Consider the following 53,563-nt stretch of genomic DNA (forward strand, 5'->3'; position numbering starts at 1 on the left):
GCCGCCGGCGCCAATGCGATCACCCTCAAGAAGGGCATCGACAAGGCCGCCGAGTTCTTGGTTGAAAAGATCAAGGAGCACGCCAAGCCGATCAGCGACTCCAACGCCATCGCCCAGGTGGGCACCATCTCTGCCGGCAACGACGAAGAAGTCGGCAAGATGATCGCCGACGCCATGGATAAGGTTGGCAAAGAGGGTGTGATTTCCCTCGAGGAAGGAAAGTCGATGACCACCGAGCTGGAGGTCACCGAGGGCATGCGCTTCGACAAGGGCTACATCTCCCCCTACTTCGCCACCGACACCGAGCGGATGGAAGCGGTGCTCGAAGAGCCTTACATCCTGCTCACCGATAAGAAGATCGGCTTGGTGCAGGATCTGGTGCCCGTGCTCGAGCAGATTGCCCGCACAGGCAAGCCTCTGCTGATCATCGCTGAGGACATCGAGAAGGAAGCACTCGCCACTCTGGTGGTGAACCGTCTGCGCGGTGTGCTCAACGTGGCCGCTGTCAAGGCTCCTGGCTTCGGCGATCGCCGTAAGGCCATGCTTGAAGACATCGCCGTTCTCACCAACGGTCAGCTGATCACTGAGGACGCCGGCCTCAAGCTGGAGAACGCCAAGCTGGAGATGCTGGGCACTGCCCGCCGCATCACCATCAATAAGGACACCACCACGATCGTGGCCGAAGGCAACGAGGTGGCTGTGAAGGCCCGCTGCGAGCAGATCCGCAAGCAGATGGACGAAACCGACTCCTCCTATGACAAGGAGAAGCTGCAGGAGCGTCTGGCCAAGCTGAGCGGCGGTGTGGCCGTGGTCAAGGTGGGCGCTGCCACCGAGACCGAGATGAAGGACAAGAAACTGCGCCTGGAAGATGCCATCAACGCCACCAAGGCGGCTGTTGAAGAGGGCATTGTTCCTGGTGGTGGTACCACCCTGGCTCACCTGGCTCCTGCTCTCGAGCAGTGGGCTGCTGCCAACCTCTCCGGCGAGGAGCTGATCGGTGCCACCATCGTGGCCTCGTCCCTTACCGCTCCCCTCAAGCGCATCGCTGAGAACGCCGGTGTGAACGGCTCTGTGGTGGCCGAGCACGTGAAGAACAAGCCCTTCACCGAGGGCTATAACGCTGCTACTGGCGAGTATGTCGACATGCTGGCTGCCGGTATCGTCGACCCCGCCAAGGTGACTCGTTCCGGATTGCAAAATGCCGCCTCGATCGCAGGCATGGTGTTGACCACCGAGTGCATCGTGGCTGACATGCCCGAGAAGAAGGAAGCAGCTCCTGCCGGCGGCGGCATGGGCGGCGACTTCGACTATTGATCGCAGTCGGTTCGACGCAATGCCAAGGGGAGGGCTATTGCCCTCCTTTTTTTTGTCTTGGCTGATCTGTCAGGATGGAAGCTGCTGATTTGAGCTGCAATGTTTCGTCGTTGGTTACGTGAGTATGCTGACTTCTTCTTTAAGAAGGGCAATGCATTGGAATTGGCCATCGGTGTGCTCGTGGCCACTCAGTTTCAGCAGATTGTGGATGTGATTACCAAGGATCTGTTGATGCCTCTGCTCAATCCGTTGGCTCTTGGCGGTAGTTGGCAGGATCTCTCGGTTCCCTACTTTGGTGGGGAGATCATGGTGGGGCGTGTGATTGATATGATCTTGAACTCATTGATTGTTGGTTGGGTGTTGTTTGTGTTGATCAAGTTGATCAGTCGCACTCGGTCGTTGACGGCAAGTGTTATTCCTGGCGATACCGACGGGTGACGTCCATGGCGCTGTTTTCGGGACTTCGGGCTGACGGTCTTGGGGATTCCCTGCCCGCCCTGCGCCTGCCTGATCAAGAAACCCCCGAAATGTTCATTCTGAACTTTTTCGGGCTCCGTGCGCTGGAACAGTAGCGATCACTACGGTATGGAGGGGCATGCGCACCCGTTGGCGGAATGCCTTGATTGCGGCTGCCGCGGTGCCGGCGATGCAGCTGCTCTGTGGAGCCCTGCTGCCAGCTGAGGCTGTTGAAGATGCTGGCGCCTTGGCAGCGGCAGACAACACCTTGGTGCTGGTGTCTGCTGCCTTGGTGCTGTTGATGACCCCAGGGCTCGCTTTTTTCTACGGCGGCTTTGTTCAGGGCCGCAATGTGCTCAACACGATGGCGATGAGCTTCGTGATGATGGGCATTGCCACGTTGGTTTGGGCGAGCTTCGGTTTCAGCCTCGCCTTCGCTAACGGCGGCACCCTGCAGCCCTGGATTGGAAATCCCTTCAGTTATGCCCTGCTGGAGAACATTCCGGCCGCTTGGCAGCCGCTTGCGATTCCCGGGCTGAGTTTTGCTCTGTTTCAGGGCATGTTTGCGATCATCACACCGGCATTGATTTCAGGTGCTCTGGTGGAGCGCATCAGCTTCCGCTTTTGGTGCTTGTTTACCCCGGTCTGGCTGCTGTTGGTTTATGCGCCGCTGGCTCACATGGTCTGGGGCGGTGGTCTGCTGGGTAAGGACCTTGACTTTGCCGGTGGCACGGTAGTGCACATCAGCTCTGGTGTCACAGCTCTGATGCTTGCAGCCTTGTTGGGTGCCCGTCGCGGCTGGCCGCAGTCGATGCGTCCGCCCCACGACGTGACCCAGATTCTTTTGGGGACTGGCCTGCTCTGGTTCGGTTGGTTTGGCTTCAATGGCGGCAGCCAGCTCACGGTGGCGGGTGCCGAATTGCCCTTCACCACCACCCATGTGTCTGCGGCGGCGGGAATGGTGGCTTGGTCATTGTTGGAGACCTTCAGCGATGGCCGCAAACCCACCGTGGTGGGGATGGCCACCGGCGCAGTGGCTGGCTTGGTGGGGATTACACCAGCTGCTGGCTTTGTGACGGTGGGATCGAGCATGTTGATCGGCTCCCTCACCGCGCTGGTGTGCTTCTTCTCCGTGCAAATCAAGGTGAAGCTGCGCTTTGATGACTCCCTCGATACCTACGCGGTTCACGGTGTTGGTGGTACAGCCGGAGCGTTGCTCACTGGGGTGTTTGCCAATGCCGATCTCATCGCGAGCCACCCTGCAGGGCAGGTTTTGGCCGAGCAGGGTCGTCTGGCCTTGGTATCCGGCCAGTTGCAGGCTGTTTTGGTGGCCTATGGCCTTGCCGCAGCGGGCACGTTGTTGATCGCTGCTGCCTTGCGGGGTCTTGGAGTGCGCTTCCGCGTGCCCGTGTCAGCTGAGAATCTCGGTGTGGATGTGCAGGAGCACGGTGAGGAAGCTTATGCCGAACGAATCGGTTCGCCTCAGCTGTTCTGAGGGTTGGGCTTGAAGCTGAGCGCGACGCCGTTGTTGCAGTAGCGCTTGCCTGTTGGTTTGGGGCCGTCGCCAAACACATGGCCCTGGTGGCCCCCGCAACGGCGGCAGTGGTATTCCGTGCGTGGCACGATCAGCTTGAAATCCACCTTGGTGCCGATGGCGTTGGCCAGGGGTTGCCAGAAGCTCGGCCAGCCGGTGCCGCTGTCGTATTTGGCGTTGGAGCTGAACAGTGGCAGATCGCAGCCGGCGCAGTGGAACGTACCAGCTCGCTTTTCGGCGTTCAGTGGGCTGCTGAAGGGGCGTTCGGTGCCTTCTTTGCGAAGCACTTGATAGGCGGCCGGACTGAGCCGCTGCTTCCACTGCGCATCGCTGAGTTGCCACTTGGGATCGGAGGCGGCTGAAGCCGCCTCGGCGGCGCGAGGTGCGAGAAGCGGGGTGAACAAGGCCGTAAGAGTGGCCAGAACGCTGCGGCGAGGCATGGTCACGTTGGTAAGAGCCGGATCAGAGCTTGAACCAGCCAGCGCTTAACGCCGTCGCCAGACCGACAAACACGGCCAGCAATGTCCAGGTGATGCGGTTGAGTGTGGCCTCGGCGCTGCGGGCACTGCTGAACATGGAACTGCCACTGGAGGCAAGGCCACCCATGCCATCGCCTTTGGGACTATGCAGCAGCACACTGATGATCAGCAGCACGCCGCTGGCCAGCCAGATCCAGGTGAAAACGTTTTGGAGCATTGAAGCAGCCTAGTGGCGCGGTTCAGACCCCAAGGGTCTGGGGGATGCGGTTGAGCACAGCTGGACTACCTAGCGGCACCACCAGTGATTCCCCCGTCATGCGGGCCGGCTGCGGCAGGCCAAGGATTTCCAGCAGGGTTGGGGCGATATCCGCCAGTCCACCGCCGCTGCGCAGCTCCACGGCATTGCCGTGGCCGGGCAGCTTGCGCTTTTCGCCCTCCACCAAGATCACGGGCACGGGGTTGGTGGTGTGGGCGGTCCAAGGTCGCCCATCAGTCCCTTGCATCAATTCGGCATTGCCATGGTCTGCGGTGACCAACAAGGTGCCGCCCATGCGGTTGGTGGCTTCAAGTAAGCGACCCACGCTGAGATCCACGGTGCCGATCGCATCGATCGTGGCCTCCATGTCGCCGGTGTGCCCCACCATGTCGGGATTGGCGTAGTTGATCACCACCAGCGCATAGATGCCCTTGTTGATCGCCGCAATGCAGTGATCGGTGAGTTGTTCGGCCGACATGGCCGGCGACTGGTCGTAGGTGGCCACACGGGGTGAGGGCACTAGGTGGCGATCTTCACCGGGGTAAGGCTGCTCAATGCCCCCATTCATGAAGTAGGTGACGTGTGGATATTTCTCGGTTTCGGCGGTGCGGAATTGGCGCAATCCCGCCTCTGACACCACCTGCCCCAGTAGCCCATCGAGGGATTCAGGCGGGAAGGCCACCGACACGGGCAAGCCTGCCTCGTACTGCGTGAAGGTGACCACAGCGAGATCCTCAATCGGCTCGCGCTCGAAATCTTTGAACTGCGGCAACACCAGGGCTCGAACGATCTGGCGCACCCGATCGGGCCGGAAGTTGAAGCAGATCACACCGTCGCCTGCCTGGATGCTGCCTGAGTTCAGGCGGGTGGGCTCGAGGAATTCGTCGGTGATGCCGCTCGCGTAAGCGCTTTCGAGCACCTGGTTCGGGCTGGCTGACACCACATCCCCATCGCTGCAGAGCAACCGGTAGGCCTTTTCGGTGCGATCCCAGCGGTTATCGCGATCCATGGCCCAATAGCGGCCACAGATGGTGGCGATGGAGCCCACGCCCGCTGAAGCGATTTGGCTCTCGATGGTTTGTACAAAACCGGGTGCGCTCTGGGTGGGGGTGTCACGCCCATCGGTGATCACATGCACGCACACCTGTTTGAGCCCCCGTGCAGCAGCCCAATGGAGCAATCCGCCCAAGTGGTTGAGATGGCTGTGCACCCCACCGTCAGAACACAGGCCAATCAGATGCAGCGTGTTGCCGTTGGCCAGCAGGCGATCGGCCAGAGCATTGAGTTCAGGATTGTTGTTGAGGCTGCCGTCGCGAACGGCCTGGCTGATCCGCACTAATTCCTGACGGATGATCCGGCCCGCACCGATGGTGAGGTGGCCCACCTCGGAGTTGCCCATCTGGTCGTCGGGCAGGCCCACATCGGCGCCGCTGGCCTCGATCAGCGTGTGGGGATAGGCATGCCAAAGCGCATCCATCACTGGGGTCTGGGCGGCCCGGATGGCGTTGTGGGCTTCGTCGTGGCGGTAGCCCCATCCATCGAGGATGCAAAGCACAACGGGCGCAACACCACCCCGTTTCCCTTCAACAGCTGAAGGAGCTGTTGGCTTGCCTTGATCGGTCGACGGTACAGCTGTCACCCGATGAACCCTGCCTATCTGCAACAACTGCTCTTCCAAACCTACCCTGCGCCTCGGTTAGCTCCCCGCTAGATCCCGCCTGCGTCAGCTTTTGGCTACACCACTTTCTGCCGTTACCATCAGCCCCCCTCCGCCTGGCTTATGGCTGTCGATCGCGTGGAGATCCTCTCGGCTGATGAGCTGGGCCGCACGCTGAATCGCCTTGCATCGCAGGTGCTTGAGAGCGTGGCCGACAGCAATCAGCTGCTGTTGGTGGGTATCCCCACGCGGGGCGTGGCCCTGGCAGAGGTGCTGGCCCAGCGGCTCGAGGCCCTCTGCGGCCATGCGATTGCTTGCGGCAGCCTTGATCCCACCTTTCATCGTGATGACCTTGAGCGGATCGGCACCCGCCTCGGCACACCCACCCAGCTCCCCGCTGACCTTCAGGGGCGCGATCTGGTGCTGGTGGATGACGTGATTTTCACAGGTCGCACCGTGCGTGCTGCGTTGGAAGCCCTGCAGGCCTGGGGGCGCCCCAGGCGTGTGCGGCTTCTGGTGATGGTGGATCGAGGCCACCGTGAACTGCCGATCCAGCCTGATTTCTGCGGTCGGGTGGTGCCTACCAGCCGTCAGGAGTTGATCGCCCTGTGCTTGCAGGCGATTGATCAGGAGGAGGGCGTGTTTCTGATCAAGGAGAGCTGAGGCAAGTCAGCTCACCGGCTCGAGTTCGTCGCTGCGGAAGTGCGCGCGGAAGCGGCCGAACGCCACGATCACGGGCATGGTTGGGCTGATGGTGCGGCCTTTGTAATCGTTGAGCACCTGAAATACCTCGCCTTGCTGGCCCTTCAGATCGAAGGCCTGGCCGCGGTGTTCGGGATGGTGGAAGACCACCACGCTCTGGCTGACCTTGACCTGATCTCCTGCCTGCATCGAGGGTGAGGGGGATTGAACGCCCCATCCTGTCACGTGTGATCAGCGCCGGCAGGTGGTTTCGGGGCCGGCTTCCACCACCCGGCCGCCGAGCTCTTCGCACGCGGCGCTAAAGGCCTGCCAGTCATCGAAGCCCTGGGCCAGCTTTTGAGTGATCAGATCGTTGAGGCGTTCTGCGGGCACGTTGGAATCGAGTTGGCCGCCATGCACATCGTGGTTGCGCTCACGGGGATCCCGAAGGGATTCGATGCCCTGCTCCACCTGGCGGCGCAGGGGCAGGCTCTGCTCCTTCCACCAAGGGTGCTCGATCCGATTCAGGGCATCCAGTGCTTCCCACCAGCGCTTCTGGGGAATGAGCTGTGCAGCCCTGTCTTTGAGAAATTTCTGGCGGTTCCAATCCTCATCGAGTTGATCGCCGAGGGCCGTGCCGCTGGCGTTATGAGCGGCATTGAGATTGCTGAGGATGCCCAGTGCTTCTTCGAGCCTGCCTTCGCGATAGAGGCTGAGGGCACGCGTTTCGAGCTGCTGCTGCCAGTTGAGTAGCTGCTGCTGGTCGGCAGGGGTGCTTGTCCCCGAGTTCACCAGTTGTAGCTGAAGTTTGAGAGCTTCGGCCCACTCGCCTCCGCGCCATAGCTCCTGGGCCTTGAGCCGGCGGCAGCGGCCTTGCTCCAGCGGTGCCTTGCCCCCTAGCCAGCGCAAGGCTGCCAACTGCTCTCCATAGCGCAGGCAGTCGTCGAGTCGGCCCTGCTCAGCGGCGCGCTGCAGCTGTGCGGGTAGCTGCTTCTCCCACCAGTAGGCCGATCCCACCCCGGCCGCCACCAGGCCGAGCGTGAGCACCAGCCAGAAACGTGGAAGCCGGTGCCGGCGGATGGCCAAGGGCGGCGCTCATGCAATCCATCCGTTCTATGGATCGATGCGCCCTGCATCACGAATTCAGGGGCAGCCCGCCAGCCGTCACGTCAACGAACACGGCCCAGCCGTCGCTGCGGCAAGGGCCGGTCGCTGAGCAAGTCACGGCCTTCCACGATCAGTTCGCCTGCGCTGTTGATCGAGAACTGCAGCTCAAGGCGATCAGCGCCAGGAGTCCCGGGGGGGCTGAGGGGAAGGGCTGCGGGTTGTTCGCTCCAGGCTTGCACCGCTGGGCTGCCCGCGGCCTGACGGCGCAGCACCGGAAAGCCGTTCACAAACACCACTTCGCTCCGCTCCTCCTGCTGTGGTTCCCCTAGGTGCAGCTCCAGCTCCCCTTGCTCTGGTCGGCTGCAGCTCAGTCGCAGCTGCAGGGGCTGCTCGCTCGGCCAGGGCTGTCCGGCTAAAAACAGTGGGTGCCACCGGTGCTCGCTGCTGCGTTGATCCCAGCAGCGCAGCGAGACGCCCCGGTGCAGCAGGTCTTTCACCGCCACGCCTGGTGTCAGGCGTAACGCCCCGAGGGCCACGGCCTCCACCGGGCGCTCGCCGTGAAGCGGCACTCGCGGCAGGCGCTCCTGCAACCAGGTGCGGATCAGCGGCACACGGCTGCAGCCGCCCACCGGCAGCACGGCATCGATCTCCGCCTCGCTGATGCCGCAGCCCCGAGCTGAGGCCAGAACCTGCTCCAGTAATTCATCCAGCAGCTCCAGCAGCTGACGCTGGCCAAGGAGTTCGTCCAGCTCATGGCGTTGTAAGTGCAGGTCCACCGGGGCGTGCCCTGGCCCGGCGATCCACAGCACGAGGGCTTCCTCCGCATGGCTCAGGCGGCACTTCAGCTGCTCGCAGCTGCTGAGCAGTGAAGGGGTCTCCGGATCCACGCCCGCAAGGGAGGGGTGGCGTTGCACCAGCTCGGCGGCAATCCAGCGGTCGAGATCGCGTCCCCCCAGCGCTAGCCCCGCCTTACCCAGGACACGGGCGGTGCGAAGGCTCTGGCGACTGTTCTCGAGGTTGCGCCCTCCGAAGCGCAGCAGCTGGGCGATCGGCGCCGCTTTGCCCTCTCCCCCCTCGAGGGCCACCAGCGACAGATCCGTGGTGCCGCCTCCCAAGTCGATCACCAGCACGCGGCTGCCGGCTGGTAGCCCAGCCCCGATGGCTGCTGCCGTGGGTTCATCCACGAGGGCAATTTCGGGAACCGCCAGGCCACCCGTGGCCTCCAGGAGCCATTGGCGGTAGCCGCGGTAGCTGTCGATCGGAGCGGTGAGCACCAGGCGATCGGGCTTGAGCTCCTGCGGCAGCCGTTGCCAAATCTGCTCAAGAAGAAGGTGGCCGCTCTGTTCAGGACTCAGCAACGTGGTGTGTTGCGGATCCTCAGCACCGATCAGGCGTTTGAAATCGCGATGCAGGCCTGGGCCTCCGCGCTCGAGTAGGCCGGCCTCGATCACCTGACGACCGATCAGTGGCTGACCACTGTTCTTATCGCTCAGCCAGATCAGGCTGGGCACCACCCCGGGTTCGCTGGTGCTGATCGGAGTTAACGCCAGCAGCCTTGGAGCGGAATCACCAGGGGACTGAAAGGCCACCACGGTGGTGGTGCTGCCCAGGTCGATGGCGAGGGTGCCGGCCATGGGCGAAAGCTGAAGGGAACACAACACTCATGAGGGTGGCGCAGCCAAGCGCTTCATGGTGAGACCAGAGGGTCTCTTGGCTAATGGAGCGCGCGTTGCAGGCGGTGTTGTCGTTTTATCGGGAAGATCCCGATCAGTTGCGTCGTCTTGATCCTCTCTGGGCTTGCCGGGTGACGCGCGGCTGGATGGGATTGCGGATCGAATGCCGTGACCGGGTGCATCGCGCTGTGGTTTGCGGCGTGATCGAGCTGCTGCGGCCGCCTTTGGCGGCCCTCGCGCTGGTGCGGGAGATCCGGCTGTTGGCGCCTGGTGCGGAGCCGCTGGTGTTTCCGGTCAGCGTGCCGCTCTCCAGCAGCCTGCTGACCTACGATGAATCCATTGGTGAATAGTTCATGTACCTCGGCGTCAACGTCAGTCCCAAAGAACTCGCTCAACGCGCCGAGAGCCTGGTTCGGTTTTCCAGTAATCGTTATCTCACCACCGTTCGGATTGCCTTCCGCGCCAAGCAGCGTCGCTTCGACGACTTCGACGGCCTGCTCGAGGACTCGATGGTGAAGCCGGTACAGCGAGCCATCATCGAGCTCAGCGACGAGCAGGACCAGCCTGACCTACTGCCCGGCTGAGCTGTTCAGTCGCCTTGATTCAGCGGGAAGGACAGGGTTGGCGGTTGGCCTGGGATGGCAGCCGCCAACCCTTTCCGGTTTTAGTGGGAGGTGATGGTTGGGCGGTGGAGCTCACCCAGGCCGAAGCCGAGGCTCTGCGTGATGCTGTCGCCGAGCTGGTGGCGCAGCATCAGAGTCTGGTCGATCAGTTGATGCCGGAGGAAGAGATCGAGCTGGAGCTTGAACGTGATCCCTGGTGGCTGATCATCGAGGGCGATCGTGCGACATGGGCGTTGCGGGTGATGCTCACACCAGCTCCTGGGCAGCGAGCTTTGGAGGGATCCTGGAGTGAGATGGCGGCTGCTCCCTTCAGCCAGGCCCTGCAGCAGCTGTTCGGCCAGCCGTGAGTTCGTGGAGAGCGCAATAGTCGAGATCATCCAGCCCGGCCTTGGCAGAGCGTTCCAGTAGGGCGGCTAATCCCTTGAGCCCCTCGCTGTTGAGACCGGCTTGCTGAGCTGCAGTGATGAAGAGGTTGAGATCCTTGCGTAGATGCGCGGTGGGGAAATTGGGATTGGCGTAATCGCCACTCAATTCGCGTTGCAGTTTCTTATCGAAGGTGGCTGCATAAAGGGCACTGCCGCGCAGCAGGTTCATGAATAGCTCCACCTCCACGCCGCCCTGCTGCACCAGATGCAGCGACAGGCTGAAGGCATGGGTGAGGCTGGCGATGAGTTGATTGAGCGCCAGCTTGGCGGTCATGGCGCTGCCTACGCACCCCAGATGCTGCGGGTTTTGGCTGAGCTGACGCAACAGGGGCATGGCCTCCTGCACCAGCTCGGCGGGGCCGCCGCTCATGAGCTGCAGCGTTCCGGCCAGGGCTTCCGGCCTGCTGCCCAGCACCGGTGCTTCGAGATAGCGGCCGCCTAGCTCGGCAACCGATCGCGCCAGGGCCTGGCTTTCGGCCGGTGCGATGGTGCCAACCTGGATCACGCGCCGCCCCTGCAGCGCCTCACCCACCTGGTTGATCAGCACGTCTTGTGTGGCGGGGCCGTCACTGAGCACCGTGATCAGCCAGTCGGCTTCCAGGGCCGCTGCCGCTGAACTGTCAGCGCGTCTCGCCCCTAGGGCTTCTAAGGGGGAGCAGCGTGCAGGGTTGCGGTTCCACACCGTGACCTGCTGGTTGCAGGCCAGCAAACGGGTGGCGATGGCGCTGCCGAGCAGGCCGGTTCCAAGCAGGGCAACGGTCATGCTTCTCAGCTTGCCTGAGCTCGGGTGGTGAGACTGACCACGAGATTGGACGGCTGATCAGATCTCCTGATCAGCGCTGTTCTCCCAAGGGCGTCATCCTTCTCCGCAGGCTTTTGCACGGTTTTTCCACAGACTTAGCCACCGGAGCGCCGCTGGCCGCCCTGGTCTGGGGAGAACGCTGCTGCGTGGCAGTTTCCCGTTGACAGCCGCCGCGGCCCTCGGCATCGGGGGGGCGCTGCGGCTTCGCGCTGGGTCAAACCCGCTGTGCGGCCAGGGATCTTGCGGTGAGAGTGTCTGGGAAGCGGGCTGTGTGCCTTCTGTTGACCGCGGCCGCCCCCTGTGGGGAACTGGTGGGCGTTGAGGGAGTTCCGGATGGAGAGCGCAGGCACCGTGAGCATGCAGGCAGAGGTGCCCGAGGCCTTGCTGCAGTCGATGCAGGGCTTCATCGAGGCGCATCCCAACTGGGATCAATACCGCCTGTTCCAAGCAGCACTGGCCGGTTTCCTCGTGCAGAACGGGGTCCAGACCCGCGAGATCACCCGCTGCTACCTGGCCAATCTCTTCCCGCAGCAGCGCCGTTTCAGCGAGCCGATCGCGTGAAGGCCCTCGCGCTGCCCACTTCTGGTTGAAGCTGGCTGTAAGCCCCGGTGATCGTGATGGCGAAGAGTGGCAGTACCGCCACCAGGGCCAGGGCGGTGGCCGCGCTGCCCAACCCCGCGCTCAAGGCCTCGGCCAGCAATCCCAGGATCACCGGAATCAGCAGCAACCCCAGCAGATAGCCGCTCAGCTGCATCAGACCGGGCCAGTGGTGCTCGAGCAGCCACATTCCCTGGCGAAACAGGGCGGTAGGGCCCAGGGCTGTCTCCAGCACCAGGCAAGGTCCGAAGATCTGACTGAGCAGGATGCCTCCAGCCGCTAGCAAGCCCAGCAGGGGTGGAACGGCGCTCAGCGAAGGCAGCAGCAGCAGCAGCAACGACCACAGCAGCGCTGTGATCAGGGCTGTGGCTGTCAGGGCGGCCAGCAGATAGCCCAAATAAAGGCAAAGCCGCCAGCTGTGCCAGCAGGCATCGGGGCTGAGATCGCGCCACGCCAGCCGCTGTTGCTGGTTCTGGGCCAGGCCGGCTCGGGTGAAGCCCTCGATCATCCAGAGCAGGCTCCCGGCGTAGAGCCCAATCCCCAGCAGATGCAGTAGCGCGGCCAGGACTCCACTGTCCACTTGCTCAGCGGCCGCGAACATGGCCCAGCTCAGCAGATGAGCCCCGAGCGCAGCGAGGCTGAAGCCCAACAGCAGCAGCGGTTGGCGCCGCAGGGCGCTGAAGCTCTGCCGGCAGGCTCTCCAGCTGTTGAGCCGGATCGGTTTCACAGAGGGCCCAGCAGGTCGAACAGCCGCTGGGCACTCGCTTCCGGTACGGGCAAGATCGAGAGGCGGTTGCCGTTGCGCACCACAGCCAACTCCTCCACGCTGAACTCTTCTCGCAGAGCATTCAGGCTGAGCAGCTCGCGGAAGGTGCCCAAATAGCGCAAGCGCACGCAATCCCAGCGGGGCTTCTCGGGGCTTGACTTCGGGTCGAAGTATTGATGACTGGGATCAAACTGGCTTGGATCCACAATGCCAAGTTCTACCACTTCCATGAGTCCCGCGATGCCCGGTGGTTTGGCATTGGAGTGATAGAAGAATGCTCGATCTCCAATGGCCATCGAGCGCATGAAGTTGCGCGCTTGGTAGTTGCGGATCCCATCCCAGAGAGTGGTGCCTTCCTTCTGAAGATGCTGAATCCCGTAGACATCGGGCTCGCTTTTCATCAGCCAGTGGGCCATCGCTACCGAGCACGTAGCGGTGAGGTTAGCGGCGCTGCAGCGCCGCTCCATGCCAGGTCAGAGGCTCTGCACCAGCTGGCGGAAATGCTCGCCGCGTGCTTCGAAATCCTGGTATTGATCAAAGCTGGCGCAGGCCGGTGAAAGGAGTACGCCCCGGCAGTGATGCTGGGCCGCGAGTTCGCTGGCAAGGGGCACCGCTTCAGTCAGCGTTTCTACGCTGTGCATGGCACCGCTGTAGCCGGTGTTGTTGAGCAGCTCTTCGAAGGTGGTGCGGGCCGCACCGAACAGCACAACCGCCTTGGCCTGGCGCTCTAGTTCAGCGAGCCAGCCATCGGCATCCCCTTGCTTTGCCTCGCCGCCGGCGATGACCACCAGTGGCCCTTCCAGCGCCCGGAGAGCCACTTCGGCGGCGTCGTAATTGGTGGCCTTGCTGTCGTTGAACCATGACACGCCATCCCGTTCGCGGATGCGCTCGAGCCGGTGGGGAACGCCAGGGAAGGCCCGTAGCGCCGCTTCCATCTGGCTGCCACTCAGGCCGGCTTCGAGCCCAACCGCCACGGCCATCAGCATGTTTTGGCGGTTGTGGGCGCCAGGCATAGCCAAGGCCGTAGCTGCGAGCAAAGGGCCGTTGCTGCTGCAGATTTGATCGGCTTCGATCCAGAGCGCCGGTTCGATACCGGCGGCCTGGGCCTGCTGGCGGGAGCCGGCGGTGATCCAGTGGCCGTGATCCCAACTGGTGGCACGGCTGCGCAGATCTGGATCATCGCCATTGAGGATCCGCACCTCCGAGCGCTCCAGCAAGCTGCGCTTGATGGCTCTGTAGTTGTCGAGGCTGCCATGGCGCTCGAGATGGTCGGGGGTGAGGGTTGTCCACACACCAATCCGTGGAGCCAGCCGCGGTGCCGATTCGATCTGATAGCTGCTCAACTCCACCACCAGCCAGTTGGGAGCGGTGGCATTGGCCCGTTCCAGAGCGAGCTCTGCGGCGGAGTAGCCCACGTTGCCGCACATCGGTGCATCAAGGCCGGCGGCCTGAAGTAGGTGCGCCACCAGATGGGTCACGGTGGTTTTGCCGTTGGTGCCGGTGATGCCGATCCAGGGAATCCCGGCAGTGGCCTCCCAGGCGGTGGTGATTTCGCCGTCGGTGTGGATGCCCTGTTGGCGCAGGCTCAGCAGGGCGGGGTGATCCCAGCGGATGCCGGGGCTCACGATCACCCGAAGGGGTCGTTCGGGCAAGGCGGTGAAACTGGCCGGATCGAGCGGGGTGTTCAGCTGCACGCTGATGCCCTCGCGGCGCAAGCTTTCCGCACGTTCCTTCAGCACGGGTTGATCGCCGCTGTCGAGCACAAGCACCCGCTCACCTCCCTGGTGCAGCAGTCGTGCAGCGCCTATTCCCGAGCGGCCAAGTCCCAGCACCACCTGCAGAGTCATGGGTGGATGAAAGGCTTCAGCCTTAAGCAGATGGGCGATACTGGAATCGAACCAGTGACTCCTACCGTGTCAAGGTAGTGCTCTACCTCTGAGCTAATCGCCCTCAGAGTGCCTTCCGGCCCAAGGAACTTAGCAGCCGGTTCCTTCAACGACGCTGCATCACGAGTCGCCACCGATCGCGTTTGGTGGGCTGTATCTCCAGGATTTCGAGCTCCCCACGCCCATCGAGGCGCACGCGATCGCCGCAGCACAATTCTCGGCTGGGTGAGGTGATCACCTGCCAGTTCACGCGCACGGCACCGCTTCGGATCAGGTCACTCATCCGGCTACGCGACATCCCCATCCCCGCGGAGGCCACCGCGTCGAGACGAAGCGAGGCCTCCACGCTGTTGAGTTGCCGTGGCGCGCGGGTGGCGGGCCACTGGAGCTGCTCGAGGGGAACGACCTGCAGCACCACCTGCACGCTGCGCACCTGTGCCTCCGTGCCCTCGCAGCGCGCCGCTGCCTCCTCGCTGATGACAGCTTGGGCGCCGCGGTCGCCTCGCATCCAGATATCGCCGAGCTCGCCTGGTGCAAGGCCCGCCTCCAGAAGCCCTTGGCGCACATCGACCGGCTCAGCTGGGTCGAAGAGAAAGTTGCCGCTCACCATCAAGCCGTTGAGGGCGGCCGCTGGTGTTGGGGTGTCCCGCTCGTCTGCCAGTTCCGCCCGGCGCAGCAGCAGTCGGCGGCGCTCAGCCTGGGGCCAGCCCCCGTCGCTGAGTACCTGGACCTCGCTCAGCGCGCCCAGCCGTTGTTGGGCGTCCTCCTGCAGTTCTGCTTCCACGAACCCGCTCCAGCAGGGTTCCCAGGTGCGAAGGGCCTGCTCCGCTAGCTCGATCAGTGCCGCCAGCTCATTGGGTTGTCGGCTGCCCTTGAGCAGTTCATCGCGCGGCAGCATCGCGGGGCCTCAATTGTCGTTAAGCCGCACGACGGCTTTGGGCTTGGCCTCTTGCAGACGGGTCCAGGGCATCTCGAAGCCGTTGGGCATCTCCACCAGCAGCAGCCAGTTGCCTTCCTCGAGGCGATTGCGCAGGGCACGCACCCGATCGTCGGCTTCGGAGCTCACGCTGGCCGCGGCCGCAAAACTTCCCATCCAGCCCGATCCCAGCCCCAGCAGGCCGCCGATCAGATGGGAGCCCAGTTCGCCGGCGAAAGCAAAGGTGTCGAGATCCGTGATGAAGGTGAAGGTGAGCCCGGCGAAGAAACCAAAGGGGATCAGCCATGTGGCCATGCTCCGCTGACGCAGCTTCCGCGTGAGGGCCGGGTTGAGCTCCTCGACCTCAGTGATCGGGGTCTCGCCCTTGCCGATCGCCACCAGCCTCTGTGGCGCGGGGCTGAGCTCTCCGAGCTGATCCTTGAGCTGCAGCAGGCGTTTGCGCTCCGCGATCACCACCACCACGCTGCTGCCCACGAAGCTTCCGCCCTGAGTTCGCTTGATTCTCCCCTGAGCCGGCCACGGCGGAGGGGTTCGTGCCCCCCCTCTCTACACTTCACCTCCGGCCGCCCCACCCCGCCGGGTCATGACGAAGGTTCTGGTTTCCGATCCCATTGACCAGACAGGGATCGACATCCTGTCTCAGGTGGCGCAAGTGGATGTGCGCACGGGCCTTTCGCCCGAGCAGCTCAAAGAGATCATCGGCGAGTACGACGGTTTGATGATTCGCTCCGGCACCACCGTGACGGCCGAGATCATCGAAGCCGCGGGCAAGCTGCGGATCATCGGCCGCGCCGGCGTGGGCGTCGACAACGTCGACGTGCCTGCAGCCACCAAGCGTGGCGTGATGGTGGTGAACTCACCGGAAGGCAACACCATCGCCGCGGCTGAGCACGCCCTGGCGCTGATGCTGTCGCTCTCGCGCCATGTGCCTCACGCCCACGTGAGCACCATGGCCGGCGGCTGGGATCGCAAGAAATACGTGGGCAATGAGCTCTACAAAAAGAAGCTCGGCGTGGTGGGTCTGGGCAAGATCGGCTCCCATGTGGCCCGCGTGGCCAAGGCCATGGGCATGGAGTTATTGGCCTATGACCCGTTTGTGTCGCCCGAGCGTGCGCAGCAGTTGCAGGTGAAGCTGCTGCCTCTGGCGGAGCTGTTCGCCGAGGCCGACTATGTGAGCTTGCACCTGCCCCGCACGCCTGACACCGAAAACTTGGTCAATGCTGAGCTGCTGCGCACGATGAAACCCACAGCTCGCATCGTGAATTGCGCGCGTGGCGGGATCATCGCCGAAGCCGACATTGCCGAGGCGGTGGACAAGGGCGTGATCGCCGGTGCCGCTCTCGATGTGTATGCCAAGGAACCCCTTGAGGCCGACTCACCTCTGCGCAGCGTGGGCGAACGGCTGATCCTCACGCCGCACCTGGGTGCATCCACGGCAGAGGCTCAGGAAAATGTGGCCATCGATGTGGCCGAGCAGATCCGTGATGTGCTGCTGGGCCTGCCGGCCCGCAGCGCCGTGAACATTCCCGGCCTCAACGCCGAGGTGATGGAGCAGCTCAAGCCCCATCTGCAGCTGGCGGAAACCCTGGGTCAGCTGCTCAGCCAGCTCGCCGGCGGTCAGATCAGTGAGCTGGAGGTGCGGCTGCAGGGCGAATTCGCCAGCCATCCCGCTCAGCCTCTGGTGATCGCAGCCCTCAAGGGCCTCCTGTCCACCGCCCTGGGCGACTCGATCAACTACGTGAACGCGGGCTTGGAAGCCAAAGAGCGCGGCATCCATGTTCTTGAAGTGAAAGACGATGCCGCCCGCGATTTCGCCGGTGGTTCTCTGCAGCTCAGCTCCAAAGGCGCCAACGGCCATCACACCGTGACCGGAGCGGTGTTCGCTGATGGCGAACTGCGCATCACCACGATCGATGAGTTCCCGGTGAACGTGGCTCCCAGCCGCCACATGCTGTTCACCCGCCACCGGGACATGCCGGGCATCATCGGCAACTTGGGCTCGGTGCTCGGTGAACACAACGTGAATATCGCCTCGATGCAGGTGGGCCGGCGCATCGTGCGTGGTGATGCGGTGATGGTGCTCAGCCTCGACGATCCTCTGCCCCCTGATCTGCTGGCTTCGGTTCACGCCATCAATGGCATCCAGGAAGCCCATCCGGTGACCCTCTGAGCGGGGAGGCAAGAGCCCGATGACGCTCTCCTGGTGGCGGCTTGAGCTGCCTGCTCTGCCGGAGCTTGAGGAATCGCTCGTGTGGAAGCTCAACGCCCTCGGGATCCCTCGGGTGGCGCTGCGCCATCGGCCGGAAGCCCCCGATCAACGGCAGCTGGTGGCCTGGCTGCCTGAGGCCGACTGGCCGGAGCCTGAGCGCCGGCAGCTGGAGCACGCCTTGGCGCCGTTGGCCGATACCTTCGGCCTCACCCTGCCACCGCTGACCTGGGAGCTGCAGGACGACGAAGACTGGAGCCTCAGCTGGAAGCAGCACTGGCAGGCCGATCCTGTGGGTCAGCGCCTCTTGATCCTGCCGGCTTGGCTTGACCTGCCGCCTGAGCATGCGGATCGGTTGGTGATCCGCATGGATCCGGGCAGTGCCTTTGGCACTGGCAGCCATCCCACCACCCGCCTCTGCCTGGAAGCGCTTGAGCAGCTGGCCAACCAGCGCGGCAGCTCGGAGGCGCCTGATCTGGGCTCAATCCGGGTGGCCGATCTGGGCTGCGGCAGCGGCATCCTCGGCATTGCTGCACTGCTCCAGGGTGCCAGCAGCGTGGCTGCCGCTGACACCGATTCCCTGGCGGTGCGCGCCACCCGCGACAACGCCTTGGTGAGCGGTTTCGCAGATCGCTTCACTGTGGAGCTCGGTTCTGTGGAACGGCTGGCTGAGCAGCTTGAGGGCAGGCCCGCCGATCTATTGCTCTGCAACATCTTGGCTCCTGTGATCGAAGCCCTTTGCCCGGCCTTCCACACCGTGTTGGCACCGGATGGCCTTGGGCTGCTCAGCGGCCTGCTGGTGGAGCAGGCGCCGCGGTTGCAGCAGGCTCTGGCCGAGGAGGGCTGGCAGGCCGAGCTCAGCGCCCAGCAAAGCCAGTGGGGATTGATGACGATCCGGCGCCTCTGATCTGCTGTTGTTGCATAAGGCACGCTGATCTGTGCCTTGCGTTCTGATTGGGCTTCGCGGCCAGAAGGCCTCAGAACCCCAGAACCACGCCTCGGAGGATGTAGGAAGGGTCCGTCCTACGGGCCCGGGAACTTTCCCAGGAGCCTGTGAGCCCCAATCCCTTCCATGGCTTCCTACAAGGTCACCCTCATCAGCGAGGCAGAGGGCCTCAACAAGACCATCGAGGTTCCTGACGACCAGTACATCCTCGACGCCGCTGAAGAGCAGGGCATCGACCTCCCCTACTCCTGCCGTGCAGGTGCCTGCAGCACTTGCGCCGGCAAGATCACCGCTGGCACCGTTGACCAGTCCGACCAGAGCTTCCTCGACGACGACCAGATCGAAGCTGGCTTCGTTCTCACCTGTGTGGCTTACCCCACCAGCGACTGCACCATCAAGACCCACGCCGAAGAAGAGCTCTATTGAGCTCCTGCTCGGGGCGTGCCTGTTCACGTCCCGGCAGTTTGATCTCCCCAACCACCCTTCGGGGTGGTTTTTTTGTTTGCATCCAATCCCCCTCGCTTCGCTCTCGCCGTGCCCGCCGCCTCCGCCTCGGCATCCACGCCTCCTCAGGTGGCTGAGCTCTACGCCCACGGCACGGAGCACACCAGCCCTGGCGGGCAATACAGCTTCCGGGTGTTGGGCCCCTGCTGCCGCTTGTTTGATCGCGAGGAGCTGCCCTGGCCCTGCTGCCGCATCGCTTGGCGCAGCAAGGAGCCCAGCTGGCGACGGGTAGGGCGGCGTTTCGTGGCCGATCTTGCTGCCCGCCGCTGCCCCTCCTATGCGGTGGAGCTGCTCCAGCCTGGCTCACGCCCCACGGTCACCGTGCTGACCTTGTTCTCATTGCGGCTGAGCGGGCCGCTGCAGGAGTGGTGGTACAGCAAGCAGCCCACCTCCTTTGAGCCGGAGAACTGTGCCCCGCCGCGTCCGCAGCTCCGCGGCTGAGGCACAAAAAAAGACCCTGCCACGGGCAGGGTCTAGGTCGTTGGAGTGAAGATCAGAAGTAGATCTTGCCGCCGCCCCACTGCTGGCCCTGCACTTTGGGGGCCACCAGGATGAAGCCGGCCATCAGGCGAAGGTCTTCATCGTTGAGATCGCGCATCTTCACGAACACGTCGCTACTGCGGATGCTGGGGTGCACGTCGGCAATGCTGTATTCACCGTCGTAGCTGGTGGGATCCTTCATGTAGTCCACCAGGGAGTCCACGTTGTCGCGGGAGGGGGTGGCCAGGGCCAGGGTCTCGGGATCGAGGCCTACGTTCTGGTTGGTCTTGGTGATGCCGCCGGCGTGGCATTCGCCGCAGCTGCTGTTGAAGATCTTGCGGCCTGCTTTGATCTCCTGCTCGCTGAAGGTCACCATGGCGCCATCAGGATTCTCAGGCACAGTGAGCTGTTCAGCAGTCCACGGAGCAGCCTGGGCAGGGCCGGCAAGACCCACCAGCAGAGCCAGGGGTAGAACCAGCACCCGGGCCAGGGTCCGGAGGGCAAAGGAGAAAGAAGAGGCCATTGAAAAAGCCGGCAAGGTGGCGGTGCAAACCGCGCCAGAGCCCTTGTATCACGGCCAATGGGCCTCCTGGTTGCCTAGGCCGCTGCCACTCACGAACTGTTGCAGCCTCAGCTCTCCTCCGCAGCAATCTCAACGGTGAGGAAGTCTTTGGCGAGCTCGGTGTTGGGGAAGATCGAACGGGCCTCGTTGAGGAGGTCGTCGGGAGTGACCGGATTGCCCGGCACGTAGCGGGGGCTCAGATGGGTGAGCATCAGCTGCCTGACGCCGGCCGCCAGGGCCGTCTGGGCTGCCATGGTGCTGGTGGAGTGCTGCTTCGCAAAGGCCATCTCCGCTTCGGCGTGCGAGAAGGTGCTCTCGTGGATCAGAAGGTCAGCTCCCCGAGCGAGCTCCACCGCCGCTTCGCTGAATACCGTGTCGGTGCAATACACAAGGCTGCAGCCAGGCCGCTCTGGGCCGCACAGGCTGGCGCCATTGATGATCCGTCCATCGTCGAGCACGACCTCGCGTCCGGCCTTGAGTTCGGCGTAGATCGGGCCAGGTGGAATCCCAATCGCCCGGGCCTGTTCCACATCGAAGCGTCCGGCTCGGGGTTTTTGGTCTACGCGGTAGGCGTAGGCGGGCACCCGGTGGATCAGCTTGGTGCAACGCACCGTGATGTCGTCGTCATCCAGCAAGAGCGCGCCACTGCTGGCCGCCTCCTTCACCCGATGGCTGCGCAGGGGATAGCCGATCCTGGTGGAGGAGGTGCGCAGCACGCCTTCCAGGTAATCGCGCAGAGGGTCGGGGCCGTAGAGGTCGATACCGCTGCAGGTGCCCGCCAACCCCAGGCTGGCCAGCAGCCCCGGCAGACCGAACACGTGATCTCCATGCATGTGAGTCACGAAGATCCGCCGGAGCTGGCTTACCCGCAGCTCGCTGCGCAGGAACTGGTGCTGGGTGCCTTCCCCGCAGTCGAACAGCCAGAGCTCGGCCCGTTGCGGCAGGCGCAGGGCCACGGCCGATACGTTGCGGCCGCGGGTGGGGACGCCGGAACTGGTGCCGAGGAAGGTGACCTGCACGGCCGGCCGGAGGCTCCCCGGTGTGACTGATCTGATCGTGCCATGGCGCCGCCAGGAGGCACTGGCAGGCTGAGCGCTCACTCGTCACAATGGCCTGCCTTGCCCGTTGGCCTGCGATGGCTTTGAGAAGCCTCCCGCTGGGAGCAATCACCCTGTCAGCTGCGCTGCTGGCTCCTCAGGTGGTGCTGGCTCGTGCGATTCAGCCCCAGCAGGTTGCGGCTCAGAACGATCCGGTGCTGCGGGTGCTGTTGCGGCAGGGCGGTGAGGCTCGCCTGCGGCCAGCGATGGCGGCGGCAGGCCTACGGCTGCGGGACGCGCGCGGCCGAGTGCTCAAAGACTTCGCCGATCAGGTGGTGCTTCAGGTGGAGCCGGATGGCACCTGGTTGAACCTCAGCAGCGTTGATCATCCGGAGCAATGGCAGCTGCGGGAAGCCTGGCTTGAGGCCTTGGCTGGCCCTGAGGAGCAGGATCCAGGCCTGTGGTTGGGGCAGCGCCGCTACCGCGGCAGGTTGCAACTGCGGCTTGAGGCGGGCCAGCTGCAGGTGGTGAATCACGTGCCCCTGGAGACCTATCTGCCCAGCGTGGTGGGCAGCGAGATGCCGGCCAGCTGGCCCATGGAAGCCCTGCAGGCTCAGGCTGTTGCGGCCCGCACCTACGCCCTGAAGGCGCGCAAGCCTGTGGCCGCTTTTGATGTGCAGGCCACAACAGCCAGCCAGGTTTACAAGGGGGTGGAGTCGGAGACTCCGTCCACCCTGGCTGCAGTGCAGGGCACCCGTGGGCTGGTGCTCACCTACAACAACGCCCTGATCGATGCGGTCTTCCACAGCAGCAGTGGCGGCAGTACCGAAAGCAGCGGCGACCTCTGGCCACGCCAGCTCCCCTATCTGGTGAGCGTGCCTGATTTCGATCACAGCTCTCCGGTGCGGGATTGGCGTCAGCCCCTTGATCAGGCCCGCCTGCGCCAGGCCTTCCCGGAGCTGGGAGGCGCCTTGGGGATCGATGTGCTCTCCACAACGCCCACGGGTCGCATCCGTCAGGCGCGGGTGGTGGGACCTTCCGGCCAGCTGGCCCTCAGTGGCGCCCAGCTGCGCTCCCGCCTCGGTTTGAAGAGCACCTGGGTGCGCTTTGAACTGGTGACCACAGCCACGGCTGCTGCGCCGGTCGTGACGCCCGCCACCGGGTTGGCCCTGCCGCCGGTGCCGCCGCCGCCTCTACCGGCATTCACCTTGCCTGTTCCAGCCGATTCCAGGGCTGAGGTGGTGCAGCTGGTGGCCGTGGGCCGTGGCTTCGGCCACGGTGTGGGCATGAGCCAGTGGGGCGCGCTGGCCATGGCCCAGCGTGGCGATTCGTTCGAATCGATCCTGCGGCACTACTACAGGGGAGCCTCCTTGCAGCCCTATGCGGGGCTGGCGCGCACGGCCCGCGCTGGGCGAGGCTTGAGTGCGAAGGATCCCAAGAACCTGGCCCGCTCGCGTTGATCACTGCTCCGCCATTGCCGCTGCTGCCCGGCCACCTGCTGGTGGAGGCCGATGCAGCTTCGGTGGCGGCGGTGGTGGCTGAACGGTTGGAGCAGGCGCTGCGGCGTGGTGCCCTGCTCGGGCTAGCCACCGGGCGCACGATGGAGCCGGTGTATGCCGCCCTGCGGAGCCGCATCCTCGCCCTGGCGCCAGCGGAGCGTGAGCCGTTGCTGGCGAGATGGCGCAGCTTCAACCTGGATGAATATGTGGGCCTGGCGGCTGATCATCCGGCTTCATTCGCGGCGTTCATGCGCCAGCAGGTGGGAGATCCCCTGTCTCTGGCGGCCCAGTGTCTGCAGTTGCCGGATGGCGTGGCTGCAGATCCGGATCAGGAAGCGCGGCGCTATGCGGCTGCCTTGGAGGCTGCCGGGGGCCTTGATCTGCAGCTGCTGGGTTTGGGCGGAAACGGCCATGTGGGCTTCAACGAACCCCCCTGCGGCCCTGAGGCCCCCTGCCGCTGCCTGGAGCTGAGCGCTGCAACCCGCCGCCAGAACGCCGCCGCCTTCGGCGGCGACCCTGAAGCCGTGCCGCCCCGTGCGATCACCCTCGGCACCGCAGAGATCCTCGCTGCCCGCGAACTGCTGCTGGTGGTCACCGGTGAGGCCAAGGCCGAGATCCTGCGCCATACGCTGCTGGAACCGCCCTGTCCTGAGGTTCCCGCCAGCTGGCTGCAACGCCATCCCCGCCTGCAGGTGGTAGTAGACCGGGCGGCAGCGGCGGCACTGTCGCCCGGGTGAACGGAGTCAGCGGAGGTCCTGAGCGGCGGAGATCAGATCGCGGTAAGAGCTGCCGTTGAGGATGGAGGCATAGGGCTCAACACCGTCATCGCCGTTGGCAGGGCTGATCAGGCCTGTGTTGCCGCGCCCCGCCGATGAGTCGTTAGAGACAATGGTTCCTTCGCTGCCCGCATCGAAGGTGCTCCACAGGGCCTCACGGGAGAAGCGGCCATTGTTGCGGCGTTTCACATAGGCCGTTCCGGCGAACTCTCCCTGAGAAGAGGCGGCTGTGAAAGGCATCTGATAGACACCTTTGCCCGCATAGAAGATGCCTTCGAAGTGGGTCACGTAGGTGTTGTCTTTGTCGTTGTTGTATTGGTAGCTTCGCTGATTCGATGTTTTTCCCGTGATCGGGTCGTAGTCCACCAGCGTGGCAGCTCCGAGGGCTTCACCCATGGAGCCGAGCTTCTTGACAGCTGGGTCGATCATGGATCGGCCGCCGGCGATTGTGTAGGTCTTCTTGTTGTTGCTCCAGTCCTGTCTGCCGTTCTTCCAGATGCCGAAGGCAGTGTGAGAGGTGGAGTTGTCCTGATAGGTGAGATTGTGCTGCTCACCGGTCACGGTGTCGTAAACGAAGGCGCTGCTGTCCAGGCCGGTGTTCAGCGTTAAGGCCAGGAAGCTGTTGTTGAGTGTGTAGTTGCCGGCCACCAGCCGGCCGCTCCAGCTGTGCAGGAAGGTGTCGGTGGTGGGCCCGCCATCAGGACGTTTGGCGTTGAAGGCTGTGAAGTTCTGATCGTTCGGTGTGCTGGTGAGTGGGCCGTCGTAGATGAAGCCGCGCGTGACGTAGGCCTCCTCGCCATCCAAGTTGATCGGCTGGCTGTACGTGCCTGCAAGCTGAATCGAGCGGATTCCGCCAGGCCCTTTGCCCGCTTTGATCGCTCCCGGGCCGTAGATCGAGCTTGAGGGTGCATCCCAGCTCTCGGGCACATCCATCAGCACCCAGGTGCCACTACCGCTGCCTTGGCTGGTGGAGGCGCCATTGATGCGACCCACATACACGGAGCCCTGGCCTTCGCTCGTGATGTTCCCGGAGGTGCCGGTGATCACGTAACGATTGCGGCCAGGAGCCTGCTTGATGCCCTGCGCACCGTTCTCGGAGCTGGCGCCCGTGCCGGTATACACAAATGGGCTGTAAAACTTGGCAGGGCTGAGGATCGTGGATTGCTGCGCCATGGGAATGCAAGGCGGTGATTCCCCGATTGTGTTGACGCTGTGTCAGGCGATCATGGCCTTCATGATTTCTTCATCCGCCTCGAGGTTGCTGGTCACACTGCGCACGTCGTCGAGCTCTTCAAGGGCATCGAGCAGCTTGAGGCAGCCAACGAGTGCGCTGGTTTCCTCCACGCGGCAGGGGGTGCTGGCGATCCAGCGGTGCTCCCAGCTGTTCACCGGCAGCCCCAGATTGCGCAGGCCATCCTGCAGGGCTTCGAGCTGCTCGAACGCTCCCAGTACTTCGGCGCCGTCGGGATCGATCTCGTAGCCGATCAGGTTGGGTCCGCCCTGCTCCTCCAGGTCCAGCAGCTGCTCGAGCAGCTCTTCCTCCTGCAGACCAGGCTGCTCCAGCCGCACCACGCTGCGGTGCTCAAACAGGTAGCCCACGCAGCCGGTTTCCCCGAGGTTGCCCCCGTTTTTGCTGAAGGCCAGTCGTAGCTCGGCAGCGGTGCGGTTGCGGTTGTCGGTGAGGGCCTCGATCAGCACAGCCACGCCGCCGGGGCCATAGCCCTCGTAGCGCACCTCCTCAAATTGCTCGCCGCCTCCGCCGGCCTGGCCGGCACCCTTGGCAATCGCGCGTTCGATGTTGGCGTTGGGCACCCGCGCGGCTTTGGCCTTTTCGATCGCCGTGCGCAACTGAAAGTTGCCGTTGGGATCGGCGCCCGCCCGGGCCGCCACCATGATTTCGCGCCCCAGGCGGGTGAACACAGCACCACGCTTGGCATCCACCACGGCTTTGGTGCGCTTGATCTGGGCCCATCGGCTATGGCCGGCCATGTTGCGCTGGTACGGAGTCGGGGATTGGACGGGCGGCGAGCGGTTCAGCCGGCGGCGTCGAGCACGAGGCGCGGCTGCAAGCTGCCAGTGGCCTGCACGCGGGCCATGCCCGCCAGGTTGCCATCCGGTGCTACCACCACCACGGCAGTGTCGGCGGCCCAGCTGGGATCGCAGGCCTGGGCGCGGCCGCAGCGCCAGCCCTGGAGATCGTCGTTCTGGAGGGCATGGCGTGGAAAGCTGGCCAGGGCCTCCAGGGGATCCACCAGCGCTGGTGGTGGTTGATTCTCGAGCTGTTCAAGACCCACGCTTTGCGCGAGCTGAAAGCCCAGGGCCTGGGTGCGGCGCAGCCGCGCCAGGGCGCCACCACAGCCCAGCAGCTCCCCCAGATCCCTGGCCAGTGAGCGGATATAGGTGCCGGCTGAGCAAGCCACCTCCAGCTCCAGTTGGCCCTGTGCGGGGTTCCAGCTCTCCAGGCTCAGGCGATGGATGGTGACGGGCCGTGCCGGCAACTCCACAGCTTCGCCGGCTCGCGCCAGCTTGTAGGCCCGTTGGCCGTTCACATGCACGGCTGAGACCGCAGGGGGGCGCTGCTGAATGGTCCCGCGGAAGCCCTCGAGCGCTGTTTCCAGTTGGGCTTTGTTCAGCGCTGGCAGCGGTTGGCTTTGGAGCACCTCGCCTTCAAGGTCATCGGTGTTGGTGGTGATCCCCAACTGGATCACGCCGCGGTAGGTCTTGTCGCCGCTGAGGTACGGCAGCAGCCGGGTGGCGGGCCCCAGGGCGATTGGTAGCACCCCAGTCACGGCTGGATCGAGGGTGCCGCCGTGGCCGACGCGTTTGAGGCCATAGGCGCGGCGCACCTGCGCCACACAGCTGTGGGAACTCAGGCCGGCGGGCTTGTCGAGCACCAGGAAGCCGCAGGTCAAAGCAGTGGGCGTGTTCAACCCTGATGCTCCCATTGCGTTCTCTGCTGTTCCCGCCAGGCTGTGCTCTTGCGCTGTTGGATGAATGCCTGCCCCTTCGGCCTTAGGCCCAGCGGCCCTGCAGAAGCGGCGGGAGCTGGCGTTTCTGGTGCTGGCCGGCCTCTTTCTAGGCACGATGGGGATGCTCAACATCCTGGGCCTCACGCGCTTCTTGCAGCTGGGGCGCATCGGCTCTTGGCCTGTGGTGGTAGCGGTGGGCGCGCTGCCCTATCCCGTCACGTTTTTGTGCACGGATCTGATCAGTGAGATTTGGGGGGAACAGCGGGCCAGTCAACTGGTGTGGGTGGGACTGCTGCTGAATGGCTGGATCGTGCTGATCCTTTGGCTTGGAGGTGTGTTGCCAGGGCTCCCTGGCGCTCCAGATCAAGCCTTCTTCGCGGTGCAGGAGTTGGCCTTTGGTGCGGTGGGGGCCTCGATGGTGGCTTATCTGGCAGCTCAGTTCATCGATGTGCGGCTCTTTCACTTCTGGAAACGCTTCAGCGGCGGCCGGGCGCTGTGGCTGCGCAACAACGGCTCCACCCTGGTGAGCCAGCTGGTGGACACCACAGCGGTGGTGCTGATCAGTCACTACGCGGCCCATGCGCTGCCTGTGCGGCTCGATGTACCGGTGTGGCCCCAGTTGGCCAGCTTCATCGCCAGTGGCTACCTGTTCAAAGCTCTGGCGGCCCTGCTCGACACCATGCCCTTCTATTGGCTCACCGCCTGGCTCAGGCGTTGGCTGGTGGTGCCTGGCCCCGGCGCTGAGTTGGGGGGTGCGCCAGGGGCAGCACTACCGTGAGCAGCCATGAGCCTCACTGCCACCCTTTCCCTGGACCAATTCCTCGAAGGGGGATTTGATCTGCGCTGCCAGCTAGCCGACCACCTGGCCCTCGATCTCGAGGAGTTGGAACGTCGTCTGCCCCTGGCCACCGATGCCCTGGCTGCAGCTCATCCCGGCGCGTTCGTGCCGGAGCAGGTTGAGGCGTTCTATGAGACAGCAGTGGGCACCGGCCATCTGCTGGAGTTGGCGGCCTGGCACCTCGGCAGCGCCGAGTACATCGCCGACACCCTTCGCTTGCAGCAACAGTTCGCCCAGGGCACGGTCCTCGATTTCGGTGGCGGTATCGGCACTCATGCCCTGGCAGCCGCAGCTTTGCCACAGGTGGATGCGGTGTGGTTTGTGGATCTCAACCCCGAGAACCGTCGCTTTGTTCAAGCGCGGGCTGAGCGTTTTGGCCTGGCTCACAAGCTGCGTTGCTTTCGCGATCTCGATGCGCCTGAGTTGCCGGCTCATTTCGACACGATTGTGTGTCTGGATGTGCTGGAGCATCTCAGCGATCCCAGCGCTCAGCTCGAGCAGTTTGCGGCGCGCATGTCGCCCGGGGCGATTGCATTGCTCAACTGGTATTTCTTCAAGGGACATGCAGGCGAGTACCCCTTCCATTTTGATGAGCCGCAGCTAGTGGAGCGTTTCTTCCGCACCTTGCAGAGCCGCTTCTTGGAGGTGTTTCACCCCTTCTTGATCACCACGCGGGCTTACCGGTTGCTCTGAGCTTTCACGCGCCAGCTGTAGACACAACAAAGCCGGCGCCTAAGCGCCGGCTTGAAGGCCTGAAGGCTCAGACCACGCGTGGAAGCTGAGCTCAGCCGACAGCCACGTTGATGCGCTTGCGGGTGCGGAGGCCACGCTTGATGGTGTCGAAGCTCACGACGCCGTCCACCAGGGCAAACAGGGTGTCGTCGGAGCCTCGGCCCACGTTGGTTCCGGGCAGCACGGAGGTGCCGCGTTGACGAATCAGGATCGAGCCGGAGTTCACGCTCTCGCCGCCGTAACGCTTGACACCGAGGCGCTTGGAGTTCGAGTCACGGCCGTTGCGGGTGGAGCCGGTGCCTTTCTTGTGGGCCATGGTTCAGAGAAGTGGTGGGTTAACGAACGCTGCGGCTGATCAGGCCAGGGCTTTGCCGCCCACGCTGATGGACTTCACCATCACGCGGGTCAGCTCCTGGCGGTGACCGTTCTTGCGGCGGGTCTTCTTCTTGGGGCGCATCTTGTAGACAATCACCTTGGGACCGCGGCGATGCTCCATCACCTGCAGTTCCACGGTGGCGCCCTTCACGTAGGGCTGGCCCACGTCGGCGGCTTTGCCGTCGTTCACCAGGAGCACGTTCTCCAGGGTGAGGGTGCTCTCAACCTCGGCGTGAATGCGGTCGAGGTCGTAGTAGCGGTTGGGCTGAACCCACACTTGGGTGCCTGAGGTCTCAACGATCGCGTAGGGACCGGTGCTGGAGGCTGTGCTCATGGCGTTAAGGGCGTGGACAGGCTGACGGCGGAGGCCCGTTTGGGCACGTCGTCATTCGGCCTGCCGCACGGCAATCGAAAGACAAACAACGATCTTCCACGTTTGCCCTGCCTCTCGTCAACACTGTGAGCGTTGCCAGGCCCCGATCGCGGCGCATGTCACAGCCGGCTCTCACAATCGCGTCGCTTCTGCCGGATCCACGTGTGGAGAAGGCTTGCCGTAGTTGGCTCAAGGGCGGCCGCTACGAACTCGAGGATCTGGGCTCCCTGTCGGATCCAATCCTCGAGCTGCAGCAGCGGCGTGAGCTCTTTGATGTGGTGCTGCTCCAGCAAGGGGTCCATCCGCCGGAGGTCTACGAGGAGCTGCGTCAGCAGGGTCTGCTGCTTCCAGCCGTGGTGATCGGAGAGGTGAGTGGCCGTTTGGAATACCACGAGGCCGAGGTTCACCTCCCCCAGGATCAGCTTGAGCAGATCGCCTACAGCGTGGATGCGGCCGTGTCGCGCTTTCTGCGCCGCGGGATGCCCTCCACCGCGGGCGTGGGCGAGGCCGGCGCCACCTCCGACACCCCTGAGCGCTGGCAGTTGCCCAATCGCCTCAAGGGGCGCCTGGGGTACCTCGGGGTGTTCTACAAGCGGGATCCCTCTCTCTTCCTGCGCAATCTCCCGGCGGAAGAGCGTGGGGAGTTGCTGCGTTCGCTCAAGCGCAGCTATCGCGATGTGCTGATCGGCTACTTCCGCGATCCAGCCGCGGCGAACCAGGCGATCGAGAGCTTCGTGCATTCCGCCTTCTTCTGTGATCTCCCCATCAACAAGGTGGTGGAAATTCACGTCGATCTGATTGACGCTTTCTGGAAGCAGCTCAAGCTGGAGGGGCACAAGAACGACTTCCTCCAGGACTACCGCCTCGCTCTGCTCGATGTGATGGCCCATCTCTGTGAGATGTACCGACGCTCGGTGCCTCCGGATTTGCCTCTGGGGGAACCTGAATTGCAAGCTGAAGCCAGCCAGTCCTTAACTCAGGAGGTGATCTAGATGAGCCCGCGCAAGACCTACATCCTCAAGCTCTACGTGGCGGGGAACACGCCCAATTCGATGCGCGCATTGAAGACCCTGCGCAACATTCTCGATACTGAGTTTCAGGGGGTGTATGCCCTTAAGGTGATTGATGTGCTGAAGAATCCCCAGTTGGCGGAGGAAGACAAGATTCTGGCCACCCCCACCCTGGCCAAGATCCTTCCTCCGCCGGTACGCCGCATCATCGGCGATCTCTCGGATCGAGAACGGGTGCTCATCGGGCTGGATCTGCTTTATGAGGAGCTCAGCGATGAAGCACTGGGTAATCCCTACAGCGAAGAGGAGGACTCCGGCGGATTGCTGTAAGCCTCTGCCCCCGCTCTGTTTTTTGGTCACATCCACCTAGATTTCCCCCAGGCCCACCCGTTCCATGCAGGACCCCACCGCTCCAAACCATTCCCTCGCCTCGGTGCAGAAGCTGCCCACCGGGATCGAGGGTTTTGATGACATCTGTCAGGGTGGTCTGCCGATCGGACGCTCCACTTTGATCAGCGGTACCTCCGGTACTGGTAAGACGGTCTTCTCCCTCAACTTCCTCTACAACGGAATCCGTCAGTTCGACGAGCCCGGCATCTTCGTGACCTTCGAAGAGTCGCCGCTAGATATTCTGCGGAACGCCTCCAGCTTTGGTTGGAACCTGCAGGAGATGGTGGAGCAGGACAAGCTCTTCTTGCTCGATGCCTCCCCCGATCCGGAAGGTCAGGATGTGGCGGGTAGTTTTGATCTGTCAGGGTTGATCGAGCGCATCAACTACGCCATTCGCAAATACAAGGCCCGGCGTGTTGCAATCGATTCGATCACAGCGGTGTTTCAGCAATATGACGCTGTGTCGGTGGTGCGGCGCGAGATTTTCCGCTTGATCGCCCGGCTCAAGGAGATCGGTGTCACCACGGTGATGACCACCGAGCGCATCGACGAATACGGCCCGATCGCCCGCTACGGCGTGGAGGAGTTTGTGAGCGACAACGTGGTGATCCTGCGCAATGTGCTCGAGGGTGAGCGGCGCCGGCGCACTGTGGAGATTCTCAAGCTGCGGGGCACCACCCACATGAAGGGGGAATTTCCCTTCACGATGGGATCCCACGGCATCAGCATCTTCCCGCTGGGGGCGATGCGCCTCACCCAGCGCAGTTCCAATGTGCGCGTGAGCTCCGGTGTGCCGCGCCTCGATGAGATGTGCGGCGGTGGTTTCTTCAAGGATTCAATCATCCTGGCCACCGGTGCCACCGGTACTGGTAAGACCTTGCTTGTGAGCAAGTTTGTGGAGAACGCCTGCGCCAACAAGGAGCGGGCGATCTTGTTTGCCTACGAGGAATCACGGGCCCAGCTGCTGCGCAATGCCACCAGCTGGGGCATTGATTTTGAGCAGATGGAGCGCGACGGATTGCTCAAGATCATCTGCGCTTATCCCGAATCCACAGGTCTGGAGGATCACCTCCAGATCATTAAAACTGAGATCGGTCAGTTCAAGCCGTCGCGGATGGCGATCGATTCCCTCTCGGCCCTGGCCCGTGGGGTGAGCCATAACGCCTTCCGTCAGTTTGTGATCGGGGTAACGGGTTACGCCAAGCAGGAGGAGATCGCTGGCTTCTTCACGAACACCTCCGAGGAGTTCATGGGTAGCCACTCGATCACTGACTCTCACATCTCCACGATCACCGACACGATTCTGCTGCTGCAATACGTGGAGATCCGCGGCGAAATGGCCCGTGCTCTCAACGTGTTCAAAATGCGCGGGTCCTGGCACGACAAGGGCATCCGCGAATTCATGATCACGAGCAATGGCCCCGAGATCAAGGATTCCTTCTCCAACTTCGAGCGGATTATCAGCGGTGTCCCCCACCGCATCAACACCGATGAGCGCAGCGAGCTCTCGCGGATCGTTCAAGGTGTAACGAGCGACGAGCGGCTCTAAATCCTTATCGCTCTTAGGCTATTCGAGCAGATTGCATTCTTGTCTTCACCGCGATTGTGAGCCCCGACAATCCTTTGAAAAGCGTGTATATGGCTATGAGTAGATAGCTTGAGCGTCCAATTGCGTCAGCAATTGGACTATTGGGGTGCACGTATAAAAGCATGGCGGCAATGTTGCAAGCTAGCCATAGAGATAATGCTTTTGCTCTGAACAGGTCGGGCTTTTTGTTCTCATTTTTGGTGAGTCCTTTTGTTCCCCAGCTAAGATCATTGCAGTTGCAGACGGCATAAGTGTTGAGTGTAAGCATGTAAAATGGGGTTAACAGGGGATAGTAGAGTAGTATTTTAGATGGACGAGTTGATTTGCCAGTGGCAGTGATGCCTGCTGCGGCATAGATAAAGGCGAGCCAGGTAACCTGAAGCCAGGAAACTGCTATGATCCGGTCTGCACTGGAAAAGCTAATTACAGAAGAGGCTACAAGGCCTCCTTGGATTAGCGTTGTGATGGCTGCAACCTTGCTCATGGCTTTCTCTGAAAGCTTGTCGCTAGCAAAGGTTGTAATTTGGACGGCGATCGTGAGTATAAATACAAGGAGTAGTGGCGAGACAGGTGGGTTAGGAGGTGTGGTTGTAGACGTCAGAAAAACGAGCAGAATGCACATCTGCGCTGGCATAAACCACTGCACAAGTCCAGTTATGGCAAGCCAGGAGATGGCGGCAATGGTTTTGCATTGCGGCCCTATTTCTGCGCTTCTGCCTTTGAGATTTCTAATTAAGCCGATTGTGGCATGAAGGTTGCAGGTAAAAGAGCTGTTGATCCAGCGACGTCTCTGGTGCATTAGTTCGGATAGGCTTTGGCAGGTATCAGTTGTTGCTTCGGCCTGAATGGCGTATCCAATATTGTAGGGAGTATTTTTTCTGCTGATGATCTCGAAGCCGAGGACTCTGTCCTCAGCAAGAAACATATTCCCTTCCATCGGAGATAGAGGTCCAAGCCCCCGAAAGTACTTGTCCAGGGTTGAGTTAGGCGTTGGTTCTTTGTTTGATTCTGCTTCGGATAGTGCGCTCCAGCGGACTATGCTGAATTGTCCTGGAATGACAGTCAGGTAGCCGCTTAAGACCTCAGCTGGCCAGTCGAGGATCTTTTGGACAAAGAAATCAGCATATTGCCACGCCAGCAATATGTTTGTTGGGCCATAGGGTTTTAGTGTTTGAACGCGACTCGCAAGCGCGCCAAGGGTCGGATCTGCTTCTAGCGTCTTTTGGAGGATGTGAAGCGCGTTTCGATGTGAGGCGGTTCCTGCATCCATTTGTATGCAGTGATCTGGATTAATCTGCCTGCAGAAGTGATTGAAGAACCACCAATGTGAGTTGAGTTTTCCCTGGTTAAAATCTTTGATGAAAAGGGTGATCGATAAGCTGGGCTTGAATTCCACCGATCCTGTCGCATCGGCTTGCTGGCCCTGTAGTGATTGCTGGTAGATCTCAGACCAGCTGTTGGTGCGTTCAATTGAATCTGTTTGATTGGTATATCTGATCAGCTCTAAGAGGTCTCTGTGGTCAAATGAATGAAGGGTGTATGTGCTCCCCGAGGAAAGCCTGTTGTGCTCGCCGCTGAATAGTCTCAACTCTCGGAAGAGGAGCAGTGTGCTATCGGATATTTTTCCTTGTCCGTCTGCGATGATGAAAATATTGCCGTTTCTTGGGGTCGGGTCTCGCTTTTGCTGGTAGGCAATGGCATTAACCAGGCTTGCAAGTGATGTCAGGATTGCCACTCCTGGTTCGTTGTAAACCGTTAAGCAGTAAGCCGTCTGTAGAACCTTTCTCTCCAGCGGCTCAGGCAAGCAATGATCTCCTAATTCTATTGAATTCTAACTGTACTTTTTCGTTCGGCTGCCAGTATTAGTTCGCTTTCATCGGCCTGATCCAGTGGTAAATCGAACCAGAACGTAGTACCGACTCCTGGCTCGCTGGTCATGCGCGCTTGGGTGCCGTGTTTCTCCAGGATGCCGCGCACAATGGAGAGGCCAAGGCCTGTGCCCACCTCGGTATGCACGGCGTTTTCAACCCGATAGAAGCGCTCAAAGATCCTCGCTTGGTCTTCGCGGGAAATCCCAGAGCCGGTGTCGGCGATTTCCACACGCAGCCGCGGCAAGGGTGCGGTGAGAGCGCAGGTAGGGCTGTCGCCCTTGGCTTCGGTGCTGGGATCCAGTGGGCAAGTGTCGGGCCAGGGGTAGGCCCGCAGCATCAGCCGCCCGCCGCTGGCGGTGAATTTCAGGCCATTGCCCACCAGGTTGTCGAACACCTGCAGCAGCAGATCCCAGTTGCCGCGCACGCGAGGTAGTTGTTCATCCACCTCTAGCGATAGCTCCACCCCCTTGTCTTGGGCATTGAGGCGGTAGTTGCGCAGGGTTTGCTCCATGGCGGGCCGTAGCTCCACCGGCTCCATGCCCCAGTCACGATCACTTTCCAATCGAGAGAGATCCAGCACATCGTTCACCAGGCGGGTGAGCCGATCGGTTTCGGCATTGGCGATCGCGAGGAACTCCTTGCGGTCTTCCTCGCTCAGTTGATCGCCGAGGTCGTGGAGCGTTTCTACGTAGCTCTTGATGTTGAACAGCGGCGTGCGCAATTCGTGGGAGACGTTGCTGATGAAACGGCTCTGGGCGGCATTGAGTTCCACCTCACGGGTGAGATCCTGCACCGTGACAGCAATGCCTTTGAGGCTCTCGCCACTGGCATCACGCACCGACTGCAAAACAATGCGCAGGGTGCGGGGTGGCTCACCAAAGTTGCAGCGCACATCGCTGCTATCGCGCTCACCACTGAGCAGGGTGTCCAGCGGGCTCTGCAGTTCGAGTGCCAGCACGTCTGGCAGCTCCTCGCTGACCACTGCTCCTTCGAGCTTGCGGCCTTCCCAGCGGAACAGGCGGCGTGCTGTGGGATTCACCAAGACCACCCGGCCCTCGGCATCGAGCAGCAGGGCGCCATCGGCCATCGTGGCGATCAGTGATTGCTGCTTCACCTGGGCGGCGGTGAGCTCTTCGATGTTGGCTTCGTTGTAGGCCTCGAGCTGGGAGGCCATGTCGTTGAACCCTTCCAGTAGCTCTCCGAGTTCGCCGCCCACCGGCAGGGCGATGCGGGCTTCGAAATCGCCGCTGGCAATCGAGCGCACACCCCGCAGCAGCTCCTTCACCGGCTGGGTGATGGTGAGGGCGTTGAACACGGCCCCCAGGATCACCAGCACCCAGATCGAGATAAACACCGCCACGGTGACCTCCCGGCTGAGGGCCGCACTGGCTAAAGCCGCTTCGTTGGGGTTGATGCCCAGGGCCAGCACGCCTAGGTAGCGATCGCCCGACACCAGCGGTACGAACACATCCGTGACCTGCCCATCGGGGCTGAGGTGTTGGCGGATGAGGGGGTTTTGTGGCCGGCGGGCCAGATCGGCCGGGAGTTCCAGGCGGCGGCTGAGCAGCAATTCACTGCCGCCGCTGCTGCCGCTAATGGGGATCCCGAGGTAAATCACGCCATCGGGATCGGCGAAGAAGATGTAGCGGAGGCTGCGGCTGGATTTCCAGAAGCGTTCGGCAACCGCCGCCAGTTCGCGATCGTTGCCTTCGGCCACCAGGGGCGTCACGTTCGCCGAGAGCAGCAAACCGAGATCCCGGGCGAACCGCGTGTCGCTCATGCGCACATCCGCTTGAATGCCGTTGAGGGCAAAGAAGCAGATGCCCGCCATCACCAGGCTCACCACCAAGGTGGCTGCGGCGAGCAGTTTGGTTTGCAGGCTGAATTCAGCCCACCAGCGGGCCAGCCGCTGCCACAAGCTCATCGGCTGCGCACCTGGTGACCGATGTCGCGGCGGTAGGTCATTCCCTCGTAGTGCACCTGAGCCAGGCCGGTGTAGGCCCGCTCGAAGGCATTGTCAAAGCTGTCGGCCTGCGCCACCACCGCCAGCACGCGCCCGCCGCTGGTGCGGCAAAGGCCATCGGGTTGGCGCTGGGTGCCGGCATGGAAGAGCTGCAAGTCGCTGGCTGGTTGCAGCTTGCTCTCAATCACATCTCCCTTGCGGATCTCGCCGGGGTACCCCTGGGCGGCGGCGATCACGCAGGCACTGCAGAGGGGCGCAATGCTCAGCGGCGGTGCCTGATCCAGGGCGCCGTTGGCACAGGCCAGTAGCACCGCGGCTAATTCAGGCCCCAGCAGCGGCATCAGCGTTTCGCATTCCGGATCGCCGAAGCGGCAGTTGAACTCGATCACGCTGGGGCCCTGCTCGGTGAGCATCAGGCCGGCATAGATCACGCCGCGGTAGCGGATGCCACGAGCGTTGAGGGCGGCCAGGGTGGGCTCGAGCACCAGCTTGCGCACCTGCTCGAGCCCTGCGGCGTCGAGCAACGGAGCTGGGGCATAGGCACCCATACCGCCCGTGTTGGGGCCGGTGTCGCCTTCGCCGATGCGTTTGTGGTCCTGGGCGGGAGGTAGCAGCACCATCCGCTCGCCATCGGTGAGGGCGAACACCGAGACCTCCGGCCCATGGGTGCGCTCCTCCAGCACCAGCGAGGCTTCTCCTTCGCCTCCGAAGCGGCCCGCAAAGATCTCCTCGATGGCGGCGCGGGCTTCCTCCATGGTGTCGGCCACGGTGACCCCCTTGCCAGCAGCCAGGCCATCGGCTTTGACCACCAGCGGTTTCCCCTGGGCTTCCAGGGCGGCTAAAGCTTCCTCGCGGTTGCTCGCCGGCCAGTAGCCCGCGGTGGGCACGCCTGCTTCCTGCATCAGGGCCTTGGCCCACTGTTTACTGGCCTCCAGCTGGGCGCCATCGGCCCCGGGGCCGAACACGGCGACGCCTGCCTCACGCAGTTGATCGGCGAGGCCCGCAGCCAGCGGAGCCTCCGGACCCACCACAACCAACTCGACAGCGTGCTCGTGGCAGGCGGCCAACAGCCCGTCGTGGTTGCTCTCTGAAAGGCTGAGCTGCTGGCAGCCCGCCAGCTCCTGGGTGCCGCCATTGCCGGGGCTCACCCACACCTGCTCAACGCCGTGGCTGCGGGTAAGGGCCCAGGCCAGGGCGTTTTCGCGGCCGCCGCCGCCCACCACGAGCACACGGGCGGGGCTCACTCCTGGTGCAGCGGTGCTCATGGGGCAGCTTGAAACGGTGTCTGCTCCGGCGGACTCCCCTAGGTTGATGCCAGAGGACTGCCGCAGGTGCCATCCCTTCTTTACACGCCGGTGGTGCCGCGATGCCTGGCGGTGCTGCTGGCTCTGGCAGCAGCGCTGCTGGCTCCGCCTGCCCGAGCGCAGGAGTTGTTCATCCTGCGGGTGGTTGGCGGCTTCTTTGAACCCAAGGCACCTGTGCCAGAACCGGGCCCATCGGCACCGGCCGTGCCGGGCAGCATGCCGGAAGCTCAGTTTCAGGAGCTGCTGGTGAAGGGTGAGCTGCCGGCCCTCAATCTGGCCTGTCTAGAGGCCGATGGCTTTGGCTTCACCAAGCGGATGCAGCTGCTTCAGGCTCGCCTGCTCACGATCGCTCCGGCGCCACAGCCCTTTCAAACGGTGCTGGTTAATGCCAATGCCCTGCTCAGCTGCCGAGCTCCGGATGGGGCCTTGATTGTGCTCAACCGCTTCAGCCCAAGGCCCGGGGTGGAGCGCGATCAATGGCTCGTGCAGCGCTGGCGGGCGGCTCAGGCGGGCTTGCATCACGCCCTCGCGGTGGAAACGCTCGAGGAGTTGGCCAAGGGCAATCCAGCCAACCTCGAAACTCTGGCGCTACCGCTCAAGCTGCGCGACGACGGCACGATTGCCACCCGGTCTGGCCTGGATGTGTACGTGGATCACCTGCTGGTGCTGGGCCGCCGCCGCGATGCGGCGACGGCCCTTCTCGCCGGACAGATGCCCGGTCAGCCCATGGCCGAGCGCTTGAAGCAGGCGGTTGCACTGTTCCCAGAGCTGCCGCTGCAAGAGCGTGATCAGTTGCTGGAGAGGGCTTTGGATCAAGCGGCTGTGGCGGAGGCCTGGGGGTTGGCGATTGAGCTCTTGGAGCAGCAGCGGGTTCTGCTGGAGGCCGAAGGGGAGGTGGCCAGCCGGCCCCGGGAACGGCTGGAGCGGCTCAGTCGGCGGGTGGATGATGCCTACAGCGCCTGGCGGCTGGCACGGCAGGATCCTCAACAGAGCGAGCGGGCGGCCCAGCTGCAGCAACAGCTGCGTAGCCCACGCGCTCCCGGTGGTCACGCCACCGTGTTGCTCGCCGCGCCTCCCACCGCCAAGCCATGACCGCCATCACCCTTGGATCGCTGCTCTACGAGGGAAAAGCCAAGCGGGTGTTCGCCACCGATCAGAGCGATGTGGTGGCCGTGGAATACAAAGACGACGCCACCGCCTTCAATGCCTTGAAAAAGGCACAGCTGGTTGGGAAAGGCGAGCTCAACTGCCAGATCTCGGCACGGCTGTTTGAGCTGCTTGAGCGCAACGGCATTCCCACCCACTACCGGGCTCTTCAAAAAACCAATTGGATGCTGGTGCGTCCGATGCGGATCGTGCCGGTGGAGGTGGTGGTGCGCAACACAGCCTTTGGATCGCTGTGTAAGCAAATGCCGATCGAGCCCGGCACACCCCTGGATCCACCCCTGCTCGATCTTTATTACAAAGACGACGCCTACGGCGACCCGCTGCTCACCGATGCACGCCTGGAGCGCTTGGCGCTGCTGAGTGCAGACCAGCGCCGGGAGATGGGGCGCTTGGCCATGGCTGTGAACACCTGTCTGCGCAGCTTCTTTGCTGACATCGGCCTGCAGCTGGTGGATTTCAAGATCGAACTGGGCTTCAGCGCCGAGGGTGAGCTGGTGGTGGCCGATGAGATCAGCCCCGATACGTGCCGCCTTTGGGACCTGAAGGTGGGCGACTCCAGCGATCGAATCCTCGACAAAGACCGTTTCCGACAGGATCTTGGCGGTGTGGTGGAGGCCTACGGGGAGGTTCTCAAACGGGTCCAGGGGGCGTGTCCACCCCCCCGTCTCGGCAAGTAAGTTCGGCGGAATTTGCGGCATTGCCGCGCTTTCGCTGTAACCATGCCCGCCACCCGCCACGGTTTGAGCCGCGCGCTGCGTCTTCGCGGCTCCCTCGGGCTGGCATCGATGCTGCCACTGGCTGCAGGAAGCCTTCTGTTGAGTGCGCCCGTGCGAGCTCAGGAGCAGGCACCTGAGGCTGCTCCAGTCGCCACTCCGGAGGTGAGTCCACCGGAGGATTCCCTGGCTCCCCCGGCCAAGCCTGAGCCGAAAGTGCTGATCAGCGAGGTGGTGGTGAAGGGGATTGAGGGCCACCCCGAGCAGGACCGGCTCGAGATCGCCGTCTACAACGCGATGGTCACCCGGCCTGGTACCCAGGCCACCCGCAGTGAGCTGCAGAACGATCTGTCGGCCATCTACGCCACAGGTTGGTTTTCGGATGTACGCATCCAGCCCGTGGATGGCCCGCTTGGGGTCCAGTTGGTGGTGACGGTGGTGCCCAACCCTGTGCTCACCCAGGTGGAGCTGGAGGGCGTGGGGGCCAAGACGGAGATGCCCCCCACCCTGGTTCCCGACATCTTCGCCGCCGATTACGGCAAGACCCTCAACCTCAACACCTTGCAAGCCCGCATCGGGGAATTGCAGAAGTGGTATGCCGATCAGGGGTATTCGCTGGCGCGGGTGAGTGGTCCCACCCGGGTGAGCCCTGAGGGTGTGGTGCAGCTACTGGTGCGCGAAGGCACCGTGGCCGGCGTGGAGGTGCAATTCCTCAACAAGGAAGGTGAAAGCACCAACGACAAAGGCCAACCGATCCGCGGTAAGACCAAAACATGGGTGGTGACCCGTGAGGTGTCGATCAAGCCTGGCGATACCTTCAACCGCCGCCAGCTTGAGGACGACATCAAGCGCTTGTACGGCACCGGCTTGTTCGGTGACGTGAAAGTGACCTTGCGCCCTTTGGCGGGTAACCCGGGGGAGGTCACAATCGTGCTGGGGATCGTGGAGCAGTCGAGTGGCTCGCTCTCCGGCGGCCTCGGCTACAGCCAGGCTCAGGGTGTGTTTGGTCAGGTGCAGCTCCAGGACAGCAACCTTCTGGGCCGCGCCTGGGATCTGGCGGTGAACTTCACCTATGGCCAGTTTGGTGGCCTGGGCGATGTTTCCTTCACCGATCCGTGGATCAAGGGCGACAAGTTCCGCACAGCCTTCCGCGCACGGGTGTTCTTCAGCCGGGAAGTGCCGCAGATTTTCCAGAGCCAGAACAACGGCACGATCAACACCGTGTCGGATGTGTCCAACGACTTCTTCAAGGCTCCATCGAATGCAACGGCCTACAACATTCAGAGTAAGAAGAATCCCACCGGTACATCGTTCGGTTCGATCGCTAAGGCAGAGAAGGCCGATCCCAGCCTTAACTGGTTCAATCTCGACAACAATTCAATCGCCCTGCAGCGCATCGGCGGCAATGTGCAGTTCGTGCGGCCACTGAATGGTGGGAATCCCTACAAGCGTGCTGCTTGGAATGTGGTGCTCGGTTTCAGTGGCCAGGAAGTGACGCCCATGAACTTTGGTGGCTCGGTCATGCCCTATGGCATGAACACTAATAACTACCGCAAGGGCAAGACGCAGGTGAAAGATGTGATCTGCATCGCCTACAACTGCGCTGATCAGAACCAGTTGGTGGGCCTGCGAGTGGCCGCCACGATGAATAACCTCAACGATCCACGCAATCCAACCTCGGGTAACTTCCTCAGCCTCGGTACCGAGCAGTTTTTCTCGGTTGGTCCTGATTCACCCACCTTCAATCGCCTGCGTGCCAGCTACACCCACTACATCCCGGTGAACTGGCTGAAGATCTTCAAGGGTTGCCGTCCAAAGCCTGGCCAGAAGGAGGATTGCAAACAGGCCCTGGCCTTCCAGGTAACGGCCGGCACCAATGTGGGCAATTTGCCTCCCTATGAAGCGTTCTGTTTGGGTGGTTCCAACTCCGTTCGTGGTTATTACGACTGTGATCTCGGTGTGGGCAAGAGCTTCGGTGAGGCCACGATCGAATACCGCTTCCCGATCTTCAGCATCATCAGCGGCGAGGTCTTCGTCGACGGCGGCACCAGCTTCGGCAGCCAGCCCAACGTGCCGGGCAATCCTGGTGGTTTGCTGCTGAAGCCCGGTGATGGCTTCTCGGTGGGCACCGGTCTGATCGTCACCACGCCTGTTGGTCCCTTGCGTTTGGAGGTGGCGAGCCAGGATTTCACCGGTGAGTGGCGTTTCAACCTGGGTGTGGGTTGGAAGTTCTGAGCAGCAGCGTGACTCTCTGGCCCAACGATTACTCCCAGGCCTGGACTCTGAACGCCCCAGTGGAGCGCTCAGGGATTGGTCTCCATAGCGGTTCAACAGCCCGTTTACGCCTTGAACCGTTTGAGCAGCCGGGCTACTGGGTGGCCTGGCTGGATGATCCCAGCCTTCAGCCCCAGCGCCTGCATCCCGCTCAGGTGTGTGAAACCCAGCTATGCACAGCCCTTCAGCTTGAGCAACGCCGGCTGGCGACTGTGGAGCATTTGCTGGCGGCCTTGGCGGGCGTGGGAATCAGCTCGGCTTTGTTGCTGGTGGATGGTCCAGAAATCCCATTGATGGATGGTTCGGCGCAGCCCTGGGTGGAGGCGATCGCTGAGGTGGGGCTCAAGTCCCTAGGGCCCCGGCCTCTTCCCCTCGTCTTGGACCACCCGATCACCCTTCAGCAGGGTCAGAGCTTCGCTACGGCGCTCCCCAGTGATCAGCTCAGGCTGGGGGTGGCGATTGAGTTTCCTCAGCCGGCCATCGGCCGTCAGCTCTATAGCCTTGCGCTCACGCCGCAGGCGTTTGTGGAGCAGATCGCCCCGGCGCGCACCTTTGGTTTTAAGCACCAAGTGGAGCAATTGTTGGCTGCTGGCCTGATCAAGGGCGGCGCCCTCGATAACGCCCTTGTGTGCGATGGCGAGGGCTGGGTGAATCCACCACTGCGCTTCGCTGATGAACCGGTGCGCCATAAGCTCCTTGACCTGCTGGGGGATCTCGCCCTGGCAGGTCTGCCTCAGGCCCAGGTGTTTGCCTTCCGCGGCTCCCATGGGTTGCACACGGCCCTGGCTGCCGCTCTGGTTTCTTCGAACTGATCCTCTTGACCGCTACCCCCTCCGCCTCGGTGCCTGTGCTCACCAGCGAGCAAATCCAGGGATTGCTGCCTCACCGCTATCCCTTTGCGCTGGTGGATCGAGTGATCGAGCATGAACCCGGCAAGCGGGCGGTGGCGATTAAGAACGTCACCTTCAACGAGCCTCAGTTTCAGGGCCATTTTCCTGGGCGGCCTCTAATGCCAGGGGTGTTGATCGTGGAGGCCATGGCCCAAGTGGGTGGTCTGATCGTGACCCAGATGCCAGATCTACCGAAAGGTCTGTTTGTGTTTGCCGGCATCGATGGTGTGCGGTTCCGCCGGCCCGTGGTGCCCGGTGATCAGCTGGTGATCAGTTGCGAGTTGCTCAGTCTCAAGCGGCAGCGATTCGGCAAGGTGAAGGCTGAAGCGAGGGTGGATGGTGAACTTGTCTGTGCCGGGGAGCTGATGTTCTCCTTGGTGGACTGAGCCGCACTGTGATGTCGTCTCTTGCCATGGAATCCAGCACGGCTGAAACCAGGATCCATCCAACCGCGGTGGTTGATCCCCGCGCGCAGATCGATCTCGGGGTGGAGATCGGCCCCTATGCGGTGGTGGGTGCGGAGGTGTCGATCGGCGCTGGCACACGCATCGGTCCGCATGTGGTGCTGGATGGTCGGGTCACCATGGGGTGCCGCAATCGCATTTTCCCGGGTGCGTGCATCGGCGCCGAGCCGCAAGACCTCAAATACAACGGTGCCTCCACCGATGTCGTGATCGGCGATGACAACGCCATCCGCGAGTGCGTGACGATCAACCGTGCCACCCATGAGGGCGAGCAGACCCGGATCGGCAGCGGCAATCTGTTGATGGCCTACAGCCACTTAGGGCATAACTGCCTGCTGGGCGATCGCATCGTGATCGCCAACAGCGTGGCGGTGGCTGGGCATGTGGTGATCGGCGATCGGGCTGTGATCGGTGGTGTGCTGGGGATTCACCAATTTGTGCACATCGGCACCCTGGCGATGGTGGGCGGGATGAGCCGCATCGACCGCGATGTGCCTCCCTTCGCGATCGTGGAGGGTCACCCTGGCCGCCTGCGGGGTCTCAATCGCATCGGCATCAAGCGCAGTGGCCTGTCTGAGCTTGATGGTGGAGCCCAGGCCAAACAGCTCCAGCAAGTGTGGGCGGAGCTTTACCGCAGCGATGCTGTGCTGGCCGATGCCCTCGGCCAGGTGCGAGCTCAGACGCTTCTGCCGCCGGCTGAAACCCTCGTGAGCTTCCTGGAGGCTTCGATCGGTCCGGGTCGACGCGGCCCCCTGCCCGCCGGGCGTTCATGAAGCGTCTGCTGATCAGCACCGGCGAAGTGTCTGGTGATTTGCAGGGCGGGCTTTTGGTGGCGGCCCTGCACGCAGAGGCCAAGCGTCGCCAGCTGCCCTTGGAGATCACCGCCCTTGGCGGGGAGCGGATGCGCCGGGCAGGCTCCACCCTGTTGGCCGACACCACCGCGATGGGCTCGATCGGTCTTTGGGAAGCGTTGCCCTTGGTTCTGCCCACCCTGCGGATTCAGCGGAGGGTGAGCGCTTGGCTTCGGCAGAGCCCCCCGGATGTGGTGGTGCTGATCGATTACATGGGCGCCAACGTGAGCCTGGGGCTCAAGCTCAGGCGCCTGCTGCCGCAGGTGCCGATCGTGTATTACATCGCCCCGCAGGAATGGGCTTTCCGGGTTGGTGAAGGCGGCTCCACCCGCCTGATCGGCTTCACCGATCGCATCCTGGCGATCTTCCCTGAGGAAGCCCGTTTTTATGGGGATCGCGGCGCCCAGGTCACTTGGGTGGGCCATCCCCTGCTCGATACCCTCTCGGATCTGCCCAGCCGGGAGGCGTCTAGGGCTCAGCTCGGGCTGCAGGCCCATGAACGGTTGCTGTTGCTCTTCCCTGCCTCACGCAAGCAGGAGCTGCGGTATTTGCTCCCTCCCCTGGCTGCGGCTGCCGCTGCGTTGCAGCGCCGCTGTCCTGGGCTTCGGGTGGTGGTGCCGGCCGGGCAGGCCAGCTTCGAGCCCGTGCTGGCTGAAGTGCTCCAGGCTGCGGGGGTGAAGGCTGAGGTGGTGCCGGCTGATCAGGCCGATCAGCAGCGGTCGCTGCTGTGCGCGGCTGCCGATCTGGCCCTTACCAAATCCGGCACCGTGAATCTTGAGCTGGCCTTGCGAGGCGTGCCCCAGGTGGTGGCCTACCGAGTGAGCCGCCCCACGGCCTGGGTGGCCCGCCATTTGCTCAAGTTTGAGGTGGCCCACATTTCACCGGTGAATCTGGTGCTGCAGGAGCGGCTGCTGCCAGAACTGCTGCAGGATCAGCTCACCGCCGAGTCTGTGGTGGATGAGGCGATGCCTTTGTTGAACAATCCCCAGGCTCGCGAGCGGGTGGCCGATGGTTATGTGCGGCTGCGGGATGCGCTCGGGCGGCAGGGTGTCACCCATCGGGCCGCGGCTGCCATCCTGGACGCGCTCCCGCTTACCCCTTCAGCTTGATCAAGCGCGCTTTCCCTCTTCTGCTGGCCGTGCTGTTGCTGCTGGCGGGTCCTGCGCAGGCGGCCGTGGACGAGGCTGTGTTGGCTGGAGGATGCTTTTGGTGCCTCGAGCATGATCTCGAGAAGCTGCCCGGCGTTCTGGAAGCTGAAAGCGGCTACAGCGGCGGCCGTGAGAGCAACCCCACCTACCGCCAGGTGAGCGCTGGGGGCACAGGCCATCAGGAAGCTGTGCGAGTGCGCTTTGATCCCGCCAAGATCAGCTATGCCACGCTGCTGCGCGCCTACTGGCGCAACGTGGATCCCCTCGATGGCGGCGGTCAGTTTTGTGACCGTGGCAGCTCCTACCGGCCTGTGATCTTCCCGCAAGGAGAACCGCAGCAGCAACAGGCCCAGGCCAGCCTTCAGGCGGCTGCCCGTGAGTTGGGTCAGCCCGTTTCGGCGATCCAGGTGAAGATCAAGCCCTTCACCCGCTTTTGGCCCGCTGAGGGCTACCACCAGGATTACGCCGAGCTCAACAGCGTGAAATACCGCTATTACCGCTGGGCCTGCGGGCGCGATCGGCGCCTGGATCAGGTTTGGGGCAGCAAGGCTCGCACCCGGGGGGCCTGGGTGTCGGCTCGCTGACCGAACAACCTCCGCAGCTCAGGTGGCAATTCAGAGGAAAAGCTTAAGTGCGCTCTTGGCGGCTTTCGGCGGTTTTTAAGTGGTGGAGCGGGTTTCCGCCCTTTTTCCTTCCATGGGAGTCTCCTACCTTGGTCTCGATCTGAATGCAGGTGTGTGTATGTATCTGCTGACGATTCGCGACGGCCTCGTCACCCGTCATATCGGCCCCTATGAGAGCCCGAAGCAGGCATCAGATGATCTCGACCGACTTCTGGACAGCTTTGGTGAACGAGCCCGCTGGCAGATTCATGCCCTTGAGGCCCCGCTTGATGTGATGCAGCGCCGTGGCCGCATGGCCGCTGCCGCCTGATCAGGGCTGAACGTCGCGCTGCTGACCTGGGTAGCCCCGTAGGAGCCCACTTTCCACCATCAACCCAACCCCAGCCACGATTGCGACCAGGCTGAGGGTGCCGTACCAGAACCAGGGGCCGTGGGCTTGGCCCAGGGTCTGCAGCGTGCGCCGTTGAACCGCCTCACCAAACAGGCAGAGACCGGCTGGGAGCAGCAGCACACCGATCTGTGCCTTCACGAACCAGCGGATCTTGCGAACAGCCATGGAGAGGTGCTGGAGCGGTCAGGAACGACAAGCCTAGGCGGGCCCCCCGGCGCGCACCCAGTTCACGAGGGTGCGGACCCCGTAGCCCGTGGCTCCGGCGGGATCCAAGCCACGACCCTTGTCGCTCCAGACCGTGCCGGCGATGTCCAGGTGAGCCCAGGGCAGCTCTGGGGTCACAAAGTCCTGCAGGAACAGCGCGGCAGTAATGGAGCCACCGGGTCTTGGACCGGTGTTCTTCATGTCGGCGAGGCCACTTTTGAGGCCCTCGCGGTACGACGCTCGCAGTGGCATGCGCCACAGGTTTTCTCCGCCTTGGCTGCCTGCCTCAATCAGGCTTTTGGCCAGCGTGTCGCAGGGTGACCACAGGCCGGCGATCTCCTCGCCCAGGGCGATCACGCAAGCACCGGTGAGTGTGGCCAGATCCACCACGGCATCGGGCTCGAGTTTGCAGGCGTACACCAGCGCATCGGCCAGGGTGAGGCGCCCTTCGGCATCGGTGTTGTTGATCTCGATCGTTTTGCCGTTCGAGGCCTTCACGATCGCGCCGGGGTGAATAGCACCGCCACTGATCATGTTTTCGCAGGCGGCCACGATCATGTGCACTTCCACCCCGGCAGGCTTGAGCTCGGCGATGGCACGCATGGCCCCCAGCACTGCAGCGCTGCCCCCCATGTCGTACTTCATCATGTCGATCTGGGAACCGGCGGTTTTGAGGTTGTACCCGCCGGAATCGAAGGTGAGGCCTTTGCCCACCAGCACGAGGCGCCGCTCCACAGACCCTGCAGGCCGGTAGGTGAGATGAATGAACTTGGGCGGCAGATCTGATCCCTGGGCCACTGCTAGATAGGAGCCCATCCCCAGGGCTTCGCAGTCGTCGCGCTCCAGCACCTTCAGCTCCAGGCCGAAGTCTGCGGCGATGGCCGCGGCGGTGTCGGCCAGGGCAGCGGGAGTTACCACATTCGGCGGTGCGGCCACCAGCTCACGCGCGAGCTCCACGCCGCTGCACACCGCGGCACTGGCGGAGACTGCAGCCTGGGCGTCTTCACTCAGCCCCAGCAGCTCAATGCGTTCGGGGCCGGGCTTGGCATCGGCTTCGCTTTTGAAGCGTTGATCGCAAAACAGGCTCAGACGCACCGCTTCGGCCATGGCGGCGGCGGCGTTGTTGGCAGCAAGCCCTTCAACCGGCATGGCCAGTCCCAGCTGGCCCGCCCCTGCCGTTGCGGCCTGCTTGCTCGCTGCCGCAACGGCCCCGCGCAGTTGTTCGGGGCCGAAATCAGCCGGTGCCCCCAAGCCCACCAGCACCAGCAGGCTCGGGGTTTGGCCCAACAGGTCGATGGATAGGCATTCGCCTGGTTTGCCTTTGAAGCGCCGTTGCTCAAGCCGATCAGCCACGCCCGTGCCGAAGCGCTCGATCAACAGATGGCGGCTGGAGCTGCCGGCATCGCCGCTGAACAGGCCCACCGCCAGGCTGTCGCCACTCCAGCTGGTGAGGTTGTCGGCAGTGCAGCGGATGTCGGCAGCCATCACGGCGGTTCAACTGGCGGCGATGGTAGAGCGATCAGTCGATGTCAGCGGTGAAGGGGGTGGCCCAGCGGGCGCGGGTTTCCTTGTTGAAGGGAGGCAACCAGTGGCGGATCAGGGCCTGCTCCAGCGACCGCCGCGGGCGCACCGTTGTGGGTGCATCACTCCAGAAGCGGATGCTCAGCTGACTGGCGAACCCAACCTGTTGCAGTGCCTCGCCGTAGGCCGCTAGGTAGCTCTTGCAGTCGTGCTCGCCCTTCCAGCGGCGATCAGCCTGGCCTGTTTCGCCCACGTAGAGCAGCAGGTGGCCCGCTAAATGGGGCGGTCGATCGATCACGAAATAAAGGGCGGCGCCGAGGTTGTTGCTCTCAGGCCAGCGCCAGAACTGCAGATGCTGTGGGGCGAGGGCCAGTGGATCGAGCCTTTGCACCGTTGCGGCGGGACCGGCCACATCACCATCGAGCAGGTTGATCTGGCCCGCCGCGATGCTGCGGCCTTCAGCAACGGCCACAAAACGTGGCTGTTGGAAGGCCAGCAACCGTTCTTGCCACTGGAGGAGCTGATGCTTCTGCAGGGGCAGATCCTGGCTGCCGCCCTGTGCTCCGAGCGCTTGAACGAAGAGATCCCCCTGCCTGGATGTGGAGCCTTTCCCCATGGGTTCAGGCCGAACGGGGCAGTTGCGGCCCGGCTGGGCCCTGGCCAAAGCGCACCTTCCCGATCAGCTCCTCCACCAGGGCTGGAGGCAATTGCAAGCGCTGTTGCAGATCGGCCAGATCGTTGAAGGGTGCGCGTTGTCGCTCGCGCAGCAGCCGCGCTCGCCGCACCCCATCTAGCTGGGGAAGCTCCCGCTCCAGCGAGGCAGCACTGGCGTGATTGAGGTCGACGGGCGTGAGGCTGGCCCTGAGGGGGGCGCCATCGCCATACCAACGAAATAGCAGGAGTGGTTCCCAGGCCATCACTTGGCTCCGGGGCAGCTCCAACAGGCGCTCCAGATCGTCCAGGCCGCTTAACTGCACGCCGCCATGCTGCAGCCGTAGGAGTAGGTCCACCTGGGCCGCTGTGATGCCGGGTAGACGCAACCAGTCATCGGCACTGGCACGGTTCACATCCAGGCGCCAGCCCAGGGCGGCGGCGCGGAGAGCCTCGCTGGAATTGTGCAGGCGCCGTTGAGGGTCCTGGCGGAGCTTCAGCTCCAGCAGATCACGCTCGACATCCTCATCGCCTGATACGGCTCGCTCCGGTGCTGGTGCCGGTTTCGGTCGACGCTGGATTTGCCCGGTGGCCTCCAGCAGGCTGCGGGCAAGTGGATCCAACCAGTGGCCACGGGCCATGGCGGTGGCAGCAGAAGCACAGTGGACCGACCTTAACGATCTTCCGGCCACTCCACCAAGCCGAGGCGGATGCCTTTCACGGCGGCATGCAGACGGCTGCGTGCCGCCAGCTTGTGGAAGATCTGTGCCACGTGGCTCTTCACCGTTTCCGCGCTGATGAACAGTGCGCCCGCGATCTCCTGATTGGTTGCATCGGCCGCCATCAGTTGCAGCACCTCCAGCTCACGCAGGGTGAGTTCGGCCAACGGAGCATCGCCAAGGCCCGAATAACCCTCGAAATACTGCTTGTAGAGCCCCTTCTCGGTGTAGGCCGCTCCTGCGCTCACGGTTTTCAGGGCCAGCGCCACCGTGCCACGACCGATCTGCGATTCGAGGCAGACGCCATCACACCCTGCTTCCACGGCCCGACGAATCGTGATCAGCCGCCTGGGTTGGGTCACGATCATCACGGCGCTGAGCTCTGGGTGGCGCGCTTTGGCTGTTGCCACGAGGGAACCGCCGTTTCCTTGCTCAAGCCGGTCGGTGCAGAGCAACAGATCCGCATTCTTGGCCTGCAGCAGTTCGAGAGCGGTGATTTCAGTGGTGGTGGCGCCCACCAGTTGATGTCCGGGGCGGATGGCGCTGACCAACAAGCTGAGGGCCATCCGGCTGCCCATGGCGGCCACCACCCGGTGCGGTTCCATCAACTGGTTGCCGTGGTCCACATGGGCGCGAACCTCCTCGATCAGGGGCGTGAAATCCAACCCTGCAAGTCGCGACTGTTTTTACTGTGTGCAGAGATGGCCGAAGCGTCAGCTGCGGCTGGATCTCCAGATACGTGGATCCGCACTCGTCACCCCTGCTGGCGCTCAGCAGAATCCCCCAACGCGCTTGGGCCCGGACGCCATGGCTTTTTTTGACTCCGAGATCGTGCAGGAGGAAGCCAAGCGCCTGTTCGGTGACTACCAGCAGTTGATGCAGCTGGGCGGTGAATACGGAAAGTTCGATCGTGAGGGAAAGAAGCTGTTCATCGAGCGCATGGAAGAGCTGATGGATCGCTACCGCGTGTTCATGAAGCGCTTCGAGCTCTCAGAGGATTTCCAGGCCAAGCTCACCGTGGAGCAGCTGCGCACCCAGCTCGGTCAGTTCGGCATGACGCCTGAGCAGATGTTTGAGCAGATGCAGCGCACGCTCGAGCGCATGAAGGGCGAACTCGAGAAGGAAGCCTGAGGGTCGCTGCCTACGATCCGCCCCTGAACAACAGCGGCAGCAATGGCCAAGGGTGCGTGGGAATTGCCGCAGTGGCTTGAACGTGGTGTTGCTGATCTGTTTCCGGCCGGTGAGGTGGCCAGCGATCCCGATCAGCAGCTGGCGGCGCGGCTTGCCCAGGCCGAGAACGACGGGCGGCGGTTGCGCATCAAGCTCGGCATCGACCCCACGGGCTCCGACATTCACCTGGGCCATTCGATCCTGTTCCGCAAGCTGCGGGCTTTTCAGGACGCCGGCCATACAGCGGTGTTGATCATCGGTGACTTCACCGCTCGGATCGGTGATCCCACCGGCAAGAGCGCCACGCGGGTGCAGCTCACCGCTGAGCAGGTGGAGGCCAATGCCGCCACCTATCTGGCTCAGCTTGGTCAGGGGCAGGACCCAGCTCGATCTCTGCTCGATTTTGAGACCCCGGCTCGCTTGGAGGTGCGTCGCAACAGCGAGTGGCTGGCGGGGCTGGATTTGCCGAAGGTGATCGAGTTGCTGGGGATCTCCACCGTGGGCCAGATGCTGGCCAAAGAAGATTTCGCTAACCGCTACGGCTCCGGCACCCCGATCTCCCTGCACGAATTCCTGTATCCCTTGCTGCAGGGCTACGACTCCGTGGCGGTGCAGGCCGACGTGGAGCTAGGCGGCACCGATCAGAAATTCAATGTGGCCACGGGCCGTGATCTGCAACGCCATTTCGGCCAGAGCACCCAGTTCGGAATGCTGTTGCCAATCCTGCCGGGCCTCGATGGCGTGCAGAAGATGAGCAAAAGCCTGGGCAACACCGTGGGCCTCAGTGAAGACCCACTCTCGATGTATTCCAAGCTCGAGAAGGTGCCCGATGCGGTGGTGGAGGAGTACCTCACGCTGCTCACCGATCTGGATCTTGAGGCGCTGCCGGCCAACCCCCGCGAGCGGCAGAAGGCGATGGCGCTGGAGGTGACGCGGCAGCGCCACGGCGACGCGGCGGCCCAGCAGGCCCAGGCCGATGCCGGCAAGCTGGTGGGTGGTGCCAGCGGCAGCGGCGCCGCGGATGCGGAGGTGCCAGAAGCCTCGCTGGAGGGGGTGAACTTTCCGGCTAAGGCCTTTTATCTGCTCAGCGCGGTGGGCATCTGCGCCAGCAGCAGCGAAGCGCGCCGCCAGATCCAAGGCGGCGGCGTGAAGCTCGATGGCGAGAAGCTCAGCGATCCCAATCAGGAATTTGCAGGGCCCGATCAATTGGCCGGCAAGGTGCTGCAGCTGGGCAAAAAAACCTTCCGGCGTTTGGTGCCGGGCTGAGGCTCAGAGGTTGCGGAGCACCTCCAGATCTTCTGCATCCAGTGGTGTGGGAATGCTGTGTTTCAGCTGATTGGTGAAACCGCCGTCTTTGCTGAGCACCGTGAGTAGGTAGAGCCGCCCGGGGCCTGGGTTCTCCAGGTCGTGGAGGGCCTCCTCGGGCACCACCACCACATCCCCACTGCGGGCGGTGATGGACCGATCGTCGACGTGAAAGATCACCCCGCCTCGCAGCACGAAGTACAGCTCAACTGCCTCTTGATGGCGGTGGGGCGGCACCCGATCACAGGGGTCGTGCACTTCGAGGAACACCGTGCAGCCACCGGCGTCGGTGTTGTTCAGCAAAGCCAGGCGACAGTGGTCGTTGCTGCTGAGCCGGAAGCCTTGGAGCTCCTCGGGATGCAGGATCCGTGGCAGCATCGAGCAAGGATCGGGTACGGCCTTCCCATCGTGGTGGTGGAGCCGGAGGGCTGCCACCAGCCTTCGTAGCCTGAGATGTCTTGCATGCGCTCGATTCCGCGTGAACAGCTCAGCCGCCGATCGGATCATCGTGGCTCTCGATGGCATGGCCCCCGAGCAGGCCTTGGCCTTTGCGGCGGCGGTGCCCCAGTTGCGCTGGGTGAAGGTGGGGCTGGAGCTGTTTGTGGCGGGCGGCCCGGATGTGGTGCGGCAGCTGCGCGATCAGGGCAAGCGGGTGTTTCTGGATCTGAAATTTCACGACATCCCCGCCACCATGGCCGGCGCCTGCCGCAGTGCCGCGCGCCTCGGGGCGGAATTGATCACCGTGCATGCCTGTGCGGGCAGCGAAGCCCTTGGTGCTGCCCAGGTTGCAGCCTCTGAATCGGCGGCAGCAGCGGGGTTGATGCCGCCCACCCTGCTGGCGGTCACGGTGCTCACCAGCTGGGACCCCCAGCGCTTTGGCGCTGAGCTGGCCATTGAGGAGCCGGTGAGGGATTACGTGCCGCGGTTGGCTCAGCTGGCGGCTCAGGCGGGCATTGGCGGTTGTGTGTGTTCTCCGCTGGAGGTGGCGGCGCTGCGGGCGGCTCACCCCGACCCGTTTGCCCTGGTGACCCCTGGTATTCGTCCTGCCGGCGCTGCTCTGGGCGATCAACAGCGGGTGATGACGCCAGCCCAGGCCATCGCTGCTGGCTCCAGTCAGCTGGTGATCGGCCGGCCGATCACAGCCGCACCAGACCCGGCCGCTGCATTCGCTGCCTGCTGCGCCGACCTTCTGGCTTAAGGGCGGTGGCGGTCTTCAGGCCGCCAGGCTTCCTTGAGGCACCAATTCGGCGTAAAGGCGCTCCAGCTCGTCGATGTTGCGGGTGAGGGTGTAGCGCTCGAGGGCACGCTGGCGGGCGCGGCGGCCTAATTCGGCGGTAAGTACAGGTTGATCACGCAGCACCGGCAGCAGCGTGCGCAGCTGGGTGGTGACCCCCTGGGTGCTGATCACGATGCCAGCGCCGCCCTCCAGCACCTCCCCATCAGCGCCCGCATCGGTGGCCACGCAAGCGGTGCCGCTGGCCATCGCCTCCAGCAGCGCCAGGCTCAGCCCCTCCACCAGAGATGGCAAGAGGAACACCTCCGCCATTTGCAGAAGTGCCAACCGCTTGGATTGATCGGGTTCATGCCCCCACCAGTGCACGTTGATCTCGCGGCCGTAGCTCTGCATCAGCGATTGGCGCACGGGCCCGTCGCCCACAACCACCAGGGTGCAGCCCGCCAGTTGCACCAGCCGCCAGGCGCGCAGCAGCGCCTCCACGTTTTTCTCTGTGGCGATGCGGCCCATGTATAGGAACACCCGTTGGCCAGCGAAGCGCCGCCGCAGCTCCAGCAGCTCAGGGGATTCGGTGCTGGGCAGGCTGGGTTTCCATTGCTCGGGATCCACGCCGTTGGGGATCACGGCGAGGCGGCTGGCCGGCACCCCCAGGCGCATCAGCACGTCCGCCTGGAGATCCGAGAACACCACCACGCGGTTGTAGCGGGCTAGTGAGGGGGCATAGAGCTGATACGTGAGCTGCTGGGTGCCTGAGCTGAGGTTGCGCAGCGCCGCATCAAACGGGGGGTGGAAGGTGGCGACCAGAGGTAGCCCCAGCTGCTGGCAGAGATCGGGCAGGCGGAAATCCAAGGGGGAGAGGGTGAGGCTGGCGTGCACCAGATCCGGCCGCAGCCGCTCCAGCGACTCCCTCAATTCCCGCTGCGCTCCCGGTGAGGGGATGGTGTACACCTGCGACTTCACCAGGTAAGGCAGGGCTACTTCCAGGCTGGGATCGCTGCTCTCAATCGACCGGCCCAGGCTTCCGGCCGGTGTGTCGAAATGAATGAAGCTGATGTCGTGGCCGCGTTGCTTCAGGGCTGCTGTGGTTGCAAGCCCATAGGTGACGTTGCCGCAGAACGGTGACTTCTTGCCCAGCCAGGCGATGTGGGGCACGCAGCGGCGGGTGTCCGATGTCTGACGCTAGCAGCGTTCCCAGGGCCGCTCCAGAAGTGCTGCCACCATCGCCAGGGCTGCCAGGGCCCAGAGCACCGGCAGCAGCCCGTAGCGGCTCACCACCGTGCCGGCCAACACCAGCGGCAGGCTCAGGGCGATGTTGATCAGGTTGTTCTGCAGGCCAAACACCTTGCCGCGCATTGCTTCTGGGGTGTCCTCCTGAATAGTCGTCTGTGCGGGGATAGCGAGCAGCGCCGCGCCTACACCGAGCACGGCGCAGAGGGTGAGCGTGGGTGTGAGGTCGCCGCGCAATTGGCCGAGCAGAACCAGGCTCCAGGCAATCGTGCCCAAGCCCGCCGAGGCCAGCCGGCGGCGGTTGAAACGATGCCCAACCTGCGCTACGGCCACGGCCCCCACGGCCAGACCGATGCCGCTCATCGCCAGCAGCGTGCCGAACTGGGTGGGGCCGA

Annotated in this window: 61 protein-coding genes and 1 tRNA gene (2 of these 62 only partly in view); 31 read left to right on the plus strand and 31 right to left on the minus strand. The window is 63.3% G+C overall.

From position 1 onward, the window contains the following. From groL to KJJ24_RS14465, 3 genes are all read left to right on the plus strand, one after another. On the plus strand, nt 1-1,314 hold the 3' portion of the coding sequence (gene groL / locus KJJ24_RS14455) for a chaperonin GroEL (RefSeq protein ID WP_214339751.1). It extends 318 nt beyond the left edge of the window; 1,314 of the gene's 1,632 nt are visible here — the last part of the coding sequence; the start codon falls outside the window, past its left edge; it ends in the stop codon at nt 1,312-1,314. A 99-nt stretch (nt 1,315-1,413) separates the two neighbouring features. Next, nucleotides 1,414-1,752, plus strand: coding sequence for an MscL family protein (locus KJJ24_RS14460; RefSeq protein WP_214339752.1), 339 nt, complete (start codon nt 1,414-1,416; stop codon nt 1,750-1,752). A gap of 157 nt (nt 1,753-1,909) precedes the next feature. Beyond that, on the plus strand, nt 1,910-3,265 hold the full coding sequence (locus tag KJJ24_RS14465) for an ammonium transporter (protein ID WP_214339754.1): 1,356 nt from the start codon (nt 1,910-1,912) through the stop codon (nt 3,263-3,265). On the opposite strand, the gene msrB is transcribed toward KJJ24_RS14465, so the two are convergent. From msrB to gpmI, 3 genes are read right to left on the minus strand one after another with little or no spacing between them, the layout of a single operon-like run. Continuing rightward, nucleotides 3,253-3,744, minus strand: coding sequence for a peptide-methionine (R)-S-oxide reductase MsrB (gene msrB / locus KJJ24_RS14470; RefSeq protein WP_214343771.1), 492 nt, complete (start codon nt 3,742-3,744; stop codon nt 3,253-3,255). The two genes, KJJ24_RS14465 and msrB, sit on opposite strands and share 13 nt — an antisense overlap. 22 nt (nt 3,745-3,766) lie before the next feature. Beyond that, on the minus strand, nt 3,767-4,000 hold the full coding sequence (secG, locus tag KJJ24_RS14475; RefSeq protein WP_214339755.1) for a preprotein translocase subunit SecG: 234 nt from the start codon (nt 3,998-4,000) through the stop codon (nt 3,767-3,769). Between the two features lie 22 nt (nt 4,001-4,022). After that, entirely contained in the window at nt 4,023-5,594 is a 1,572-nt protein-coding gene (gene gpmI / locus KJJ24_RS14480; protein ID WP_214339756.1) for a 2,3-bisphosphoglycerate-independent phosphoglycerate mutase, read from the minus strand. A 225-nt stretch (nt 5,595-5,819) separates the two neighbouring features. On the opposite strand from gpmI, the gene pyrR reads away from it, so the two are divergent. Next, nucleotides 5,820-6,359, plus strand: a complete 540-nt coding sequence (gene pyrR / locus KJJ24_RS14485; protein WP_214339757.1) for a bifunctional pyr operon transcriptional regulator/uracil phosphoribosyltransferase PyrR — start codon at nt 5,820-5,822, stop codon at nt 6,357-6,359. A 6-nt stretch (nt 6,360-6,365) separates the two neighbouring features. Here pyrR and KJJ24_RS14490 read toward each other — a convergent pair whose 3' ends face one another. From KJJ24_RS14490 to KJJ24_RS14500, 3 genes are all read right to left on the minus strand, one after another. Continuing rightward, nucleotides 6,366-6,587, minus strand: coding sequence for a ferredoxin-thioredoxin reductase variable chain (locus KJJ24_RS14490; RefSeq protein ID WP_214339758.1), 222 nt, complete (start codon nt 6,585-6,587; stop codon nt 6,366-6,368). 42 nt (nt 6,588-6,629) lie between these two features. Next, nucleotides 6,630-7,463 (minus strand): hypothetical protein, encoded by an 834-nt coding sequence (locus tag KJJ24_RS14495; protein WP_214339759.1) that lies wholly within the window; start codon nt 7,461-7,463, stop codon nt 6,630-6,632. Nucleotides 7,464-7,546: 83 nt separating this feature from the next. Continuing rightward, nucleotides 7,547-9,118: an Hsp70 family protein gene (locus KJJ24_RS14500; RefSeq protein ID WP_214339760.1), complete on the minus strand. Its 1,572-nt coding sequence runs from the start codon at nt 9,116-9,118 to the stop codon at nt 7,547-7,549. A gap of 83 nt (nt 9,119-9,201) precedes the next feature. Between KJJ24_RS14500 and KJJ24_RS14505 the strand changes: the two genes are divergently transcribed. From KJJ24_RS14505 to KJJ24_RS14515, 3 genes are read left to right on the plus strand one after another with little or no spacing between them, the layout of a single operon-like run. Beyond that, nucleotides 9,202-9,507 (plus strand): hypothetical protein, encoded by a 306-nt coding sequence (locus KJJ24_RS14505; RefSeq protein ID WP_214339761.1) that lies wholly within the window; start codon nt 9,202-9,204, stop codon nt 9,505-9,507. Between the two features lie 3 nt (nt 9,508-9,510). Further along, nucleotides 9,511-9,741: a DNA-directed RNA polymerase subunit omega gene (locus KJJ24_RS14510; RefSeq protein WP_010310854.1), complete on the plus strand. Its 231-nt coding sequence runs from the start codon at nt 9,511-9,513 to the stop codon at nt 9,739-9,741. A gap of 14 nt (nt 9,742-9,755) precedes the next feature. Next, a complete protein-coding gene (locus KJJ24_RS14515) occupies nt 9,756-10,127 on the plus strand; it encodes a DUF1818 family protein (RefSeq protein ID WP_214339762.1) in 372 nt (123 codons plus the stop codon). Here the strand turns inward: KJJ24_RS14515 and KJJ24_RS14520 are convergent. Continuing rightward, nucleotides 10,090-10,968 (minus strand): NAD(P)-dependent oxidoreductase, encoded by an 879-nt coding sequence (locus KJJ24_RS14520; protein WP_214339763.1) that lies wholly within the window; start codon nt 10,966-10,968, stop codon nt 10,090-10,092. The genes KJJ24_RS14515 and KJJ24_RS14520 overlap by 38 nt on opposite strands. 372 nt (nt 10,969-11,340) lie before the next feature. On the opposite strand from KJJ24_RS14520, the gene KJJ24_RS14525 reads away from it, so the two are divergent. Continuing rightward, complete coding sequence (locus KJJ24_RS14525) at nt 11,341-11,568, plus strand: DUF2811 domain-containing protein (RefSeq protein WP_214339764.1); 228 nt, start codon at nt 11,341-11,343, stop codon at nt 11,566-11,568. Here the strand turns inward: KJJ24_RS14525 and KJJ24_RS14530 are convergent. The 6 genes from KJJ24_RS14530 to KJJ24_RS14555 form a co-directional block, all read right to left on the minus strand. Then, entirely contained in the window at nt 11,549-12,331 is a 783-nt protein-coding gene (locus KJJ24_RS14530) for a hypothetical protein (RefSeq protein ID WP_214339765.1), read from the minus strand. The two genes, KJJ24_RS14525 and KJJ24_RS14530, sit on opposite strands and share 20 nt — an antisense overlap. After that, complete coding sequence (locus KJJ24_RS14535) at nt 12,328-12,786, minus strand: EVE domain-containing protein (RefSeq protein ID WP_214339766.1); 459 nt, start codon at nt 12,784-12,786, stop codon at nt 12,328-12,330. The genes KJJ24_RS14530 and KJJ24_RS14535 overlap by 4 nt, the downstream gene beginning before the upstream one ends. A 57-nt stretch (nt 12,787-12,843) precedes the next feature. Beyond that, nucleotides 12,844-14,217, minus strand: a complete 1,374-nt coding sequence (gene murD, locus KJJ24_RS14540) for a UDP-N-acetylmuramoyl-L-alanine--D-glutamate ligase (RefSeq protein WP_214339768.1) — start codon at nt 14,215-14,217, stop codon at nt 12,844-12,846. Between the two features lie 31 nt (nt 14,218-14,248). Beyond that, nucleotides 14,249-14,320: transfer RNA gene (locus KJJ24_RS14545), tRNA-Val, on the minus strand. Between the two features lie 42 nt (nt 14,321-14,362). Then, the gene (locus tag KJJ24_RS14550; RefSeq protein ID WP_214339769.1) at nt 14,363-15,154 is read right to left on the minus strand and encodes a photosystem II S4 domain protein; all 792 of its coding nucleotides are present in this window, start codon (nt 15,152-15,154) and stop codon (nt 14,363-14,365) included. A gap of 9 nt (nt 15,155-15,163) precedes the next feature. After that, nucleotides 15,164-15,667, minus strand: coding sequence for a hypothetical protein (locus KJJ24_RS14555; RefSeq protein ID WP_214339770.1), 504 nt, complete (start codon nt 15,665-15,667; stop codon nt 15,164-15,166). 109 nt (nt 15,668-15,776) lie between these two features. Between KJJ24_RS14555 and serA the strand changes: the two genes are divergently transcribed. The 4 genes from serA (at nt 15,777) to KJJ24_RS14575 (ending at nt 19,290) form a co-directional block, all read left to right on the plus strand. Then, nucleotides 15,777-17,363, plus strand: coding sequence for a phosphoglycerate dehydrogenase (gene serA, locus KJJ24_RS14560; RefSeq protein WP_214339771.1), 1,587 nt, complete (start codon nt 15,777-15,779; stop codon nt 17,361-17,363). A 19-nt stretch (nt 17,364-17,382) separates the two neighbouring features. Further along, nucleotides 17,383-18,306 (plus strand): 50S ribosomal protein L11 methyltransferase, encoded by a 924-nt coding sequence (prmA, locus tag KJJ24_RS14565; protein ID WP_214339772.1) that lies wholly within the window; start codon nt 17,383-17,385, stop codon nt 18,304-18,306. Between the two features lie 165 nt (nt 18,307-18,471). After that, complete coding sequence (locus KJJ24_RS14570; protein WP_010310832.1) at nt 18,472-18,771, plus strand: ferredoxin; 300 nt, start codon at nt 18,472-18,474, stop codon at nt 18,769-18,771. Nucleotides 18,772-18,879: 108 nt separating this feature from the next. Continuing rightward, a complete protein-coding gene (locus tag KJJ24_RS14575; RefSeq protein WP_250544806.1) occupies nt 18,880-19,290 on the plus strand; it encodes a hypothetical protein in 411 nt (136 codons plus the stop codon). Nucleotides 19,291-19,342: 52 nt separating this feature from the next. Here the strand turns inward: KJJ24_RS14575 and psbV are convergent, their stop codons facing one another. Both psbV and KJJ24_RS14585 read right to left on the minus strand, forming a co-directional pair. Beyond that, complete coding sequence (gene psbV / locus KJJ24_RS14580; RefSeq protein ID WP_214339773.1) at nt 19,343-19,852, minus strand: photosystem II cytochrome c-550; 510 nt, start codon at nt 19,850-19,852, stop codon at nt 19,343-19,345. Nucleotides 19,853-19,959: 107 nt separating this feature from the next. After that, nucleotides 19,960-20,910, minus strand: coding sequence for a ribonuclease Z (locus KJJ24_RS14585; protein WP_214343775.1), 951 nt, complete (start codon nt 20,908-20,910; stop codon nt 19,960-19,962). Nucleotides 20,911-21,026: 116 nt separating this feature from the next. Between KJJ24_RS14585 and KJJ24_RS14590 the strand changes: the two genes are divergently transcribed. After that, the gene (locus KJJ24_RS14590; RefSeq protein WP_214339774.1) at nt 21,027-22,388 is read left to right on the plus strand and encodes a SpoIID/LytB domain-containing protein; all 1,362 of its coding nucleotides are present in this window, start codon (nt 21,027-21,029) and stop codon (nt 22,386-22,388) included. Then, the gene (locus KJJ24_RS14595) at nt 22,388-23,164 is read left to right on the plus strand and encodes a glucosamine-6-phosphate deaminase (protein ID WP_371811814.1); all 777 of its coding nucleotides are present in this window, start codon (nt 22,388-22,390) and stop codon (nt 23,162-23,164) included. Before KJJ24_RS14590 ends, KJJ24_RS14595 begins: the two co-directional genes overlap by 1 nt. A 6-nt stretch (nt 23,165-23,170) precedes the next feature. Here KJJ24_RS14595 and KJJ24_RS14600 read toward each other — a convergent pair whose 3' ends face one another. From KJJ24_RS14600 to truB, 3 genes are read right to left on the minus strand one after another with little or no spacing between them, the layout of a single operon-like run. Then, on the minus strand, nt 23,171-24,376 hold the full coding sequence (locus tag KJJ24_RS14600; RefSeq protein ID WP_214339776.1) for a hypothetical protein: 1,206 nt from the start codon (nt 24,374-24,376) through the stop codon (nt 23,171-23,173). Nucleotides 24,377-24,418: 42 nt separating this feature from the next. After that, nucleotides 24,419-25,192, minus strand: a complete 774-nt coding sequence (locus KJJ24_RS14605; RefSeq protein ID WP_214339778.1) for a YebC/PmpR family DNA-binding transcriptional regulator — start codon at nt 25,190-25,192, stop codon at nt 24,419-24,421. Nucleotides 25,193-25,236: 44 nt separating this feature from the next. Continuing rightward, nucleotides 25,237-26,148 carry a tRNA pseudouridine(55) synthase TruB gene (gene truB, locus KJJ24_RS14610; RefSeq protein ID WP_214339780.1) on the minus strand — a complete coding sequence of 304 codons (912 nt, stop codon included), beginning with the start codon at nt 26,146-26,148 and terminating at the stop codon, nt 25,237-25,239. A 49-nt stretch (nt 26,149-26,197) separates the two neighbouring features. Here truB and KJJ24_RS14615 point away from each other — a divergent pair, with 49 nt between their 5' ends. Further along, nucleotides 26,198-26,950 (plus strand): queuosine precursor transporter, encoded by a 753-nt coding sequence (locus KJJ24_RS14615; RefSeq protein ID WP_214339782.1) that lies wholly within the window; start codon nt 26,198-26,200, stop codon nt 26,948-26,950. A gap of 6 nt (nt 26,951-26,956) precedes the next feature. Continuing rightward, entirely contained in the window at nt 26,957-27,703 is a 747-nt protein-coding gene (locus KJJ24_RS14620; RefSeq protein WP_214339784.1) for a bifunctional 2-polyprenyl-6-hydroxyphenol methylase/3-demethylubiquinol 3-O-methyltransferase UbiG, read from the plus strand. 91 nt (nt 27,704-27,794) lie between these two features. On the opposite strand, the gene rpmA is transcribed toward KJJ24_RS14620, so the two are convergent. Together rpmA and rplU are read right to left on the minus strand one after the other, a co-directional pair. Next, the gene (rpmA, locus tag KJJ24_RS14625; protein WP_214339785.1) at nt 27,795-28,058 is read right to left on the minus strand and encodes a 50S ribosomal protein L27; all 264 of its coding nucleotides are present in this window, start codon (nt 28,056-28,058) and stop codon (nt 27,795-27,797) included. Between the two features lie 39 nt (nt 28,059-28,097). Continuing rightward, nucleotides 28,098-28,451, minus strand: coding sequence for a 50S ribosomal protein L21 (rplU, locus tag KJJ24_RS14630; protein ID WP_214339787.1), 354 nt, complete (start codon nt 28,449-28,451; stop codon nt 28,098-28,100). A 155-nt stretch (nt 28,452-28,606) separates the two neighbouring features. Between rplU and KJJ24_RS14635 the strand changes: the two genes are divergently transcribed. The 3 genes from KJJ24_RS14635 to kaiC all read left to right on the plus strand — a co-directional run bounded on the left by KJJ24_RS14635 (nt 28,607) and on the right by kaiC (nt 31,439). Next, nucleotides 28,607-29,482: a circadian clock protein KaiA gene (locus KJJ24_RS14635; protein ID WP_214339789.1), complete on the plus strand. Its 876-nt coding sequence runs from the start codon at nt 28,607-28,609 to the stop codon at nt 29,480-29,482. Next, nucleotides 29,483-29,830 carry a circadian clock protein KaiB gene (kaiB, locus tag KJJ24_RS14640; protein ID WP_214339791.1) on the plus strand — a complete coding sequence of 116 codons (348 nt, stop codon included), beginning with the start codon at nt 29,483-29,485 and terminating at the stop codon, nt 29,828-29,830. A gap of 64 nt (nt 29,831-29,894) precedes the next feature. Further along, nucleotides 29,895-31,439 (plus strand): circadian clock protein KaiC, encoded by a 1,545-nt coding sequence (kaiC, locus tag KJJ24_RS14645; RefSeq protein WP_214339793.1) that lies wholly within the window; start codon nt 29,895-29,897, stop codon nt 31,437-31,439. Between the two features lie 13 nt (nt 31,440-31,452). On the opposite strand, the gene KJJ24_RS14650 is transcribed toward kaiC, so the two are convergent. From KJJ24_RS14650 to purD, 3 genes are read right to left on the minus strand one after another with little or no spacing between them, the layout of a single operon-like run. Further along, the gene (locus KJJ24_RS14650; RefSeq protein ID WP_214339795.1) at nt 31,453-33,282 is read right to left on the minus strand and encodes a hypothetical protein; all 1,830 of its coding nucleotides are present in this window, start codon (nt 33,280-33,282) and stop codon (nt 31,453-31,455) included. Nucleotides 33,283-33,299: 17 nt separating this feature from the next. After that, the gene (nblS, locus tag KJJ24_RS14655; protein WP_214339797.1) at nt 33,300-35,273 is read right to left on the minus strand and encodes a two-component system sensor histidine kinase NblS; all 1,974 of its coding nucleotides are present in this window, start codon (nt 35,271-35,273) and stop codon (nt 33,300-33,302) included. Further along, nucleotides 35,270-36,577 (minus strand): phosphoribosylamine--glycine ligase, encoded by a 1,308-nt coding sequence (purD, locus tag KJJ24_RS14660; RefSeq protein WP_214339799.1) that lies wholly within the window; start codon nt 36,575-36,577, stop codon nt 35,270-35,272. Before purD ends, nblS begins: the two co-directional genes overlap by 4 nt. A 66-nt stretch (nt 36,578-36,643) precedes the next feature. Between purD and KJJ24_RS14665 the strand changes: the two genes are divergently transcribed. The 9 genes from KJJ24_RS14665 (at nt 36,644) to KJJ24_RS14705 (ending at nt 45,056) form a co-directional block, all read left to right on the plus strand. Continuing rightward, nucleotides 36,644-37,708 (plus strand): hypothetical protein, encoded by a 1,065-nt coding sequence (locus KJJ24_RS14665; RefSeq protein ID WP_250544809.1) that lies wholly within the window; start codon nt 36,644-36,646, stop codon nt 37,706-37,708. Continuing rightward, nucleotides 37,705-38,460 carry a phosphoribosylaminoimidazolesuccinocarboxamide synthase gene (gene purC, locus KJJ24_RS14670; RefSeq protein WP_214339801.1) on the plus strand — a complete coding sequence of 252 codons (756 nt, stop codon included), beginning with the start codon at nt 37,705-37,707 and terminating at the stop codon, nt 38,458-38,460. Before KJJ24_RS14665 ends, purC begins: the two co-directional genes overlap by 4 nt. A gap of 42 nt (nt 38,461-38,502) precedes the next feature. Then, the gene (locus tag KJJ24_RS14675; RefSeq protein ID WP_214339803.1) at nt 38,503-40,731 is read left to right on the plus strand and encodes a BamA/TamA family outer membrane protein; all 2,229 of its coding nucleotides are present in this window, start codon (nt 38,503-38,505) and stop codon (nt 40,729-40,731) included. Between the two features lie 8 nt (nt 40,732-40,739). Next, nucleotides 40,740-41,582, plus strand: coding sequence for a UDP-3-O-acyl-N-acetylglucosamine deacetylase (lpxC, locus tag KJJ24_RS14680; protein ID WP_214339805.1), 843 nt, complete (start codon nt 40,740-40,742; stop codon nt 41,580-41,582). 35 nt (nt 41,583-41,617) lie between these two features. Next, on the plus strand, nt 41,618-42,046 hold the full coding sequence (fabZ, locus tag KJJ24_RS14685; RefSeq protein WP_371811815.1) for a 3-hydroxyacyl-ACP dehydratase FabZ: 429 nt from the start codon (nt 41,618-41,620) through the stop codon (nt 42,044-42,046). Nucleotides 42,047-42,072: 26 nt separating this feature from the next. Then, nucleotides 42,073-42,897 (plus strand): acyl-ACP--UDP-N-acetylglucosamine O-acyltransferase, encoded by an 825-nt coding sequence (lpxA, locus tag KJJ24_RS14690; protein ID WP_214343781.1) that lies wholly within the window; start codon nt 42,073-42,075, stop codon nt 42,895-42,897. After that, nucleotides 42,894-44,084 carry a lipid-A-disaccharide synthase gene (lpxB, locus tag KJJ24_RS14695; RefSeq protein WP_214339809.1) on the plus strand — a complete coding sequence of 397 codons (1,191 nt, stop codon included), beginning with the start codon at nt 42,894-42,896 and terminating at the stop codon, nt 44,082-44,084. The genes lpxA and lpxB overlap by 4 nt, the downstream gene beginning before the upstream one ends. After that, entirely contained in the window at nt 44,081-44,707 is a 627-nt protein-coding gene (msrA, locus tag KJJ24_RS14700; RefSeq protein WP_214339811.1) for a peptide-methionine (S)-S-oxide reductase MsrA, read from the plus strand. The genes lpxB and msrA overlap by 4 nt, the downstream gene beginning before the upstream one ends. A 157-nt stretch (nt 44,708-44,864) precedes the next feature. Beyond that, nucleotides 44,865-45,056, plus strand: a complete 192-nt coding sequence (locus KJJ24_RS14705; protein WP_214343783.1) for a hypothetical protein — start codon at nt 44,865-44,867, stop codon at nt 45,054-45,056. Here KJJ24_RS14705 and KJJ24_RS14710 read toward each other — a convergent pair whose 3' ends face one another. The 5 genes from KJJ24_RS14710 to KJJ24_RS14730 are packed head-to-tail and all read right to left on the minus strand — an operon-like array spanning nt 45,057 to nt 48,897. Next, nucleotides 45,057-45,302: a hypothetical protein gene (locus KJJ24_RS14710; RefSeq protein WP_214339813.1), complete on the minus strand. Its 246-nt coding sequence runs from the start codon at nt 45,300-45,302 to the stop codon at nt 45,057-45,059. A gap of 33 nt (nt 45,303-45,335) precedes the next feature. Next, nucleotides 45,336-46,826: a leucyl aminopeptidase gene (locus KJJ24_RS14715; protein WP_214339815.1), complete on the minus strand. Its 1,491-nt coding sequence runs from the start codon at nt 46,824-46,826 to the stop codon at nt 45,336-45,338. Nucleotides 46,827-46,860: 34 nt separating this feature from the next. Then, nucleotides 46,861-47,478: a GIY-YIG nuclease family protein gene (locus tag KJJ24_RS14720; protein WP_214339817.1), complete on the minus strand. Its 618-nt coding sequence runs from the start codon at nt 47,476-47,478 to the stop codon at nt 46,861-46,863. Between the two features lie 4 nt (nt 47,479-47,482). Further along, nucleotides 47,483-48,154 (minus strand): helix-hairpin-helix domain-containing protein, encoded by a 672-nt coding sequence (locus tag KJJ24_RS14725; protein WP_214339819.1) that lies wholly within the window; start codon nt 48,152-48,154, stop codon nt 47,483-47,485. A gap of 32 nt (nt 48,155-48,186) precedes the next feature. Next, nucleotides 48,187-48,897, minus strand: coding sequence for a response regulator transcription factor (locus KJJ24_RS14730; RefSeq protein WP_214339821.1), 711 nt, complete (start codon nt 48,895-48,897; stop codon nt 48,187-48,189). Between the two features lie 142 nt (nt 48,898-49,039). On the opposite strand from KJJ24_RS14730, the gene KJJ24_RS14735 reads away from it, so the two are divergent. Further along, complete coding sequence (locus KJJ24_RS14735; protein ID WP_214339823.1) at nt 49,040-49,363, plus strand: DUF1825 family protein; 324 nt, start codon at nt 49,040-49,042, stop codon at nt 49,361-49,363. Nucleotides 49,364-49,405: 42 nt separating this feature from the next. Beyond that, nucleotides 49,406-50,668: a tyrosine--tRNA ligase gene (gene tyrS / locus KJJ24_RS14740; RefSeq protein WP_214339824.1), complete on the plus strand. Its 1,263-nt coding sequence runs from the start codon at nt 49,406-49,408 to the stop codon at nt 50,666-50,668. 3 nt (nt 50,669-50,671) lie between these two features. Here the strand turns inward: tyrS and KJJ24_RS14745 are convergent, their stop codons facing one another. Further along, nucleotides 50,672-51,085 carry a cupin domain-containing protein gene (locus KJJ24_RS14745; protein ID WP_214339826.1) on the minus strand — a complete coding sequence of 138 codons (414 nt, stop codon included), beginning with the start codon at nt 51,083-51,085 and terminating at the stop codon, nt 50,672-50,674. 145 nt (nt 51,086-51,230) lie between these two features. On the opposite strand from KJJ24_RS14745, the gene pyrF reads away from it, so the two are divergent. Continuing rightward, nucleotides 51,231-51,905 carry an orotidine-5'-phosphate decarboxylase gene (gene pyrF / locus KJJ24_RS14750; RefSeq protein WP_250545042.1) on the plus strand — a complete coding sequence of 225 codons (675 nt, stop codon included), beginning with the start codon at nt 51,231-51,233 and terminating at the stop codon, nt 51,903-51,905. 15 nt (nt 51,906-51,920) lie between these two features. On the opposite strand, the gene KJJ24_RS14755 is transcribed toward pyrF, so the two are convergent. Together KJJ24_RS14755 and KJJ24_RS14760 are read right to left on the minus strand one after the other, a co-directional pair. After that, entirely contained in the window at nt 51,921-53,093 is a 1,173-nt protein-coding gene (locus KJJ24_RS14755) for a glycosyltransferase family 4 protein (protein ID WP_214339831.1), read from the minus strand. 27 nt (nt 53,094-53,120) lie between these two features. Continuing rightward, nucleotides 53,121-53,563, minus strand: the 3' portion of a protein-coding gene (locus tag KJJ24_RS14760; protein WP_371811747.1) for an MFS transporter. 931 nt of this gene lie beyond the right edge of the window; the window shows 443 of its 1,374 coding nt (coding positions 932-1,374); the start codon falls outside the window, past its right edge; the stop codon is at nt 53,121-53,123.

The organism is Synechococcus sp. LA31, assembly GCF_018502385.1.
GTDB lineage: Bacteria > Cyanobacteriota > Cyanobacteriia > PCC-6307 > Cyanobiaceae > Vulcanococcus.

Coding starts and splice junctions, on each gene's coding strand:
- KJJ24_RS14675 (WP_214339803.1), top strand. CDS start 38,503: ATGCCCGCCACCCGCCACGGTTTGAGCCGCGCGCTGCGTCTTCGCGGC.
- murD (WP_214339768.1), bottom strand. CDS start 14,217: ATGACTCTGCAGGTGGTGCTGGGACTTGGCCGCTCGGGAATAGGCGCT.
- KJJ24_RS14525 (WP_214339764.1), top strand. CDS start 11,341: ATGGAGAGCGCAGGCACCGTGAGCATGCAGGCAGAGGTGCCCGAGGCC.
- KJJ24_RS14745 (WP_214339826.1), bottom strand. CDS start 51,085: ATGCTGCCACGGATCCTGCATCCCGAGGAGCTCCAAGGCTTCCGGCTC.
- KJJ24_RS14720 (WP_214339817.1), bottom strand. CDS start 47,478: ATGGGGAAAGGCTCCACATCCAGGCAGGGGGATCTCTTCGTTCAAGCG.
- KJJ24_RS14615 (WP_214339782.1), top strand. CDS start 26,198: ATGCCTGCCCCTTCGGCCTTAGGCCCAGCGGCCCTGCAGAAGCGGCGG.
- KJJ24_RS14535 (WP_214339766.1), bottom strand. CDS start 12,786: ATGGCCCACTGGCTGATGAAAAGCGAGCCCGATGTCTACGGGATTCAG.
- KJJ24_RS14705 (WP_214343783.1), top strand. CDS start 44,865: ATGTATCTGCTGACGATTCGCGACGGCCTCGTCACCCGTCATATCGGC.
- kaiB (WP_214339791.1), top strand. CDS start 29,483: ATGAGCCCGCGCAAGACCTACATCCTCAAGCTCTACGTGGCGGGGAAC.
- KJJ24_RS14635 (WP_214339789.1), top strand. CDS start 28,607: ATGTCACAGCCGGCTCTCACAATCGCGTCGCTTCTGCCGGATCCACGT.
- psbV (WP_214339773.1), bottom strand. CDS start 19,852: ATGGCCTCTTCTTTCTCCTTTGCCCTCCGGACCCTGGCCCGGGTGCTG.
- rpmA (WP_214339785.1), bottom strand. CDS start 28,058: ATGGCCCACAAGAAAGGCACCGGCTCCACCCGCAACGGCCGTGACTCG.
- KJJ24_RS14500 (WP_214339760.1), bottom strand. CDS start 9,118: ATGGCCGGCACCCTCGCCATCGACCTGGGCAGCACCACCACCGTGGTG.
- KJJ24_RS14605 (WP_214339778.1), bottom strand. CDS start 25,192: ATGGCCGGCCATAGCCGATGGGCCCAGATCAAGCGCACCAAAGCCGTG.
- lpxA (WP_214343781.1), top strand. CDS start 42,073: ATGGAATCCAGCACGGCTGAAACCAGGATCCATCCAACCGCGGTGGTT.
- prmA (WP_214339772.1), top strand. CDS start 17,383: ATGACGCTCTCCTGGTGGCGGCTTGAGCTGCCTGCTCTGCCGGAGCTT.
- KJJ24_RS14460 (WP_214339752.1), top strand. CDS start 1,414: ATGTTTCGTCGTTGGTTACGTGAGTATGCTGACTTCTTCTTTAAGAAG.
- KJJ24_RS14520 (WP_214339763.1), bottom strand. CDS start 10,968: ATGACCGTTGCCCTGCTTGGAACCGGCCTGCTCGGCAGCGCCATCGCC.
- KJJ24_RS14620 (WP_214339784.1), top strand. CDS start 26,957: ATGAGCCTCACTGCCACCCTTTCCCTGGACCAATTCCTCGAAGGGGGA.
- KJJ24_RS14490 (WP_214339758.1), bottom strand. CDS start 6,587: ATGCAGGCAGGAGATCAGGTCAAGGTCAGCCAGAGCGTGGTGGTCTTC.
- tyrS (WP_214339824.1), top strand. CDS start 49,406: ATGGCCAAGGGTGCGTGGGAATTGCCGCAGTGGCTTGAACGTGGTGTT.
- serA (WP_214339771.1), top strand. CDS start 15,777: ATGACGAAGGTTCTGGTTTCCGATCCCATTGACCAGACAGGGATCGAC.
- KJJ24_RS14570 (WP_010310832.1), top strand. CDS start 18,472: ATGGCTTCCTACAAGGTCACCCTCATCAGCGAGGCAGAGGGCCTCAAC.
- pyrR (WP_214339757.1), top strand. CDS start 5,820: ATGGCTGTCGATCGCGTGGAGATCCTCTCGGCTGATGAGCTGGGCCGC.
- KJJ24_RS14505 (WP_214339761.1), top strand. CDS start 9,202: ATGGAGCGCGCGTTGCAGGCGGTGTTGTCGTTTTATCGGGAAGATCCC.
- purD (WP_214339799.1), bottom strand. CDS start 36,577: ATGAGCACCGCTGCACCAGGAGTGAGCCCCGCCCGTGTGCTCGTGGTG.
- pyrF (WP_250545042.1), top strand. CDS start 51,231: ATGGCCCCCGAGCAGGCCTTGGCCTTTGCGGCGGCGGTGCCCCAGTTG.
- purC (WP_214339801.1), top strand. CDS start 37,705: ATGACCGCCATCACCCTTGGATCGCTGCTCTACGAGGGAAAAGCCAAG.
- KJJ24_RS14710 (WP_214339813.1), bottom strand. CDS start 45,302: ATGGCTGTTCGCAAGATCCGCTGGTTCGTGAAGGCACAGATCGGTGTG.
- KJJ24_RS14715 (WP_214339815.1), bottom strand. CDS start 46,826: ATGGCTGCCGACATCCGCTGCACTGCCGACAACCTCACCAGCTGGAGT.
- KJJ24_RS14465 (WP_214339754.1), top strand. CDS start 1,910: ATGCGCACCCGTTGGCGGAATGCCTTGATTGCGGCTGCCGCGGTGCCG.
- KJJ24_RS14590 (WP_214339774.1), top strand. CDS start 21,027: ATGGCTTTGAGAAGCCTCCCGCTGGGAGCAATCACCCTGTCAGCTGCG.
- truB (WP_214339780.1), bottom strand. CDS start 26,148: ATGGGAGCATCAGGGTTGAACACGCCCACTGCTTTGACCTGCGGCTTC.
- KJJ24_RS14735 (WP_214339823.1), top strand. CDS start 49,040: ATGGCTTTTTTTGACTCCGAGATCGTGCAGGAGGAAGCCAAGCGCCTG.
- msrB (WP_214343771.1), bottom strand. CDS start 3,744: ATGCCTCGCCGCAGCGTTCTGGCCACTCTTACGGCCTTGTTCACCCCG.
- KJJ24_RS14725 (WP_214339819.1), bottom strand. CDS start 48,154: ATGGCCCGTGGCCACTGGTTGGATCCACTTGCCCGCAGCCTGCTGGAG.
- lpxB (WP_214339809.1), top strand. CDS start 42,894: ATGAAGCGTCTGCTGATCAGCACCGGCGAAGTGTCTGGTGATTTGCAG.
- KJJ24_RS14550 (WP_214339769.1), bottom strand. CDS start 15,154: ATGCTGCCGCGCGATGAACTGCTCAAGGGCAGCCGACAACCCAATGAG.
- KJJ24_RS14600 (WP_214339776.1), bottom strand. CDS start 24,376: ATGGCGCAGCAATCCACGATCCTCAGCCCTGCCAAGTTTTACAGCCCA.
- KJJ24_RS14510 (WP_010310854.1), top strand. CDS start 9,511: ATGTACCTCGGCGTCAACGTCAGTCCCAAAGAACTCGCTCAACGCGCC.
- secG (WP_214339755.1), bottom strand. CDS start 4,000: ATGCTCCAAAACGTTTTCACCTGGATCTGGCTGGCCAGCGGCGTGCTG.
- nblS (WP_214339797.1), bottom strand. CDS start 35,273: ATGAGCTTGTGGCAGCGGCTGGCCCGCTGGTGGGCTGAATTCAGCCTG.
- rplU (WP_214339787.1), bottom strand. CDS start 28,451: ATGAGCACAGCCTCCAGCACCGGTCCCTACGCGATCGTTGAGACCTCA.
- kaiC (WP_214339793.1), top strand. CDS start 29,895: ATGCAGGACCCCACCGCTCCAAACCATTCCCTCGCCTCGGTGCAGAAG.